The organism is Corynebacterium afermentans subsp. afermentans (assembly GCF_030408355.1).
Lineage (GTDB): Bacteria > Actinomycetota > Actinomycetes > Mycobacteriales > Mycobacteriaceae > Corynebacterium > Corynebacterium afermentans.
On the sequence record NZ_CP046606.1, the window covers coordinates 509245 to 564978 of the forward strand.

The following is a 55734-nucleotide window of genomic DNA, read 5'->3' on the forward strand; positions in this document are numbered from 1 at the left end:
ACGAAACCCTCGGCGAGTATTTTGCCGGTGAGGGTGAGATGGTCGTCGTGGCGCAGCAGCTCTGCTTCGACCGCGGCACCGTCGTGGCCGCCGTTCGCCGCCCACTGACCGGCAACCTCCGGCGAGCACTCCGGGTGGAACTGCACCGAGACGATCGACCCCAGCCGCATGGCCTGGATCGGGCAGCGCTCGCTGGATGCCAGGAGCGTCGCGCGGGGAGGGAGCGTGACTACCGCGTCGTGGTGGGATTGCTCGACCATCAAGGTTGCGCCGAGGGGGCCGAGCAGGGGATCGTCCACACCGGCGTCGATCAACGTCACCTGGGTAGCGCCTTCTTCGTCCTGCGCCGCCCGGCCGACGGAAACTTCGCCGCCGAAACAGTCGGCGATGATCTGATGGCCCAAACAGATGCCGAGGACGGGCGTGCCCGATTCAAAGGCGCTGCGGAGCAGCTCGTGCACCGCCGGCAGCCACGGCGAGGCGTGCGTGTCCAGCGCATCTGCGCGTCCACCGAGGAGGATGAGGGGGTCGCCGGAGGCGTCGATAGGCAATGGCTCCCCGAGATCGACGGTGCGCAGGGTGGCGCCGGCGCGCTCGAGCCACGGGCCGAGGCGTTGCATTGGCGCGAACGAATCGGGCTGCAGAACGGTGATACGCATGGCTAGAGGTCGAAGGATGCTGCGCGGAGAATGTCCGGCGTAATGGCAACCTTGCCTTTTCCTTCCGTATCGCGCTTCACGATGAGCTTGGCCGCGGCGATCTGGCTCCGGGAAAACTCCGGCTTCGGAGACTGAATTTCTCTAGCTTTGGATCGGGCTGTCATCGCTGCTCCTCAAAAGGCGTGTTGGGATTTCGGAACACGGCGGTCAAGATCGCGTCGATTACCTCGTGCTGGTCGGCAGGGATTTCCGACTGCCTGTCGATGGAATCGAGAATAGCAATCCCCGCCTCAACTTCACGCTCGCTCGAGGCGTTGCACATGTCAGTCGCCCAGCGAAGCATCGTGTGCCACTCCTTAACGCGGTCCAGCTTTTGCGAGTTACCGAGTGTTTGCTAAACCCCGAGCCAAGCAATGCAAGCAGCTCCAAGAGGCCCGATGATGCGAGACGCGAAGTCGGGCACCATCCAGGCTTCTTCGCCCGAACGTGTTGCATTACTGACAGCAAATCCGAGAGAAACAGCAACTGCGAGCGCTGTAAGCAACCAAGGTCTATCTGATTTTGTAAGAGCCAACGTGTACTCCTTCTGTGGACGGCATTAAAGAGTTAGACGCGCCCGCACCGCCCCCGGTTCCCTCTCGGCACCGGCCCACTACTATGAACCCCATGCAACGCGTGCTTTCCGGAATCCAGCCCACTGCCGACTCCTACCACCTGGGTAACTACCTCGGTGCCCTGAAGCAGTGGATCGACCTGCAGGACGGCTTCGACGCTTTCTACTTCATCCCGGACTTGCACGCGATTACCGTGGACCAGGACCCCGAGGAGCTGCGCCACCGCACCCTCGCCGGCTGCGCCCAGCTGATTGCGCTCGGCATCGACCCGGAGCGCTCCACCTTGTTCGTGCAGTCGCACGTGCCCGAGCACGCCGAGCTGACGTGGGTGCTGCAGTGCCTGACCGGTTTCGGCGAGGCGAGCCGCATGACGCAGTTCAAGGACAAGTCCGCCAAGCAGGGCCAGGACCGCACCTCCGTGGGGCTGTTCACCTACCCGGTGCTCATGGCGGCCGACATTTTGCTGTACTCCCCGCAGCTCGTGCCGGTGGGGGAGGACCAGCGCCAGCACCTGGAGCTGACCCGCACGCTGGCGGAGCGCTTCAACTCCCGCTACGGCAAGACCTTCACCGTGCCGGAGGGCATGATCGTTGAGGGTGCGGCGAAGATCTACGACCTGCAGGATCCCACCTCGAAGATGTCCAAGTCGGGTGCGAACCCGAAGGGCATTGTGAACCTGCTGGACGCGCCGAAGACGTCCGCAAAGCGCATCCGCTCCGCCGTCACCGACAACGACGGCGTGATCGCCTACGACAAGGAGAACAAGCCGGGCGTGTCCAACCTGCTGGTCATCCAGTCGGCGCTGACCGGCAAACCTATCGACGACATCGTCGCCGGCTACGAGGGTCAGGGCTACGGCGCGCTCAAGGTCGACACCGCAGAAGCACTCGAAGCGTTCACCACGCCGCTTCGCGCCCGCTACGACGAGCTGATGTCCGATCGCGCCGAACTCGAAGCCATCCTGGCCCGCGGTGCCGAACGCGCTCGCGAGATTGCGGCCCCGCTGCTGGCCGACGTGTACGAGAAGGTCGGCTTCCTCGCACCGAAGCGCTAGGGGGTCCGCTTCCGGCGTAGCCTCAGCGCTTCGTTCGTGCGGCCCGCAGGCCGTTCAAGATGACGATGACTTCAGCGACCTCGTGAACCAACACGACGGCAGCCAGGCCCAGCACGCCGGTGATCGCCAGTGGCATCAACACGATGATGATGGCCAGAGACAGCACGATGTTCTGGTTGATGATCCTGCTGCCTCGGCGGGCGTGCTGCAGCGCCTGCGGGATCAGTCGGAGGTCGTGGCCGGTGAAGGCGACGTCAGCGGAATCGATCGCGGCGTCAGAGCCGGTCGCTCCCATCGCTATGCCCACCGTCGCGCCCGCCAGTGCCGGCGCGTCGTTGATGCCGTCGCCGATCATCGCCGTCGGTGTCTTGGAGGAGAATTCGGCGACGATGCTTGCCTTGTCCTCCGGGCGCAGCTCGGCGCGCACGTCGTCGATTCCGGCGATTTCAGCTAGCGCCCGGGCGGTGCGAGTGTTGTCGCCGGTGAGCATGCTCACTTCCACGTCGTTGGCGCGCAGGGTCTGCACGGCTTCGGGAACCTCGGGCCGCAGCTCGTCGCGGACCCCGATCGCTCCGGCGAGGGTGTCATCGATGGTGACCAGGACGCAGGTCTGGCCCTCGGACTCCATGCGCTCAACGTCTGCCTTCAGTGGCCCGGCGTCGATCCACCGGGGGCTGCCCACCAGCACCCGTCGACCTTCGACGGTGCCGCCGATGCCATGCCCGGCTTCCTCGCTGATGTCCAGGGCGGTGGGCGCTTCGGGCCCCGCTGCCGCGATCGCCGCGGCGAGGGGGTGCGTCGATTGCTGCTCAACTGCCGCCGCGAAAGTAAGCACCTGCGCCCGATCGAACCCGTCTGCCAGGACCACGCCGGTAACCTCGGGCTGGTTGCGGGTGAGGGTTCCGGTCTTGTCCACCGCCAGGTGACGGATGCCGCCGAGCCGCTCGAACGCCGCGCCGGACTTGATGACCACGCCGAACTGGCTGGCCGCGCCGATCGCGGCCACGACCGTCAGCGGCACGGAGATTGCCAGCGCGCACGGCGACGCTGCGACCAGAACCACCAACGCACGGGTGATCCACGTCTCGGGGTCGCCCAGCAGCGAGCCGATCACGCCGACTAGCACCGCCAGGATCATCACCCCGGGCACTAGGGGTTGGGCAATCCGGTCGGCGATCCGGGCGCGGTCGCCCTTTTCCGCCTGCGCCTGCTCGACCAGGTCTACGAGTGTGGTTAGCGAGTTGTCCGTTCCAGCTGCGGTCGTCTCGACTTCCAGCACACCGGCGGAGTTGATTGCTCCCGCGGGCACCTCGTCGCCGGGCGCAACCTCCTCCGGAATAGATTCTCCGGTGATCGCTGAGGTGTCAAGGCTGGAGCGCCCAGACCGAATGATGCCGTCCGTGGCGATCCGCTCTCCGGGGCGCACGAGCATCAGTTCGCCAGCCACGAGGTCCTTCGCCGCAACCTCGACTGACGTGCCGTCGCGCAGCACCGTCGCGGTCTGCGGTACCAACTTCAACAGTGCCCGCAGTCCGCCCTGCGCCCGGTCCATAGCCTTGTCTTCCAGCGCCTCGGCGATCGAGTACAGGAACGCTAGCGCCGCGGCCTCTCCGACGTAACCGAGGATTACCGCGCCGACCGCGCTGATCGTCATCAGCAAGCCAATGCCGAGCTTGCGCTTCGTGACAAGGTTCCGGATCGCACCAGGCGCGAACGTGTATGCGCCCAGCAGCAGACCGACCCAAAACAGTACCGTCGCGGGCGTCTCCTGCCCAGACCAGTCCAGCGCTAGGCCTATGCCGAGGGCTACGCCGGAGAAGATCGGTAGCAGCAGCTCGGGGTCCTTCCACCATGGCCGATCGAGTTCTTCGATCTCCGTGGCGGGTTCGTGTTCGCATCCACATGCTGAACTCATGCGTTCGCTCCTTTCCCGTCGCAGCCGGGCACCGAGCACTCAGGGTCGATGCAGGGGGCGTTTTCGTCGACAGCCAACGTCGCATTCACCAGCGCGTCGAGCGCTGCCGCGAGGTGCGGATCGGCGATTTCGTAGCGTGTCTTGCGGCCCTCCGGCTCGGCAACGACGATGCCGCAGTCACGCAGGCAGGTCAGGTGGTTCGAGACGTTTGAGCGGGTCAGGCCCAGGTCGCGCGAGAGTACGGCCGGGTAGCTCGGGCCTTCGAGTAGTGTCATCAGGATTCTGGAACGCGTCGGATCCGCCATGGCCCGGCCGAGCCGGTTCATGACGTCGAGGCGTGAAGCAATAGTCAGCATGCGCTGAAGTGTACAGCATGGACTGAACTATACACAATTGGCTGAACTGATGTGGTGGGCGAAGGGTCTGCCGCCCCGACCCCGGCTCCGCCCCGCCATCGCACCGCCTCCTCTACGATGTGTTTGGTAAATGACACATATTTGAAGGGACGTCGATGGCTACCTCGACCGCGCCGCGCAAGGCGTACACCGACGAACACGGCATTGAGCGCGCCTCGAAGCAGCAGAAAGAAGGCTTCGAGGAAAAGGTGGAGAAGAAGTCTCCCGCCGCTGGTCACCTGCTGCGAATGAATGACCGCTTCGGCACCGAAGGCGGCAACCAGCTAGCCGCTGGCATCACCTATTTCTCCGTGCTGGCGCTGTTTCCGTTGCTGATGCTGGTCTTCGCGGGCCTCGGTTTCTTCCTCAACGCTCGCCCGGAGCTGATGCATGACATTCAAAACCAGATCACCCAGTCCCTAGACGGGGATCTGGGCGCCATGGTCAACGAGCTGATTCAGACGGCGATTGATCAGCGCGGCGCAGTTGCCGGCATCGGCTTGCTTACCACCCTGTGGTCCGGCTTGAACTGGATGAACCACCTGCGCGTCGGCGTGTCCGCCATGTGGAAGGTGGATGCGAACGAGGGCGGCAACTTTGTTACCAAGAAGCTCGCGGACCTGCTGGGCCTGATCGTGCTGATCGTCCTGTTCATCGTCGCCGCAGTAGTGACTGCCCTGGGAGTGTCCAGCTGGACCAGCACCCTGATGGAGCGCCTCGGTATCGGCAACTTCCCAGGCGCGCGCCTTGTGGTGTGGGTCGTCGGCTTCCTCGTCAGCGTGCTGGCTAGCTTCCTGGTCATGCTGTGGGTGAACATGTACATGCCGCGCACGAAGGTCCCGGCCAAGTCTGGCTTGAAGGGTGCGCTGCTCGGTGCGGTTATCTTCGCCATTCTGCAGCAGTTCGCCGGCCTGGTCATTTCCTCGGCCACCGGCAACCCGGCGGGCGCGATCTTCGGCCCGATCATCACCCTGATGGTCATGCTGTACCTGATCTGGCGCGTGGTGCTTTACGTCGCGGCGTGGACCGCCACCACCGAGGAATCCCTCGCGTTGGCGCCTGCGGAGGTGCCGGAGCCGGCCGTGATCAACGTCCGCGCCGGCGCGGTCCGCGGCAGGGAGGAGTCCAAGCCGTCCGGCAAGGCGCTGGGGGTTGGCGCGGCGCTGGGCGCTATCGGCGTCGGCGTGGTTTCTCTCCTGTCCCGAGACTAAACGCGGTGGCCAGCGCAGCGAGCGCGAGTACGGCCACCACAATCAAGTAGGACCACCAGCGGTTCCAGGCCGTCTCCTCCCCAGCACGTTCAGGCGCGGGGGTGGGGGCGGCCGTTGTCGTTTCTGGGGTGACGGTGGTCTTCTCAGCGAGAGGCTCAAGCTTTGCGACGGAGCTTCGCACCCCATACGCCTCGTGCAAGAGCATCTGCGCCTGCTCCCAGGGGCGGTGGTCGTAGGCCGCGGTGTCCAGCACAACCGCCACGAGGCGGCGGCCCTCGTGGTTCACGGCGCCGACGAACGTGTGGTTCGCGTCGTCGGTGTAACCGGTCTTGCCGCCGATGCCGTCCGGGTCGTTGAGGTAGAGATGGTTGTCGTTCCACAGCTCGAACGCCGGCAGATCGTCGAAGCCGGGGAAGGTGGTGTGCTCCGTGTCGACGATGCGGGCGAAGGTGGGGTCCGCGAACGCCGCGGTGTAGGCCAGGCCCATGTCCCAGGCGGAGGTGGACATCCCGGCGCCGTCCAGGCCGGAGTAGGAGGTGGCGCGGGTATCGGCCATGCCGAGATTCTTGGCTAGCGCGTTGACCTTGCCGAGTGCGAGCTCGTCGCCGCCGAGGGCTTGGGCGAGCGCGTGGGCGCAGTCGTTGCCCGAGGACAGCAGCAGGCCGGTGAGCAGGTCTTCGACGGTGTAGTCGCCGCCTTCGCCGATGCCGGCGGCGGAGCCTTCCTGGCCGGCGGATTCGGCGGAGACTTCGACCTTCTGGTCCAGTGGCAGCTCGTTGATGACGGTCAGTGCCAGCAGCACCTTGATTATCGAGGCCGGCCGGTAGCGACCGTGCGGGTCCTTCATCGCCACCACGTCGCCGGAATCTAAGTCGGCGACCAGCCAGGCGGAGGCGACTACGCCGTCGGGGGTGGTGTAGCCGTCGGCGGAGGTCACGCCGCAGGGGCCGTCGAAAAGCACCGGCAGCGGGTCAGGGGAGGTGGCGGCGCGCTCGGAAGTGGACACCGGCTCCGGTGGCCAAGTGGCCTGTGGGCAGTTGTCGGTGTCGGGCGCGCGGTCACGGCTGGGCGGGACCCAGTTGCCGCCCTCGTCGTAATAGCCGACGGTCGGGCCTGCCGGGGAGGTGGTCTCGGTCGGGGTTTCGGCGTCTTGGGCGTGAGCTGTCGTCGACAAGCAAAAGCTCAATGCTGTCGCTGCTGCGAGCGCACGCTTCATCTAGGACTCCTTTTGGTCGTAGCGGGCCGCGAGCCGCTCGATGAGCTCGTCGGTCAAAGCCTCGTCGGAGAGAATAATATCCAGCATGTCCGCGTTCATCGCCTCCGTCTCGGCCGGGTCCGGCTCCTCCGCGGCGTCTTCCTCGTAGGAATCTCCGGCCAGGTCCACGCCGATGCTGTCGAAGAGGCCCTCGTCTTCCGTAACCTCCGGCTCCGCCGTCGCGCCGACCGCCTCGGCGAGCATCTCCGCGTCGATGGCGGGGAACTGGGTGGTGAACTCGGTGAGGAAATCATCCGCGTCGCTGACCGCCTCCGCCGGGCGCTTGCCCTTGCGGATCTCCGCCTCAATGCGGCGCTGCAGCGCCTTTTCCATCTGCCGGTGGCGCCACGAGCGCACCCGCGTCGGCTCCAGCCCGCGGGCCACCGCGCGCGACTTGTCCTCCGCCTTCTTGGCCAGGTGCGCGACCTGCGTGGCCGTCATGTTCACTGTGGTGTTCACCGGCGCGAACTCGGAGTCAGTGGAAACGCGCCAGTTGCCCCAGTAGCCGGCGAGGAACAACGCGAAGCTGGCCACGGGGCCGATGACCATGCCGAGTGCCGGGTAGCCGGTGGCGTTGCCCACCAGCATGATCACCGCGCACGCCACTGCCGGGATGACGGTGGGCTGGTTACCGCCGAACACACTGGGTTCACGGCCGGTGACCACGTCGCGGATCATGCCGCCGCCGGTGGCGGTGAACACGCCCATCATGATGGTGGGCAGCACCGGCAGGCCGTACTGGATGGCCTTGGATGCGCCGGTGGCTGCCCACAGGGAGGACACCAGCGCGTCGCCGTGGGACTGCAACATCTCCCAGGCTTTGCCCTTGAAGTAGGTGAACCGGGCGATCAGCGCGCCGGTGAACGCCAAGATGAGGTACTCCGGCTGGCTCATCGCGGCGACGGTGCCCTGGTTGATCAGCACGTCGCGCAGCATGCCGCCACCTAAGGCGGAGAGCATGGCGATGAAGAAGAAGCCCACGATGTCGTAGCCGAGCTGGCGGGCGAGCGTGCCGCCGATGATGCCCATCAGCAGCACGCCGGAGATGTCCATCCAGTGATAAATGGAGCTGATGAGCGGGTCGACCTGGTCCACTGACATGAGTGAATTGTAAAAGTCGCACGTTTGCCGGGCATGTCGGCATGCCCTGGGGGCGAACGGCGAAACGGCTTAGAACTTGGAGAAGCGCTTGATCAGCTGGTTTTCCATCTCGGTCCAGGCATCCGCCTTATCGGTAAACGGTGCCGACGGCACGTAGCCTGCGGCGCGGGTGGAGCCGAGCATGTACGCCAGGTAGTCCTGCATGCGCGGGTTGGCCAGAAGCAGGGAGTTCAGCGAGTCGTCCTGCGCCCAGTCCGCGGCATCTGCGAGCAGCTCGTAAGCCTTGGACATCTGTGCGGTGTCCACGGCGTCGGGGCCCTTGTTGATGTCGGCGGCGAGGCCGTTGAAGGAGTAGGAGTTGTCCGGGTGGACCTCCACCTTCAGCTCGCCAGCGTTGGCGGTGTCGATGAGGTCCTGCCAGGTGGACACGCCCGCCAGGTCGTGGTCGTCGTGCTCCAGGATCCAGCGGCCCAGGTGCTTGGCGGAGGGGAAGGTGATGATCTCGCCGTACTTGCCCAAAAACACCGGGGCGCCGCGCAGGTAGGTGCGCAGCGTGTACACGCTCTGGCCCTGGATGGAGATCTTCACCGGGTCGATGCCTGCGCGGCCCCACGGGGAGGAGTCGTAGGGATCTTCCGCGGCGGCGCGCGCCTCTTCGTCCGCGCGTGCCTGCTCAGCGGCCGCGGCGCGGGCTTCGGTGGCGGCGGCGATGGCGGTGCCGGCGGCTGCGACGCGCTCGGCGTCGAGCTGATGCGTATCGACGACACGCACAGACTCATCCAACGACTTGACCACATTCTCCCAGTTCGCCAGTACAACACGTCCGACGCCGGACCACTCGGACAGGCCGTTTTCGCCCGCGTAGTGGTCGGAGCCGCGGTTGACGTTGCCCAGGATGGAGTGGGAGGCGAAGAAGATCTGCGCCTGCTCGGCGGAGGCAACGTCCGCCAGCGAGCGGGAGATCTGGAACACCCGCGACAGGCGCGAGACGTTTTCGTGGCTCGGGCGGCCGGCCAAAAACTCGGGCGCACCGATGATGTCGAAATACTGCTTGTCGTTCGGCACCACGCGGTCGTCGCCCTGGGCCTGGAACTGCTGCCACTTCGGGTGGTCCGCCAGGTCGTGGGCGTTGGTCGCTTCCAAGTAGGCCAAGAGTTCCTCGGGGGAGTGGAAGGCCAGCACGGCTTGGTCGTCGCCGAGGAAGGCCTGCCACTCGGCGCCCTTTTCCTTCCAGGTGGGTGCCCACAGGGTGTAGAAGTCGCCCTCGGTCAGGGAGATCTTGACGGGGAGAATCGCGCGCGTAGTCATGCGGGAAACTTTAGCCGGTCGGCCTCCAGAATCCGCGGAAGGTCATGCCCAGATTCTCTGTGCGCACAGGGTTCATCTGCACGGGGCTGCCCGCCTCGATCATCATCCCGTCTCCCGCGTACATGGCGGCGTGGCCGGACCACAACACCAGATCCCCCGGCTGCAGCTCCTGGTACGACACCTGCCTGCCCACGGTCTGGTCCGCGGCGACGCGCGGGATTTCCAGCCCTGCCTGCCCGTACGCCCAGGAGGTCAGCCCGGAGCAGTCGAAGCCGCCCGGTGCGGCCCCGCCCCACACGTAGGGTGTGCCGATCTGGCTTTTCGCGGCTTCGACGGCGGCGGCGCCGACAGCGGATCCCTCCTCGTGCGCCGGAGCAGGCTCCGGCGGCGGGGCAGCCGCTGCGGCAGGCTCCGGCGGTGGTGGCGGGGCGACGGCGGAGGCCGGTCTCACCGTCGGTGGCGCGGGCTCAGGCGTCGATAGTCCGGCTGGTGCCGCAGGTGCAACCAGGGAGGACAGGCGTTGCAGCTCCCCGTGGGCCTTCTCGGCCGCCGGGCCGGCGCCGGGCATGACGCGGTCCAACGCGGCGGAGGTGGCGGAGGTAAGCGTGTCCGCGATGGCCCGCAGATCCTTCTCCAAAGCGTTGAGCACCTGCGTGGCCTCGTTGATTGCGTCGGCGATGATCCCGGCCACGTAGGCGGCGGCACCGAACAGGCCCGCTGGCGAGGTAGCGATCGCCGGCGCCGCCATCGCCTTGTTGATGAGCGCTCCGGCGATGGTGATCAGATCAAATGCCGCGGTGCCGATCAGCACACCGCCGCGCAGCACCCCGTCGCTGATCGTTGCGCGGTAGTCCGCAAGATCCGCCGCGGCGCCCACCCGTGATGCCCCGGACGTGTTGGCCACTGCGGCCAGAGGGTCGAAGTCCTTGAAATCCGGCATCCCGAAGCCCGGCAGGGTAGGCAGGTCGAAGGGGAGAAGTCTCGCCAGCATGCTGGCGGTGCCGTGCACGTCCAGGCTGCCGCTAAGCATGCGGTTACCGCTTTCGCCTTGTCTGTCCGCAATGCGGTTTAACAGGTCGAATGCGTTGTCAAAACCTGTCTTCAGGGAGTTCATAGCGCGGCACCCAGCTTCCGGCAGGTGCAGGTGTCTACGGCTGCGGCGGCATCCACCGCAAGGTCCATCACGTCTGCGATGCGGTGGGCCTCGGCGCGCAGTGCTTCAGCGTCCGTGTTCGCTTTGGCGATGGACTCGGTCACCGCGGCACTGAATTCGCCGAGGGGCCAGGTACCGGGCACGGAGACGTCGTTAAGCAATTGCAATCGTGCTGCGTCGTCGCGCAGCGAATCGGTCATGGAGGATACGGCAGCGGAGTCAATGTGAAATACAGTCATGGCCATTGGACGCTGAAAACACCGCCCCGGTTCCCTCGAGGGGGAAAATATTTTCGCGGCCCGCCGAGTGAACTAGCATGGCCGGCATGGATATCACGGTTGTCAACCACCCCCTCGCCGCGTCCCGCCTGACCATCATGCGCGACAAACGCTCCAACAACGCAGCGTTCCGCGCGGCGCTGGCGGACCTGGGCGCGATGCTCATCTACGAAGCGGCGCGTGACCTTGAGGTGGAGGAGTTTGACACCGAAACCCCCGTCGCCACCGCCCGCGGCGCGCGCCTGGCCACCCCGCCGATTATCGTGCCGATCATCCGCGCGGGCCTGGGCATGGTGGACCCGTCGCTGTTCATGATCCCGGACGCGCAGGTGGGCTTCATCGGGCTTGCCCGCGACGAAAAGACGCACGAGCCGGTGCCCTACCTGGAGGCTCTGCCGCAAGACCTGTCCGGCCAGCCCGTGTTCCTGGTGGATCCGATGTTGGCCACCGGCGGTTCGCTGATTCACGCTATCGACCTGCTGGTGGAGCGCGGAGCGGACAGCATCACCTGCATCTGCATGGTCTCGGCCCAGCCGGGCGTGGACAAGCTCGAGGCTCACGGCGGCCCGGTGCGCCTGGTCACCGCCACCCTCGACCCGGCGCTCAACGAAGACGCCTACATCGTCCCCGGCCTGGGCGATGCCGGAGACCGCCTCTACGGCCCGCGCAACATCGAGCTTTAAGCTTGTCGACGTCCCACCGGTAGCGCGCCCGCACATTGCGCGCTACATTGCGTGGCATAGACAGTGGACCGCTTTAGGGGAGCGCCGACACACGGGGGGAAAGACTATGGGGGAAGTACTGCCACAATCGCACTGGGCGAGCTACGCACTCGGGCTGGGGGAGCGCGTGCGCGCCATCCGACTCATGCGGGGGCTGAGCCAAACGCGCCTCGCGGAGCTGGCGGGCGTGTCGCGCTCGCTGATTTCGAACTTGGAGCGCAACGACTACAACTCCAAGGTGGCCGACCCCACCTTGAGTACCTGCTACCGGCTGGCTTCAGCGCTGCAGGTGCCGCCGGCGGCGCTTCTGCCCGGCGCGGCCGAAAACGTCGAGGGCCGTTTCCCAATGAGGGATTCGCAAGCACCTGCACCTATCAGGTTCCAGTGGCCGCGCAGCGCGCAGGACACCGCAAGGTTCCACGACACGTATCTGCGCCGCGGTGCTCCGCAGGGCACACCCGCGTTCTAGCGGTCCGCGTCAACCTCCACCGCACCGCTTTGTCTACTTTGTGGGCGGTGCGCGTACACTCATGTCAGCAAAAACTGATAGCCGAAGCTGGATAAAAGGGAGCGCACGTGGAAAACGCCGGAATCGCCGCCGCGGTGGACTGCTGGTTCACTGACAATCAGGAGCGCGTGATTGGCTGGCGCCGCCACATCCACTCCCACCCGGAGTTGTCCAACGAGGAAGTCGCCACTACCGACTTCCTCGTGGAAACACTGGAAAGTTATGGCCTGCACCCGGTGCGTTTCCCGGGCACTGGCTTGTACGTGGACTTGGGGCCCGCGGAAGGCAAGCGCCTGGCGTTTCGCGCGGACATCGATGCGCTTCGCGTGGCGGAGCAGACGGGCTTGAGCTTCGCGTCCTCCAATCCGGGCGTGTCCCACTCCTGCGGCCACGACATCCACACCACCGTCGCCCTGGCGCTCGCCTGTGCGCTGTCAACGGTGGAGTTGGAAAACCCGGTGCGGATCATCTTCCAGCCCGCTGAGGAAGTCATGGGCAGCGGCGCGCTGGACGTGATTAGGTGGGGCGCGCTCGAGGGCGTCGGGGCTATTTACGCCGTGCACGCCGAGCCGCACATCAAGGTCGGCGAGATCGGCGTGCGTGCCGGCGCGATCACCTCGGCGTCCGATGTGATCCGCATCGAGGTCCACGGCCCCGGCGGGCACACTTCGCGCCCGCAGCTGACCGCGGACGTGGTCTATGCCATGGGCGCGCTGATCACCCAGCTGCCCGGTCTGTTGTCGCGCCGGGTGGACCCGCGCACCGGAACTGTGCTGGTATTCGGCCACGCGGAGGCGGGGGATGCCGCCAACGCGATTCCGAAGCGCGGGTTGCTCGAAGGCACGCTGCGCACCGCCGACATCACCACCTGGCGCCAGAACGAGGACCTGCTGACAGACCTCATCGACCTCATCGTCGCGCCCACGGGCTGCACCTATCACCTGGACTACATCCGCGGGGTGCCGCCGGTACTTAACGACGACGCCGCGACCGCCCTGGCCGTCGAAGCCGCCCGTGCGGTGGACCCGCAGTCGGTGGTGGCCGCCCCGCAGTCCAGCGGCGGCGAGGATTTCTCCTGGTACCTCGAGCATGTGCCGGGTGCGATGATGCGCCTCGGCGCCTGGGGCGGGGAGGGTGAGTACCAGGACCTGCACCAGGGCAACCTGAACGTGGACGAGCGCGCGATCGGGGTTGGCGTGCGGCTGTTCGGCTCTATCGTGGAGGAGTACTTCCGCCCGGGCGAAGAATAGGAGTTATCTGGGTAGACTGTCTCCCAGTTTGGTTCCCGTCACCCGACCCATGAGGAGTGCTGTTTTGTCCAAGAAGATTGTCATCATCGGTGGAGGCCCGGGCGGCTACGAGGCTGCGCTGATGGCGTCCAAGTACGGTGCGGACATCACCATTGTCGAGGACAGCGGCGCGGGCGGCTCGGCGATCCGGGAGGACGTCGTGCCGTCGAAAAGCTTTATTGCTGGCGCGAACATCAAAAACGACCTGCGCCGCGCGGACGATATGGGCTTGAGCCACGCGCTGGGAGATTCGAAGCTGTCGCTGCTGGCGCTCAACGATCGTGTGAAGGTGCTTGCCGGCAAGCAGTCGGACGACATCCGTGCGCAGTTGGAGCAGGGCGGCGTGCGCTTCATCGAGGGCCGCGCACGGTTTGCGGACGAGCAGAAGGGCCACACCACCCACAACATCGAGGTCGAAACTTCCGACGGCTCGACGGAGACGCTCACCTGCAACATGGTGCTCGTGTCCGTCGGCGCGAGCCCGCGCGTGCTTAAGGGGGCTGAGCCGGACGGCGAGCGCATCCTGAACTGGCGCCAGATGTACGACCTGAAGGACCTGCCGACGCACCTGATCGTGGTCGGCTCCGGCGTTACCGGCGCGGAGTTCGTCTCCGCCTTTGCCGAGCTGGGGGTGAAGGTGACCATGGTGGCCTCGCGCGACCGCATCCTGCCTCACGACGACGCCGACGCCGCCGACGTGCTCGAGGACGTGCTGGCGGACCGCGGCGTGCAGCTGGAAAAGCACGCCCGCGTGGAGCGCGTGGAAAACACCGGCGAAGGCGTGGTCGTGCACACTACCGACGGCCGCGCCATCGAGGGCTCGCACGTGATGATGTCCATCGGCTCCATCCCGAACACCGCCGACCTCAACCTGGAGGCCGCCGGCGTGGAGGTCACCCCGTCCGGCCACATCCACGTGGACCGGGTTTCGCGCACCAACGTGGCGGGCATCTACGCCGCCGGCGACTGCACGGACCTGATGCCGCTGGCGTCCGTGGCCGCCCAGCAGGGCCGCATCGCGGTAGATCACGCACTTGGCGAGGGCGTCACCCCGATCCGTTTGAAGACGGTGGGTAACGCCGTGTTCACCCGCCCCGAGATCGCCGCGGTGGGCGTGACGGAGCAGCAGATCCGCGACGGCGAGGTCGACGCCGACATCTACAAGCTGCCGCTGGCAACCAACCCGCGCGCGAAGATGCGTTCGCTGCAGTACGGCTTTGTCAAGATCTTCGCCCGCAAGGGCTCGGGCCAGGTGCTCGGTGGCGTGATCGTCGCGCCGACCGCGTCCGAGCTGATTCTGTCGGTGACCATCGCGGTGGCCAACAACCTCACCGTGCGCCAGCTCGCCGGCTCCATGGCGGTGTACCCGTCGCTGTCCGGCTCGATCACGGAGGCCGCGCGCCGCCTGGTCACCAACACCGACCTGGACTAGTCCTGGACTAGTACATCGAGCGTTAAGTCGCACTACCCCCGAAACGCGGGCTGTCGCTTGTCGACGGCCCGCGTTTTTCCACCCCCACATTGTCCCCCAAAGTGCCCCGAAATTGATGTGATCTGTATTAAACTTGTCCTAGCCCTATGACCGCAAAAACTTCCTTTGTGAAAGGCAACCGATGAACCCGGATAATCTCCCGCTTCACGACCTGCCCACCTTCAACAAGATCCTGGTGGCCAACCGTGGCGAAATTGCCGTGCGTGCCTTCCGTGCAGCGTTTGAGACCGGCGCGAAGACCGTCGCCGTCTACCCCCGCGAGGACCGCAACTCCTTCCACCGCCCGTTCGCGGACGAGGCCGTCCAGATTGGCGAGCCGGGCCAGCCGGTGAAGGCATACCTGGACATCGATGAAATCATCCGCGCCGCGAAGCAAACCGGCGCGGACGCGATTTACCCGGGCTACGGGTTCCTTTCCGAGCGCGCCGACCTGGCACGCGCCTGCCGCGACAACGGCATTAAGTTCATCGGCCCCAGCCCCGAAACCCTGGACCTGACCGGCGATAAGTCCGCCGCCGTCCAGGCCGCGGAGCGCGCCGGCCTGCCGGTGCTGAAGGACTCCGAGCCGTCCGACGACCCGAAGCAGCTGGCTGAGTACGCCAAGGACTTCGAGTTCCCCGTCTTCGTCAAGGCGGTTGCGGGCGGTGGCGGTCGCGGTATGCGCTTTATTGAGCGACCGGAGGACGTCGAGAAGCTTGCTGCTGAAGCCTCCCGCGAAGCGGAGGCCGCGTTCGGCGACCCGAACGTCTACATCGAGCGCGCAGTGATCCGCCCGCAGCACATCGAGGTGCAGGTCATGGCCGACTCGCACGGCAACGTCGTGCACCTGTTTGAGCGCGACTGCTCCGTGCAGCGCCGCCACCAGAAGGTCGTGGAGATCGCTCCGGCGCAGCACATCACCGAAGAGCAGCGCCAGCGCATCTGCCAGGACGCGGTGAACTTCTGCAAGGAGATCAACTACGAAGGCGCCGGCACCGTCGAGTTCCTCGTGGACGAGGCGGGCAACCACGTGTTCATTGAAATGAACCCGCGTGTGCAGGTCGAGCACACCGTGACCGAAGAGGTCACCGGCATCGACATTGTGAAAAACCAGATGTACATCGCCGCTGGCGCGAAGCTGGAGCAGATCCACCTCACCCAGGACCTCATCGAGGTCAACGGCGCCGCCCTGCAGTGCCGCATCACCACCGAGGACCCGGCCAACGGCTTCCGCCCGGATTCCGGCGTGGTCACCGGCTACGCCTCCCCGGGCGGTGCGGGTGTGCGTCTCGACGGCAACGTGGCCGTCGGCACCACCATCACCCCGAACTTTGACTCGCTGCTGGTGAAGATGACCTGCCGCGGCCGCAACTTCCAGGTGGCGGTGGACCGCGCGCTGCGCGCCCTGAACGAGTTCACCATCAACGGCCTGTCCACCAACATCGGCTTCCTGCGCGCCCTGCTGTCCGAGCCGGAGTTCCGCAACGAGCGCATCAACACCGGCTTCATCGCGGACCACCCGAAACTGCTCGAGGCTCCGGCCGCCGCCGACGATGCCGGCAAGATCCTCAACTACCTGGCGTCAGTGACGGTGAACCAGCCCAACGGCCCGCGCCCGACCAACATCCGCCCGTCGAAGAAGCTGCCGGAGGCGAACTACGGCGACCTGCCGCGCGGCTCCCGCGACGAGCTGCTCGAACTCGGCCCGAAAAAGTGGGCGGAGAAGCTGCGCAACCAGGCCGAGCTGGGTGTCACCGAGACCACCTTCCGCGACGCACACCAGTCGCTTCTGGCCACCCGCATCCGCACCAACACCCTGGTCGCTGCGGCGAAGCACGTCGGCCACCTCACCCCGCAGCTGACCTCCGTGGAGGCATGGGGCGGCGCCACCTACGACGTGGGCATGCGCTTTTTGCACGAGTCGCCCTGGATGCGCCTGGACGAGCTGCGCGAGGCAATGCCGAACGTGAACATCCAGATGCTGCTGCGCGGCCGCAACACCGTGGGCTACACCCCGTACCCGGACTCTGTGACCAAGGCATTCGTGCGTGAGGCAGCCACTTCCGGCATCGACATCTTCCGCATCTTCGACGCGCTCAACGATGTCTCCCAGATGCGCCCGGCCATCGAGGCGGTGCTGGAGACCAACACCACCGTCGCTGAGGTGGCCATGGCCTACTCCGGCAACCTGATGGACCCGGCGGAAGACCTGTACACGCTGGACTACTACCTCAACCTCGCCGAGAAGATCGTCGAGGCGGGCGCCCACGTCCTGGCCATCAAGGACATGGCGGGCCTGATGCGCCCGGCAGCCGCCGCCAAGCTGGTCACCGCGCTGCGCGAGCGCTTCGACCTGCCGGTGCACGTGCACACCCACGACACCGCCGGCGGCCAGCTGGCCACCTACCTGGCGGCCGCAAACGCCGGCGCCGACGTGGTCGACGTGGCATCTGCGCCGCTGGCGGGCACCACCTCCCAGCCGTCCATGTCCGCGCTCGTCGCCGCATTCGCGCAGACTGAGCGCGACACCGGCATTGACCTGCAGGCCGTCTTTGACATGGAGCCTTATTGGGAGGCCGTGCGCCAGGTCTACGCCCCGTTCGAGTCCGGCATCCCGGGCCCGACCGGCCGCGTGTACAAGCACGAGATCCCGGGCGGTCAGCTGTCCAACCTGCGCACGCAGGCTAAGGCGCTGGGTCTGGAGGACCGCTTCGAGCTCATCGAGGACTACTACGCCGGCGTCAACGAGATCCTCGGCCGCCCGACCAAGGTGACCCCGTCCTCCAAGGTCGTCGGCGACCTGGCGCTGCAGCTGGTGGGCCAGGGTGTCAGCCCGCAGGAGTTTGCCGAGAACCCGCGCAAGTACGACATCCCGGAATCCGTCATCGGCTTCCTGCAGGGCGAGCTGGGCACGCCTCCGGGCGGCTGGCCGCTGCTGCGCGACCAGGCGCTTGAGAACCGCTCCGAGGTCGACCACACCGTCAAGGTGCCGGAGGAACTGGCCGTGGACCTTGCCTCCGAGGACCACGACACCCGCCGCGCCGCCCTGGACAAGCTGCTCTTCCCGAAGCAGTACGCGGAGTACCAGGAGCACCTGCGCACCTACGGCATCACTGACCAGCTCGGCGACAAGACGTTCTTCTACGGCCTCGAAGAGGGCGAGGAGACCATGATCTGGTACGGCGAGATCGACGAGAACCGCCCGCCGCTGGTGGTCAGCCTCGACGCCGTGGGCGAGCCGGACGAAAAGGGCATGCGCCAGGTCATCCTCACCGTCAACGGCCAGGTCCGCCCGATCACTGTGCGCGACGAGTCCGCCGAGTCCACCGTGGCCGAGGTGGAGAAGGCAGATTCCTCGAACCCGGGCCACGTGGCAGCCCCGTTCGCCGGTGCCGTCACCGTCACCGTCAAGGAGGGCGACGAGGTCAAGGCCGGCGATCCGGTGGCCTCCATCGAGGCGATGAAGATGGAGGCTGCGATCTCGGCCACCAAGGACGGCACGATCGAGCGCGTCGCGTTCACCCAGCCGACCAAGGTGGAAGGTGGCGACCTGGTGGTGGTTATCGCCTAGGCGGGCGTGCGTTGTCAGCACCGCGCGGACCGTTGAGCGGCCGCGCGGTGTTTGCTTTGCGGTCCGGGGTTTTGCGGATCTGCTAGTTCGCCTAAAAATGTAACTAGCAGATCAAGTGTCCAACTTTGTATTCTCGCAGGTGGTGTTGGAAACGAGTGGCAATACCAGCGTGATCTGCTAGTTCCGCGCCGACAAACCGCGGGGGAACTAGCCGATCAGGCGTCGAGCACGGTGGTGCCGACGCGTTACACCGTGAAGTCGTCCACGTCGACGACCATGACGTCGTCTTCGCCGTCGACGTTTGCGAAGCCGAACTTCTCGTAGCGGTGGCGCGCCCGGTCGTTGTCCGGGTCCACCCACAGCGCCACCTTGGGTGCGCCCTGGCGCTTGGCCAGTTCCACTGCGGCCTGCAAAAGCCGTACCGCGAGCCGATTTCCGGCGTAGCGGTTTTCCACCGCGATGGCGATTTCGGGGATGTTGGGGGCGAGGTTCGCGTGGCCGTCGTCAGGCGATTGCCAGTACCGCAACCACACGCCACCTGCAGGCACGTCGAATTGGTCGAATGCGACGATGCCGCTTTCGCGCTCCGGGTCCCACTGGCCCACATACGCCTCGGCGCCTTCGCGCTCGCTGTAGCCAACGTCGCCTTCCTCGTCGCCAAAGACGTCGGCGAGGTAATTTAGCCGCCGCAGATAGGTGCGGTCGGACTCCGTGGCCTCGCGCAGTTGGAACTCAGGTGTGTAATCCATGCGCACCACGTTAATCTTTTGCCATGCTTCGACGCATTTGCCTATCGACGTCCACCGCCCTGGCCCTCGCCGCAACCCCGGCATACGCCGTGGCAGCGCCCGTGGTCAACGACGCCGCGCCAACCACCGGGGCTGCATCGGACGCCACCCCCATAGTGGCCCAGGGCGACTTGGTTGACGTTGTGGGCAAAGGCCGCTGCACCATCGCGTTCAACGACCGGGGCCAAAACGTCAGCTACACCGCCGGGCACTGCGGTGAAAAAGGCGACCGCGCCATTGTGGCGGGGGAGGGGTTCCGCGCCTCCGGCACGTTCCACCCGTCGTCGGCGATGAACGCGGACGAGGGCACCGCCAACGACTGGGGCGTGATCCGCTGGGCCGACGGCGTGAAGCTGGGCGAAAACGGGATCACCGGCGACGAGGTGGTGGCACCGTCGCTGATGCGCTCGGGCGACCCGGTGTGCGTGTACGGCGGCACCAGTAAAAAGACCACATGCGGCAGCTTCGCAGGCGCCATCGGCAACAACCTTTACTGGGACGGCCCGTCTGGCAAGCCCGGCGATTCCGGCGGCCCGGTGTGGGTGGAAGGCAAAGGTTTTCTGTCCATCTACACCGGCGTGAGCATGGCGGTGGGCAGCAAAGGGGAGCAGGCCCGGCTCAACCGCAGCTCCGTACCCGTCAACGGCCCGCAGGTGAGCCCTGAAGAGGAACTGGAGCTGCTGGCGCAGGCGAAGCGGATCACCACCCCGGTGGTGCACGAAACGGCGGTGCCCGGAGGCAAGTCAGAGCAGGTCAATAACGGCGGCAGCTCGGATATGAGCGCGGTGGGAATCACCGCGATCGTGCTCGTCGCCCTCGCCGGGGTGCTGTTCACGGTGCCGCAAATTGTCGGCGCACTGCCGCCGCAGTACCGCGAGCCCGCGCTGCGGATCATGCAGGCTTGGGGCTCCTAGCGGAAGGGTTACTTCAGCTCCATCAGCACGGCGCCTTTGTTCACCTGGCCGCCAACCTCGGCGGCCAAGCCGGTCACGGCGCCGGCCTTGTGGGCCTTCACCGGGTTTTCCATCTTCATCGCTTCCAGCACCAGTAGCACGTCGCCCTCGGCGACCTCCTGGCCTTCCTCCACGTTGACCTTGATCACGCTGGCCTGCATGGGGGAGGCGACGGCGTCGCCGGAGACGGCTGCCTTGTTCGCGCGGCGCTTCTTCGGCTTGCGCTTGGCCGGGCCCGCCGCGACGAGTTCCTCGGGCAGGGCGACTTCGATGCGGCGGCCGTCGATCTCCACGGCGAAGGTGCGGCGGGCGGGGGCCCCGGTGTCCGCGTCCCCGTCGGTTGCCGGGGTAGACGGCAGCTCGCCGTCCCACTCCTCCTCGATCCAGCGGGTGTAGACGCTGAAGCCGTCCTCGTCGCCGACAAACGCCGGGTTGTTCAGCATGGCCTGGTGGAACGGGATCACGGTGGGGAACCCGGCCACGACGTACTCGCCGAGAGCGCGGCGGGCGCGTTCGATCGCCTCCCGGCGGGTGCGGCCTGTGACGATCAGCTTGGCCAGCATCGAGTCGAACTGGCCGCCCACCACGGAGCCAGCGCGCACGCCGGAATCCACGCGCACGCCAGGGCCCGCCGGTTCAGCGTAGGCGGTGACCGTGCCCGGCGCCGGCATGAAGTTCGCGGCCGCGTCCTCGCCGTTGATGCGGAACTCGATGGCGTGGCCGTGGGCGGCGGGATCGCCGTCGAAAAGTAAAGGCTCCCCGCGGGCGATGCGGAACTGCTCACGCACCAGGTCGATGCCGGTGGTGGCCTCGGTGACGGGGTGCTCCACCTGCAGGCGGGTGTTGACCTCCAAAAAGGAGATCAGGCCGTCGGAGCCGACCAGGTACTCCACAGTGCCGGCGCCGAAGTACCCGGCCTCGCGGCAAATGGCTTTGGCGCTGGCGTGGATGCGCTCGCGCTGCTCGTTGGTGAGGAACGGTGCCGGGGCCTCCTCCACAAGTTTTTGAAAACGGCGCTGCAGGGAGCAATCGCGGGTGCCCACGACCACGACGTTGCCGTGCTGATCCGCCAGCACCTGGGCCTCCACGTGGCGGGCCTTATCCAGGTAGCGCTCCACGAAGCACTCGCCACGGCCGAACGCCGCGGTGGCCTCGCGGGTGGCGGACTCGTACAGCTCCGGGATCTCTTCGAGCGTGTAGGCGACTTTCATGCCGCGACCGCCGCCGCCGAACGCGGCCTTAATCGCCACCGGCAAGCCGTGCTCTTCGGCGAAGGAGACAACCTCGTCCGCGCCGGCGACCGGGTCCTTCGTGCCCGGCGCCATCGGGGCCTGCGCGGCCTCGGCGATGTGGCGGGCGGTGACCTTGTCGCCCAGCGCGGCGATCGCTTCGGGGGAGGGGCCGATCCAGGTCAGGCCAGCGTCGATAACCTGCTGCGCGAACTCCGCGTTTTCGGACAGGAAGCCGTAGCCCGGGTGGATCGCGTCCGCACCGGACTTCTCCGCCGCAGCGAGGACTTTGTCCATGTCCAGGTAGCTCTCAGTCGCGCTCGAACCGCCGAGCGCGAAGGCTTCGTCGGCAAGCTGCACAAACGGCGCGTCCGCGTCCGGCTCGGCGTACACGGCGACAGACGCGATGCCCTCGTCCACACACGCGCGGATGACACGCACGGCGATCTCGCCGCGGTTGGCCACCAGCACCTTGGTCACGCTGTTCGGCAGGTCTTTAGTCGCTGCAGTGGTAGGCACGAAGCAATCCCGTCCTTACAATCGGAAAAACAAACCGTTAGAAACGTCGGACAAACGCCGAACCATGTTACAGCGCCACCGCGCCGACGCGCTTATTCAGCAGCGTTTTCGGGCGCGTCGCCCTTGACAACCGGCATGCGCACCATGTTGCCCCACTCGGCCCAGGAACCGTCGTAGAGCGCGACGTTGGTGAAGCCCAGGATGTGCTTGAGCACGTACCACGTGTGCGAGGAGCTCTCGCCGAGCTGGCAGTACACCACCGTCTCGGCGTCCTTGTCGAAGTCGGCGTAGATCGCCTGGATGTCCTCCAGAGAGCGGAAGCGCGCGTTGGGGAACACTGAGCGGCCCCACGGCACGTTCACCGCGCCCGGGATGTGGCCCTGGCGCAGCGACGGCGCGGAGCAGGACTCAGGATCCGGGTCTTCGCCCAGGTAGAGGGGGGCGGGGCGGGCGTCGATAAGCTGTGTCGGCGTGTGCTCCAGCAACTCGGACGCGAACGCGCGGAAGGGCGCATCCTCGCGCTGAACCACCGGGTAGTCCGAGCGCGGGTACTCCGGCACCACGAAAGACGTGTCGCGCTCTTCACCCATCCAGGCGTCGCGTCCGCCGTCGAGAAGCCGCACGTCCGGGTGGCCGAACAGCTCGAACACCCACGCGGTGTAGGCGGCCCACCAGTTGGAGGAGTCGCCGTAGACCACCACAGTGTCGTCGCGGTTGATGCCGCGCGAGCGCATCAGTTCCGCAAACGCCTCGCCGTCGATGAAGTCGCGCACCAGCGGGTCGTTCAAATCCTGCTTCCAGTCGATGCGGACTGCGCCGGGGATGTGGCCGATGTCGTAGAGGAACGCGTCCTCGTCGCTTTCCACGACCTTCAACCCCGGCACGCCCAGGCGGGCGGACAGCCACGCCGCGGAAACGAACTTTTCGGGGTGCGCGTACTGCTGGAACTGCGGGGTGTCGTCGAGCTCGATGCCCATGGCGGCAACCTTTCTTCTCGCTCGTGTGCGGTGTGCAACATCTGCAACAACGGTGTGCAAAACCACCGTCAACGATACAGAAACGAATGCAGGGAGCTTGATGTGTTTGGCCGAGAAATACGGCGGTGTGAACTTGCACACTATCAAATCGCTCGTCCGGTGGAACTCACTGCCGCCGGTTAAAGTCGGAGGTAGGAACACACAGGTTACGGCCCGTTTGTTCTGGGTATCTGACCAGCCCCGGCGGCACCGGTATGTGTGTGGCGCGGGGCGTGAACCATGAAAGGGACCAACCGTGCACAAGGCGATTGTTGTCTTCGAGGTCGAAGGCGGCTCCGACAAGTCCTTCGACGGACACCGCAAGGACACCATGCCCATCGTTAACGCCATCAAGGAAAAGGGCTGGCACTCCGAGGTTGTCTACTTCCGCCCGGAGTGGGCAGACGACCTGTTCACCTACGTTTCCGAGAACTTCGACGCCTACATCTCCCGCGTGAACCCGGGCAACATCCCGGGCGGCGAGCAGGGCTACTTCGACCTGCTTACCCGCTTGTCCGAGGCCGGCCTGGTGGGCATGTCCACCCCGCAGGAGATGATCTCCTACGGCGCCAAGGACGCCCTGGTCAAGCTGAACAAGACCGACCTTGTGCCGGAAGATACCGCCGCGTACTACGACGTGGAGGAGTTCCACAACACCTTCCCGAAGTCCCTGTCCTACGGCGAGCGCGTGCTCAAGCAGAACCGCGGTTCCACCGGTTCCGGCATCTGGCGCGTGCGTCTTGCCGACGAGTCTTTGGCCGAGTCCGTCGAGCCGGGCACCGCCCTGCCGCTGGACACCAAGCTCAAGTGCACCGAGGCCGTGGACAACCACACCGAGGACCGCGAGCTGGGCGAGTTCATGGACTTCTGCGACCAGTACATCGTCGGCGACAACGGCATGCTCGTGGACATGCGCTTCATGCCGCGCATCGTCGAGGGCGAAATCCGCATCCTGCTCGTCGGCCCGCACCCGGTCTTCGTCGTGCACAAGAAGCCGGCCGAGGGCGGCGACGCGTTCTCCGCAACCCTGTTCTCCGGCGCGAAGTACACCTACCAGAAGCCGGAGGAGTGGCAGGAGCTCGTCGACATGTTCGCCGAGGCCCGCCCGGTCATCGCTGAGAACCTCGGCGGCGACAACATCCCGCTGATCTGGACCGCGGACTTCATGCTCGCCGACGACGACGAGACCGGCGAGGACACCTACGTCCTCGGCGAGATCAACTGCTCCTGCGTCGGCTTCACCTCCGAGCTGGACATGGGCATCCAGGAGATGGTGGCCGACGAGGCCATCAAGCGCGTCGAGGAGAAGCACGCCTAAGCGCGTTTTGCTTATCGACGTCTCAAGCGCCCCACCGCCCCGGCCCGCAGCACGCGGGACCGGGGCGGTCGCGCGTTGCGGGCCATCTGGCGGGTAAACGGCTCGGAGCCTGTGCCTTATTAGTCGTACGTCCCGAGCAAATACCCGACGGGGTAGTGCCAGTTTTCGTAGAATTTCTCGGTGTCTCCCGAGACGGCTTCAATGCCGCCGTTCGCCGGACGGATGTCGGCGGAGTAGTGGTTGACAAAACCGTCGGCGGTGAATTGGCCGCGCTCCGACCACGCAACTGTGGCGCCGCCGTTTTCTAGCGGCGTGATTTGGTCGATCTGTCCGAAGAGTTTCACCTCGCTCGCCGGTTCGCCGTCGACGTACAGCGCCAACCCGTCCGCGATCGATCCCGCGAGGCCCTGCGGCCCGTTCTCATCGCCGAGCGAGCCCTTGAAGGTGATCCAGCTCAGCGGTGCGCACGGGTCGTACTGATTGTCGATGTCTTCGATCCAGTAGTTGTAGTCAGACCCGTCATCCGCCGGCATGCGGCCCGGGGCGGTGCCGGTGGCGTACTGCTTTCGTGGGTCGGAGGGCAGGTTAGCGCAATTGTCGCCCTCGGGTGCTGCTGCGGCAGGAGGCGCGGCCTCGCCGGCTGGTGGCTGCGCGACAGTCTCGGTGACGGTCTTTTCCTGGGGGCGTTCCTGGGTCACCGTCTCTGCCCCGTCACCGCCTATGGATGCGGTGACGGTTGGCGCCATCCCGCCGGTATTGGCAGCTGTGTCCGCTGTCGTGTCTTCCGTGGCGCTGCACGACGCAATCGCGAGCGCCGCCGGAACTGCGAGAAGGAGCTTGGTGGCCTGGTTGATTCGCGTCATACCTCGTTAGGGTAGAAGCTTTGCCACGCTTTCCGGGTCCGCGTCGGAGAGCATCTGGCGGCAGCGGGCGTATTCTGCCTGGTCACCGATCTTCTGTGAGGTTACTGCCAACATCGCAATGGCCTTCAGCACGCCCTGATTCGGTTCGTGCGAGGCCGGGACCGGCCCCCAGCCTTTCCAACCGTTTGCGCGCAGGCGGTCCAGGGAGCGGTGGTAGCCGGTGCGGGCGTATGCGTAGGCGATGAGTGCGTCGCCGCCGTCGAGTTCACGCTCGGCGCGGGCAGCCCAGACTGCGGGGGAGTCGGGGTGGCCGAGCGCGGTGTCGTCTGCGAGCAGATCCTTGCCAGCGGCCGGGTCGGCGGGCAGCTCGATGGGCTTCGGGGCGAGCATGTCGTTGATTTCCATGGCCGCCAGGCTACTAGTTTGCTGGCAGCCCGTGCCCCGGGCTCGGCATTCGCGGATATTGTGGGGCGCAACCCTATGTGATCTACGTCCCACACCGAGGAGTTGCCATGGCAAGTGCAATGTATGCGGCAAAGAAAGGCACCCACACACAAACCATCAGGCACCCTCCGTCGACTAGCCGAATGATGGATTCGCGGTTCGGGAAGATACCCACAACATCGGTGCGCCGGCGGATCTCCCGGTTTAACCGCTCGGTGGGGTTGTTCGACCACACTTTTGTCCACACTGGTTTCGAGGCTGCGGTAAACGCCATCAGCAAGAGTTACACCACACTAAGGGACGCAACCCCCGTGTAATGGCCGAAAAGACTAGACGGTGCAACCTATCCGGAAATTCAGTACTAGCTACGCGGATTACCGGTACTACCTTCCCTAAAACTGCAGGATAACTGCGGGTTCAAAAGGTTGGTGCCTACGAGATCGAGTCGGGATAATATATGTTTTGGAGTGCTCTGACAATGATTTTGGGAAAAAATATACGTTCGTATACGTTTTTCTTTTTTCGCTTTTAAATTTGTCTACTGCATGCGATCTTAGGGGTGTCCGAATTTTCATCCATCTCCTCTCGAAAGGTTTAATAGCATGTATCGTCCCAAGAAATCTACGCTTTTGGCGGTGCTGACTACCGCAGCAACAGTTTTTGTTCCGGCTAATGCTAGTGCCGAGACTGTGACTGACCCCGATGTATCGTCTCAGAATAATGAGTCTCCGTCTTCTGTGTCCTCAGGATTGGCCGAAAAAGCAGATTCCTATGTTTCTCTACGAGGAGATCAATTCTCGGTTGATAGCGAGGCAGAAAGCGTTTTTTCCCAAAAAGATCTGCAGGAAATTGAAAACGAGGTAAAGGCTCAGAACAAAATGATCAACGAGGCCAAGGCTGATAGCAACCTCGAGATGAAGGTAGCGGGAGATTCGGTAACCTTCTGGGAAAAGGGACCGAAGATCTCGAGCTCCGATAATGATGACATTGATCCATACTTTCAAGAAGGCCGGAATGGAATTGAATTCCATGGCACTACTGTAAGGGTGTTGCTGTCCAAAACGACGATCAACCGTGTGGGTGCCGGTGTTGCAATCGGTGGAATTTGGGTTCCCGAACCAGTAATTTCCAAAATCCTAGCTACTGTAGGGGTTATTGCTGGCGTTGCACCTGGTGGCGTATATGCCGACTATGGTATTAGTTCGATTGTGTTTGGTGCTTTTGCGCTTACCGCAGTTCCTAAGCGGGTTGGTTTTCAATAAATTATTCCTGAACTAAGCGCTAAGGGATCGGCGGTAGCGTGATTGGGATGTTGCGATACGGATGTTGCTGTATTGTTTAGATGACACCTAACGAGAATCTTTCGACTAGGAAGATTCAAAATGGTTGGGAGAGGAAATTTTGTGGAAAAAGCTCTTGGCCACTGGGGGCGTTCTTCTGATGGCGTTTTCCGTTTACGCTAAGTGGCCGTATGCCGTGACGATTGCTCTAGCAATTTTGGTCATTCTCCTCCTATTTGTTCCCTATGGGAAGAAGTAAAACCTGAGCAGAGGTAGAGATTTAGATATACCTACCTCTGCTTTATTTTTATTATTTACTAATTAAGGAAAAAGAAATTACTGCAATAATGAGCCGTGTAGCCCTTTTCTCTTTGGCTAGTGTATTGATAGCGGCCCCGGCTTCATCAGCATCTATTGCGCAGCAGCAGAATTCCGATCCTCTTTCATACATAGAAAGTGGTGACGAGATACAGGTGGGCCCTCCTCAAGGGGCGGTGACGTGTTCTGTAACTATCATTTCCCAACGACGGGCCTTGACTGCAGGTCACTGCGGCGAAAAAGCGGATGAGGTGTATTCAAAAGGTAGGCGTATTGGAAGTATTGGAGAAAATTACTTGTTGAGTAGCCAAGGATCGGATGTTTCAGAAATCCTTCTTTATCCCCCTACCGATTACGATCTCCGGGTCGATAAAGTCAGTGATAAAGAAGTCGAAATCCCTTCCACTATTTTTACGAAAACGTTTCTTGGAGGGAGAATTGAGGGGACTATCGACGACAAGAACCTATATTGTGAGAGTTTTTCCCTAGCGGGGAGGAATTTCCAGGCGCGCACTCTTAAAGCTCAAATAGCTTCAAAACCTGGGGATTCGGGTGCTCCTGTCTATAATTCTTCAGGGGAATTGGTAGCCCTTATTGAAGGCGGCAATGGTAAGGGTGATACTACTATTACGCCAATTTCCTTTCTGGAGAGAAAAGGTCTTGAAGACTATCCGGCTAGTGATTGTAAAATGAATAAATAAATGTATCAATTTATTCTCTAGTCGATAACTTCGTTTTTGTTGATTCGTTGCGACTACTACACAAAAGGAGATGCGGACGACATCCCCAGGATTTCGTCCGCATCTCCTTTCACTGGCCATCGAGACCAAAGCGGATGACGATAAGCAGCGGCGTCCGCTGTACGAGGCCTTGTTCACGTCGGGGAAGTTAGATCTAGATCTTTCGTACAACTCCGAAGACCCGAAAATGAGCATCGGGGAGTGGTTGAGGATGAACACCGACCGCCGTCTCGACCAGCACTACGTTCTCGACGAGTTTTTGAAAGGCTATTGAGGAGGCCAACTATGTCAAGCAGCCCGCTGTATGTCGCCCGAAATGGCACCCACGAAGAGTTTTTGGAGGTCTATGACCCGGATGAGCATGGTGCCACCGAGATGCTTCTCGCTGGTCTGATCAATCGTGATCCGGACGCACGGGCCAGGATCAGCAACGACATGCTGGACCGGGGTGCGGACCCGACTGTGGTGGATCACGGGCAGAACACGTTGACGCTGTTGTTGAGTCACGATGATCTCGGTGAGGGCGATGCGGCACTTGTGCAGCGGCTTGTCGACGGCGGCGCCGACGTGGACTTCCGCGAAAGCCACGGCGATGTGCCGATCAAGCTCGCGGTGAAGACCGGCGCCGAAAGCGACGAGCAACGCCGACCCATTTACGAGGCGCTATTCGGCAAGAACGTGGATTTGGATGAGCCGTCGAGTGTGCGCAACCCCAAAAACACAATTGGCCGGTGGCTGCGCATGTGCGTGGACCGCCAGCCGGAAGACCTCAAAGTTTTGGACGAGTTTCTCACCGCCCGCGGCTTCTAGGCCCAGAAGTCGGACGCGTTCAGGCCGAAGCGGTACAGGCAGCGGCGCAGCAGCGGCATGGACAGGCCGATCACGCTGGTGGGGTCGCCGTCGATGGAGTCGATGAACCAGCTGCCCAGCGCCTCCAGGGTGAATGCGCCGGCGCACTCGAGCGGTTGGCCCGATTCGGCATAGGCCTGGATGTCGGCGTCGGAGACGTCGCCGAAGCGGATAGTGGTGGCAACGGTGTCCACCACCCATTCGCCACCGAACCAGACCGCGTGGCCCGTGAGCAGCTGCGCAACCTTGCCGCGCTGCGCTTTCCAGCGCTCGACGGTCGCCTCCACGGTGTGGGGTTTGCCCAGAAGCTCGCCGTCGAGCAGCAGCATGGAGTCGCAGCCGACCACCACGTCGTCGGGGAATTCGGCGATTGCCGTCTCAGCTTTGGCGCGGGCGAGCGTGGAAACGGTGGTGGCCGCATCGACGCCGTGAAGCGATGCGATCACTGCGTCCTCGTCGATGTGCGCCGGACGCAGCACCGGGGTAACCCCGCCTTGCTCGAGCAGCATGCGCCGCGACGGCGACTGCGACGCCAACACCAGCCGCATTAGAAGTACGCCGCAGAGGCGAAGGCGTGCGGGTTGAACGCGGCGGCGGGGTGCGATGCGCCCCAGCCGTTCGCGTCCGGCTGCACCCCGGCCAGCTTGCGCTCGCGCTGCAGCTGCTCAAGCACCTGCGACAGCGCGGCGAGCTCTGCCTCGGTGGGGTTGCCCTTGAGTACCTGAATGTCCACGTCAGCCTCCTTTTCGTGGTTAGAGCGGGATGTTGCCGTGCTTCTTCTGCGCCGGGTAGGCCACCTTGCGCTCCAGCAGGCGCAGGCCCTCCAGCACGCGGGCGCGGGTGGCGGACGGCTCGATCACCGCGTCGACTAGGCCGCGCTCGGTGGCCACGTACGGGTTGAGGTTCTCCTCGGCGTACTGCTCGGCGTCGGTGCCGATGGCTTCGGCGGCGGTGGGGGCGTCTGCAAGCGCGATCTGGGCGGTCGGCCACGCGAACACTAGGTCCGCGCCCAAACCCTTGGAGCCCAGCAGTGCATAGGAGGGGCCGAACGCCTTGCGGGTGACCACGGTGATCGTGCCCACCTGGGCTTCGGCGAACGCGTAGGCGAGAGCAGCCGCGGCGGCAGAGGAGCCTGCGCGCTCCTCCTCGACGGCCGGCAGGAAGCCCGGCGAGTCCACGAACTGCACGATCGGCAGGTTGAACGCGTCGCAGGTGCGGATGAAGCGCGCGGCCTTGCGTGCGGCGTCGCGGGTCAGGCAGCCGGCGAGCACGCTCGGCTGCGTAGCTGCGACACCAACGGCGCGCCCGCCGACATGCGCGAACCCGGTGACCACGGAGCCCGCGAAGCCCGCGGAAAGCTCGAAGAAGTCCCCGTCGGTGACGGCGTTGACCACGTCGGCGACGTCGTAGGGCTGGTTGTCGTCGTCCGGGATGAAGGTGTCCAAATCTTCGCCGGAGCCAAAACCTTCCGCACCCAGCGGGGAGGCGGCTTTGTTGTTCAGCGGCAGGTAGCCCACCACCGCACGCGCGAGCTCCACGGCCTCCACGTCGGTGGCGGCGGTCAGCTGCGCCAGGCCGGTCTCCGCGGCGTGGACGGCGCTGCCGCCGAGCTCCTCGGCAGTGGTTTCGGTCTCGGTCACCTTGCTCACGATGTCGGCGGTGGTCACGTGCATCGCCGCGCCCTCGGCCATGACGGTGATGTCCGCCAGCGGCACGGTCGCCGCGGTCAGTGCCGCCGCGTCGCCGGCCACGACTGCGATCTGTGGGATCAGCCCGGAGGCGCGGGTGGCGGCGCGCAGGATCTGCGCCTGCATGTGCGCGGTGACAATGCCCTCCTTCCAGCGCGGGCCGGTCGAGTCGTAGATGCCGATCAGGGGCACGCCGGTCTTGGTGGCCAGGTCGTAGATCTTGAGCATCTTCTCGGCGTAGACTTCGCCGATCTGCCCGTCGAAGACGGTGGGGTCTTGGGAGAAGACGCAGACGCGGCGGCCGTCGATAAGCCCGTAGCCCGTGACCACGCCGTCGGTGGAGGGCTTGGACTTGTCCATCTTGTACGCCTCGACGCGGTGCTTGGCTAGGGCGTCGGTTTCCACGAACGTGCCTTCGTCCACAAGTTTGAGCACGCGCTCGCGGGCGGTGGCGGCCCCGGCTGCGTGCACTGCGTCGATCGCGTCCTGACCGACCGGGGCCTGCGCCTCATCCAGGCGGTTGCGCAGATTCTGGATGCGGCCCGCGGTGGTGGTCATGTCGGGTTTGGATGAACTCATAACGCCTCAGTCTAGATTCCTTATGTGCCGCAATGCTTATCGACGGCTCCGCCGCCCGCGTTTCAGGCCCCAGCGCACGCCACTAGAGTCCCTCCCGATCGTGGGTGAGCACCTGGGTTGCCAGCCCGCCGTTCTTGCCGTCCACGAAGATCAGCTCCAGACGCGACACCGGGACACCGAGCGCCTCGCTGAGCGTGCGGGCGTACAGCTCCAGCTGCATAAAGTAACTGGTCATGCGCTCCTTGGTGGCGTACGCGTCCGTCTTGTAGTCCGCGATGACCCAGCTATCGCCGTCCTTGTACAGCAGGTCGATGTAGCCGTTGACCGCGATGTCGGGCGCTTTGTCGGTGAGGGGGATCCCGCGAAGGACTGGCAGCTCGAAGTGGGCTTGGTCTGCAGCGACTGCAGCCTTGTACGGCGCCGAGTCCGCGAACGCACGGGCGGTGGCGAGCACGTCCGCGTAGGCCTCGTCTTTGAGGTTGAACTGCTCCACGGCAAGGCGGGCGAGCTCTTCGATCGTGCGCTCGCCGGCGTTGGGCAGGCGCTCCATGACCTCGTGCACCGCCGAGCCGAAGTCGGTGCCGGTGGTGTCGCGGGTGACGTTGGCGTTGACGTCGCGGGCTGCGGCGGGCACGGTCCAGCCCGCTTCCTCGAACTGAGCGCGCACTGCCTCGCCGGTGCGGGACTGCGGGGTCGGCAGTTCATTCTTCGCGGCGTGGGTGCGTGCCGAGGTGTCCTCCGGGCTCTGGTTTTTCTGGGCGCGCTCGGCCTGCTGGTCTGTGGCGTGGGCGATAGTGGTGACACCGACGCGTGGGGCGGTGCCCGCGGCCGTGGAGAGAAGCTTCTGCGCCTGCTCGTGCGCCTTTTCGCGTCCCGCGAGCTCGGCGTATTCGGGGCGTGCCGGTGCCGGTAGCACCACATTGTCAAAGTTCCCAAGAGATTCGCGGCTGACCAAGGTGATGCCCGCAGCCGCCAGGGCATCGGCGGTGCCGTTGCCCTGCGCTTTATCGAGAACCTCCTGCATCGCCTCCATCAACGCGGTGCCCTTGGTCTTGCGCCAACTGCCGTTGGAGGTTTTGCCCACGTGCAGCGGGACGGCAAGCACCGACTCGGCGCGGGTGAGCGCGACGTACATGAGGCGTTTGAGCTCGTCGCTGTCCGCTTGGGCCTCGTAGTCTTTCAGCGGCTTGTAGCCGGGGCTTTGGATGTTGCTGATCTGCAGCTTGGCCACGCCCTTGCCGTCTTTGGAAAAGCCCTGCGCGAGGCTGGGCGTTCTGTAGTCCTGGCTGAGGTTAGCCACGATCACCATGGGAAACTCCAGGCCCTTGGAGCGATGGATCGTCATAATCCTCACCCCGTCCGCGTTATTATCCAGCACTGGGTCGGCTGCGCCGTTGTTGATTTCAGACTGCTCATCGGCCCATCGGACGAACTCGCGCAGGCCTAAACCGGTCACGCGCGCGAACTGGTCGGCGAGTGTGAGCAGTTGCTCCAGGCTGCCCAGCGCATCTTCTTTACCTTGCGCGATGTAGCTGTCGGCCAGGTTGAACTCAGCTGCGATCGAGCGCACGAGTGTGCCCACGTCCGTCGCGCCTTCCGACGCCCGCTTTTTCCTTAACCACTCACGCTTGCTTGCCACCTGGTCCGAGATCGGTTCGCCCTTCGCGTCGGCGGCCAGTTCCGCATCGGAGCACCCAAGCAGCGCGGTGCGCAACGCAGCGATTTGTGTGAACGCATCCGCAGGATCGCTGATGGCGCGCAGGACGGTGAGCAGATCGTTGATTTCCGGCACGAGGAACAGGCGGGTGGAACCTTCTGAGACGTACGGGATGTCTGCCCGCTTCAACGCGCGCTGGATGCGGCGGGAATCCGCGTGGGTGTGCACAAGAATCGCGATGTCGGAGTACGTCAGCGGGCGTGCCACCGCGGTGCCGTCGCCGTCTGTTTCTTCCACCAGCTTGTGGGAGAAGTATTCGCCGCCGGCGTTGCTCACGGCCGCGCGGACAATGGCGACGATGTCCTCTTCTTCCGCGGTCTTGCGGTCCGCGGCCGCGCTTGAGGCGGCGGCCTCCTCAGAGTGGACGAACACGACTTTGCCGGGCAGTGTCGCCGTCGTGCCGTCGGAAAGCTGCGCGGTTTTCGCCTTTTGGGGCAGCATGTCCTCGTAGGAGGCTTGCGTGGGTGCGCCCGGCGTTGGGTCTACTTCGGAGAACACTTTGGCAAACAACGCGTTGATTGCGCCGACGACGCGCTCGGAGGAGCGGAAATTCTGGGTGAGGTTCACCAGCACGCCCTCGCCAGAGCCGTCTTGCTTGTACGTGTCCTTCACTGCGTTGTAGTTGTCGATATCCGCGTTGCGGAACCGGTAGATGGATTGCTTCGGATCGCCGACCATGAACAGGCTGCCGGGCACCGGAGATGCGTGAAGACGTCCCGCTGCGATGACGCGGACAATCTCGTACTGCACGGGGTCCGTGTCCTGGAACTCGTCGACGAAAATGACCCGGTAGGTGTTGTGCAGCTCCTCACGGATCCGGTCGTTTTCGGGGGCGGTGACCAGCTGCTTGGCCAGGAAAATCATGTCGTGGTACTCGAGCGTTCCCCGCTTGAGGCGGGCGTCTTTCGCGTCGAGCACCAGCGCAGCGAGCAGCGGGGTGATGTGCGTGATGGCCTCAATCAAGCCCGGTTTTCCGCGGTTATCGAACTTGGTGTGCACATTTTCTAGCGCGGCAGCTGCGGTGTTTTTGGGATTGTCGTGGTCAACCTCGATACCGCGGTTTTCTAGCTCGTCGGCAAAAGATTGGGAGACGTCCATCTTGGCCCAAGCATTTTTAGCCCCAGACTGCCCGGGGCGGCTCAGCTTCGGCTTCCACAGCACGCGTTCAACCTCGCTCGCCTCGCCGTCGGCGTATGGCTGGATCTCCTCGAGGTATTCATCCAACTTGGCGCGCAGTTTGTCGCTGGCAGGGATGCTTGCGGCCGCGGCATCGAGTGCGCGCAAAAATTCGAATTCTTCGCGCACCAGCTTGGCGTCGTCGCCCGCGGTCCAACGCGGCTCTTGAAGCGTGGGGCCGAGGTCGCCCCAGTGCTCGTCCATCCACCGGGCCACATCGCCCAGCGCGGACATCCTTACACCCTCGCCGATGAGGGTTTCGAGGTCTTTCGTGATCGCCTCTGGGTCAATGTCGAGGCCGAACTTGTCTTTGAGGCGGCGCACCGTATCGACGGCCTCCGGTTCCCCCGTGACCAGCTGCGTCAACGTCTCCAGCACATGATCCACGCGCAGGCTGGCATCCATCTGCTGGCGAAGCTCGTCGACCTTGTCCACCTTCGGCGGAAGGCCTGCCTGCAGCGGGTACTGCTTGAGCAAACGCAGGCAAAACGAGTGCAGCGTGCCAATCGCGGCACCGGGTAGCCCTTCGAGCGCGGCCTGGGCGCGGCGTTTCACCTCCGTGTCATCAGTGACCTTTCGGAAGATGGTCTCCGTGCCGGGAAACGGGGTGTGCTTCGCTTCCCGCGCTACTTGGGTCAGCGCCGCCCGCAGGTCCGAGACGAGCTTGCCGCCCGCTGCCTCGGTAAAGGTGATCGCGGCGAACTGATCGATTGTCAGCCCGTCGTCGATGATGAGGGTGAGGATGCGCTGGATCAGCGTGGTGGTCTTGCCCGAGCCCGCGCCGGCTTGCACAAACACGTTGGTGTCGGTGGTCCACTGAATGAAGTCGCGGCCGTTGATGTCGGTTTGCAAGCTGTCGCCTGCATCGATGTCAGCGGCGGTGAGGTACGTCTGTTGTGTGGTCATTTTGGTGTCCTCGCTTAAGCCTCGGGTGCGAACTCTGCGGTGATGTCCAGCGGGGTCAGCCCCTGCTCATTTAGTGCTTCGGTTACCGCGGTGTACTGCGCGCTGCCGATGCGCAGCTGCTGGTCGTTGCCCCACTGAGTAGGTTGCAGCGGACGCGGCGGGAAGATGCCGGCGGCGATGTATTGGTAAATGTTGGCCAGGTTCGTCGTTAGCGTCGCGATTGCCTCGTCGTCAATGGTGATGTCCAGTTGGCCGTTTTTGTCCTCCGGCGCCTGGAAGTACCAATACCGCGAATGCACTTGCCGCACCGGCGGTGCGGATGCGATGGCCTCGGCGATCTCCGGGAACCAATCCAACGCGTCTGGGTTTTCCACGAAGCGGTGGTGCACCGCCCAGCCGTAGAGCGCAAGCTGAAAGTGGTGCTTTTCCGCTGGGTTGCCGGTGGGCGAGACCTTCAGCCTCTTTGCGACCTTGCTGTGCTGCTGGCCAGTCTTGTAGTCCGTGATGCGGATCTCGGTGTACGGTTCGGCGGATTCGTCTTCCGCGTCGGGCTGCACGATGCGGTAATCCACGCGGTCGATAACGCCCTGAAACGACATCGGGGCAGAGCTGCCTGCACCTGTGGGTACGTGGATGGTTGGCGCGGGTCTCTCCTCACCGTCGCGTTCGCTGCCGCCGAACGCCAGCTCACCGGCGATCGGACGCCATCCGGCCTGGAACTCGGCGCGCTCCTTGGCGTACCAGCGGTTGATGTCGTGCCACAAGCCGGTTTGCACGCCCTGCCACACGGCCTCGTTCACGCGCGCAGATTGGTGTTTCTTCAGCGTTTCTTCGACGATGCTGTCCAAGGCAACTCGGCCTTCGCCCGCCCACCAGGCTGGGGCGTACTCTGAGGGCGCGTCCGGGCCAAGCAGGACATCTTCGGTCCAACGCTCGAAAATCTCGTGGTACATCGTGCCTCGCTCGCGGGCATCCATGTCGAGGGTGCGTACGCGGTCTTCCAACACGTACTTTTCCAGCACACGTTGGATGAAGAAAAACTGCGGCGACTCGGTGAACAGCTCCAGTGCGGAGTTGGAGATCTGGCTGTTGAGAAACTCCAGGCCGATATCGCTGTCGGTGTAGCCGTTGAATTGCGCGCCCGGCTCGTCGCCGTGAGCGCCAGATTCGCGGTAGCCCATGATGTCGCGGTAGAGACTCACGTTTTCCTTCGGCAAACCGTGGGCGGTGCGGATAAGCGACAGGTCCGTGTCGCTCAGCGGAGCAATCTGGCCGGTGAGCAGCATTGTGCTCAGCTGGGGCATCGCCGCGATGCCGTCCTTTTCATTGCTGGTGGTCAGGGTCATGCCGCGCTCAAGTTCCTGTAACGAGACCCACTGTGACGGCTGGGTCCTGCCGGAGCCGTCCTGGTGCGAGCGCGGATGTGTGATCACCGCTGTTGCCGCGGAGCGCAGCGCTGCATCGAGGGCGCGGCGCCGGGAGGCGATGAAGGATTCGGCGGTGAGGCGCGATTGCCCCTCGGTGATGGTGGCGCTTGGGGTGATGGACCCCGGCAGCGCGTCGTCCAATGCGCCGACGATGAACGCGGTGTGAAGGTTGCGCCCCGCCAACGTTTCCGGCGCACCGATGCGCACCAGCCCGCGGGTGACGGCGGGTTGCGCCTTTTCAAATAGGGGCGCAAGCGCATCGACGGCGCGCTCACGGTCAATCGCACCTTGCTGGCGTTCCAGCGCGCGAAAGAATTCGTCTGCGTACACCGTTTCTTCCGCCCTGGGTGCACGCAGTCTGCGATCTACAACCTTGCGCAGCTGGCGTGCCAGCCCCCGCCAGCTATCAGCAGCCCATACTTCGCGCAGCTGCGACGCTAATGCGTTCACCCAGGCCACGACCTCGGTGGCCTGTTCGTGCAGGCCTCCCTCGGCGATCTCCTTGGGTTGCCAATCTTCACCGGCGTAGAACTGTTGCTTGGAGTTGCGGGTAACCGCATCGAAGGTGGAGATGCTGGGGGCAGGATCCTCCGCGTCCCGGTTCATCGCCCTGGTGGCCAATAATGCTGCCAGGTCGCGGCGGTTCATTTCCTCCGGGTCGATCCGCAGCAACAACGTCAGTGCTCTGAAATACGGGTTTTGCGCCCACACAGCAGTGGTGGGTGCGACGTAGGAGATGCCGGCCTCGTCGAAGGCACGCACGAGGTAGGGAAGTGCTGCCTCGTCGCAGTAGGCCACCGCCAGCTCATGCAGCTGGGCGCCGCCCTCGAGTGCTTTGACCACCGCATCGGCCACGTACTTCGCCTCATCTAACTCAGCCACAAACGAGCGGCGTTCCACTGCCCCGGCTGGCTCGCCGGCCTCCACAACCTGCGCGTCCGCGGCGATGCGCTCCAGTGACCACTCCGAAAGTGGATCGAGCGCGATGTCTCCCACGACGATGATCTTTTGCTCTGCAGCAGCCCGCGCGGCAGCGTCGACGGCCTCCGGATACGTGTAGACGCGCTCTTGCAGGGAAGTCAGAATGTCGCGGCCAATCTGCGATGCAATTTGCGGCAACTCGGAGCCGCCATGCTGGTCGCGCCATGTTGTGGGGAGGGTTGACAGCGTGTATACCGCGTCGGTGAGGCCCTCGAGGGTTGCAGCAGAATCGTTGAGCTTCAATTCATGGAACACCGATGGCACGGTTGCGTCGGGGCGCAGCGCGGCGGCGACTTCCGCGGCCACATCTGAGCGTTGCAACCTGGGTTTGTCCAGGCGGGCTGCGGCGTTGTGGATGAAGACATCCAGCGGCTGCACCTCGACGTTGACGAACGGGGTGCTCGACTGGGCGAGAGCGGCCGTGACATCGTCTGTCGCTCCGGGGCCGCACAGCACGGTGACGGGGGCGAGGGGGTCGGTACTTTTTGCGCTGCGGACAGCGGAAACGATGCGGTCGCTGAACTGGCGGCGGCGTTCGGGGAAACTCTGCGCGGAGGTCATGGCAATCAAGCTACTCCACAGCTGAGACACCGGCCCGGCAACAGTCGAACATACGTACTAAATGGAAAACTTGTTCGAATATGACTTTGTGTGGTTTTACACCATGAGGGCATTCAGCATTACACGCCTGTCTAGGCAGGGTTTGGGCGGGTGCTGATGTGGGAGGCTGTCATAGCTCGAGATTAGCGGCACATCCATCCAAAATCGTTTACATCCCCAGCTAGCCCGGCGCGTTCAACATCTGCTATTAAACCACGGACGATAACCCACAAATCGCGGAATCGTTATCCTTGTCAATATGAGTAAGAAGAATCTGAATCCTACTGGCCACACATCCGAAGAGCCGAGCAAAAAAGTGTTAAAGCAAGTGGCTGATGAACTCGGGATGTATGTGTACATGCTTGTTGATCCTCGTAACGGGTTGCCGTTCTACGTGGGCAAAGGACAAGGACTGAGGTTTACATATCACGGTTTCGAGGCTGACGCCGCATCTGAGAACGAAGCTGAAAAGAATGAGAAGATCAAGAAGATCAACGAGATTAGAGCGTCAGGTTCAGATTACGAGTTTTGGATTCTGCGGTACGGAATGACGACGGAAGAGGAGTACACCGCTGTTGAGGCAGCAGCCATTGATCTCCTTCACTCATTCCCCCTCGGGGTTTGGCCCGAGCGGACGCATGTGCCCGAGTGCTTTATGGATCAGTTGACGAATGCTCGTCGTGAGGCTTCACGAGGGCACGGCATCACGCTCTTGAACGATCTCATCGCCGAAAAAGAAGCGCCTGTCCTCACTCTGACCGAAGTTCCGATGTTGCTGTTCACACTTCACGAGTGGGAGGACAAGCCTGAGGATATTCCGGGTGGAAAAAGGCGAGACGGGAACGGATACAAAAGTGAGTGGCGGAGAAGTGCTATTAGAGAGAAGCACTTCGAGGAAATTGGGCGTTCGACCTGCGCCTGGTGGCGAGTCGGAAAAGATAGTGCAAAAAAGATTGAGTACGCCGTCGCTGTTCATAAAGGCGTTACTCGAGCTATCTTCCGGATCGTCCCCAACACATTGGTAGATCATCCCGAGATTAAAGGGCGCCGTGGATTCCAATTTGAACCTATTACCCGTGGAAAAGTCACCTTATCGGATGGACGCGACCTGTACGACGAGGTCGTTGGCCAATACGGCCACCGCATCCCCGACAAGCTAAAAGGTGATATGTCGCAGTTCCGCTACTGGCCTTACCAGAACAAGCAGAAACGAAACTAGCGGGTGTAGTTGTAAAACTGTTATGTCTATGAACATTTTGGACGCGGAGTCTGGCCACTTATTGGACAAGGTGTCTGGTGGCTTTTTGGACTTTGGCTAGTGGTGGTCTTGTTGGTCGGGTTTGCGTTTCTTCAGTCGGGGTTTGGATAGGTCTGGGCGCAGTTTCGGCGGTTGACGGTGTTTCATGCCTTCAACGTGGTTGATGTTGATCTGGCCGCCGGCCGGGCGGTGTGTCAGCCTGATCGGTAACGGAACGCTGAACAGGATCTCACTGTCGTGGGCGGTATAGAACTCCGCGACGTTATTGGAGGTGACGATGCTGAACAGCTTGCGGCTTTTAAACCGTAGGCCGATGTAAAGGCTGTAGCCGCACACCAAGACTGTTCCGTGCCGGTTGACTTCGAGTTCTACTGGCACGTCGAAGCGGTAGTTTTCCGCGGCGTCTTGGGGATCTATGGTGGGGGTATCCGTGTGTGATGTACCTGGTGTGGTGATTGCACGAACGGTTTCGGCCTTGGGTGAAGTGGCAGCTTCCCCAGGGTCGTTTTTCTTCGCTGGTGGTTGTGCCAGCGGGTTGTGTGCCAGGTTGTAGTCGACCACGCGCTGCCAGATCACGTCAGGATCCAGCGGATCGGTTGGGGACTGTGCCTGTGGGAAGCTCTCCCAGGCCTGTTGCGGGGTGATGTGCATTTTTCCGACGAGCAGGCTTTGGTGACCGATTCGCAAAAAGCCGCGCGCAACCTCAACATCGTCCTGAACGGCGCACAGACGCAGCGTCCGGGCAGTGGCCCAGAGAAAATTAAATGTCTGCGCCGCCTGGCGCGTGTGCGCCGGAGGTAGGCCATATGAGCATTGTACTGCACGAAAGTGTCCTACTACCGCATTTTCAGGAGTCCTACTACCCAAATTTCAGAAGTCCTACTACCCGATTTTCAGAAAAAATGCCCCGCGCCGGGTAAGCGGCGTGGGGCACAAGCGGGGTCAGGGTTGTGGAGTGACTACAGCACTACCGCTCCCAGACGCGGTGGGAAGCCAGCAGCTCCTTGACCGGATCGGCCGCGGCGTCGGCGGTGTCGACGGCGACAATGCCCTTCTGGTCCGCCGGCACGCGGGCGCCCTCGAGCGCCTCCTTGCCGGTAGCACCCACGGCGATGATGGCCTTCTTGTGGCGCTCGAGCTCGCCGAGCATCGTGTTCACGTCGGTGTTTGCCGGCGGGTTGACCACCACGGCGGCGTCGAACTCGATGGAGCTGGCGGTCAGGTACGTGCGCGAGATGGACACGTCCTTGCCGCCAATCTTCACGGCCCCGCCCTTTTCGGCGACGAGCAGTGGGGTGGTGCCGGCGGCGAAGAGGTCGTCGACAAGCTTGCCCACGGCATCCGCGGAATCACCCAGGTCGGTGGAGATGAGCACGCCGACCTGGCGGCCGTCGATAGGCCAGGTGCCGCCCATCTGGGACAGCGCCTCGGACGGTGTCACGTCCGCAACGTCATGCTTCTCCGGGTGAGGCAGGCCGAGGTTGTCGGCCACGGCCTCCGCGAGGGCCTGGTCCACGTGCGCGAGCACATCGAGGTAGCGCACCTTGACGGTCTCCTCGTAGCACTTGCCCAGCTCGAAGGACAGGGCCTGGGTGAGGTGGTCCTGCTCGACGTCGGTGAGCGAGATGTAGAACTGGCGCGCCTGGGAGAAGTGGTCATCGAAGGACGCGGGCTGCTCACGGGTGATCTTGCCTTCCACGGCGACGGGAACGTCGATAAATGCGCCCTCGTCCACGGTGGCCTCGGCCGGGTTGTTCTCGTCCAGCGAGTTCGGCTTGTAGGGCGCCACGCCGGTGTGGGAGCCGACCTGGTGCATGCCATCGCGCAAGTTGTCGTTCACCGGCGCCTGCGGGCGGTTGATCGGCAGCTGCGCAAAGTTCGGCCCACCCAGACGGGAAATCTGGGTGTCCAGGTAGGAAAACAGGCGGCCCTGCAGCAGCGGGTCGGCGGTGACGTCGATGCCCGGGGGCAGGTGCGACGGGCAGAACGCGACCTGCTCAACCTCTTCGAAGTAGTTGCGCGGGTTCTTGTTCAGCGTCATCGTGCCGATGATCTCCACCGGCGCCAGCTCCTCGGGCACGAGCTTGGTCGGGTCCAGCAGGTCGATGCCCTCGAACATCTGGTCTTCCGTGTCCGGGAAGACCTGCACGCCCAAGTCCCACTGCGGGTAGGCGCCGGCCTCGATGGCGTCGTAAAGATCGCGGCGGTGGAAATCCGGGTCCATGCCGCCGGTGATCTGCGCTTCTTCCCACACCTGGGAGTGCACGCCGAACTTCGGCTTCCAGTGGAACTTGACCAGGGTAGTCTCGCCCGCGTCGTTAATGAAGCGGAACGTGTGGATGCCGAAGCCTTCCATCATGCGCAGCGAGCGCGGAATACCGCGGTCCGACATGTTCCACAGCGTGTGGTGGGTCGCCTCGGTGTGCAGACCGACGAAGTCCCAGAACGTGTCGTGCGCCGACTGCGCCTGAGGGATCTCGCGGTCCGGGTGCGGCTTACCCGCGTGGATGACGTCAGGGAACTTGATGGCGTCCTGGATGAAAAACACCGGGATGTTGTTGCCCACCAGGTCCCAGTTGCCCTCTTCGGTGTAGAACTTCGTGGCCCAGCCGCGGGTATCGCGCACGGAGTCGGCGGAGCCGCGGGAGCCCAGCACGGTGGAAAAACGCACGAAGACCGGAGTCTCAGCGTCCTTCTTAAACACCTTGGCTTTGGAGATCTTCGACGCGTTGCCGTTGGCCACGAACGTGCCGTGGGCACCCACACCACGCGCGTGGACGGCGCGCTCCGGGATGCGCTCGTGGTCGAAGTGGGTGATCTTCTCACGGAAGTGGTGGTCCTGCATCAGTAGCGGGCCACGTTCACCGGCGCGCAGCGACTTCGAGGTCTCGGACAGGCGCGCACCCTGAGCGGTGGTGAGGTACTCGCCTTGCTGCGTGCGCGGATCCGGGGAATCCGAACCGGCACCGAAGTGGAACGGGCAACCGGTGGCAGAAACCGAGGCCGGCGGCTGTTGCGCGTCGGTGTCCTGCGGCGGGGTGGTCTTGCCGTCGGGCTGCGAAACGCCCGGTGTTGCGGCACCCGGCTTACCGGGGGCGTTATCGCCTGCCGGCGACGCTGCGTTGGTGGATGGGGTCTTGTCGCTCATTCCAGTTCAACCTCTCAAGGTATGGCAGTAGGTGCCCGTTCGAGCGTAGCGATGCGCGCGCCGTGAGGCCGTGAAAAATTACTACGCTCGTCCACATGAGTGTGCGAAACGTGCAGCGAATCCAGGACGAAGTAGCCGAGTACTGGCCGAACGTGCGGTGGGTGGAATCCACCGGCTCCACCAACGCCGACCTACTCAACGACAACGCCGCGCCGGGCACGGTGCTCATCGCCGACGAACAGACGGCGGGCAAGGGGCGGCTGGGGCGGCAGTGGGTCACGCCGAAAGGCTCCCAGTTGGCCATGAGCATGGTGGTGGAAGTGCCGGGGACGCCGCCGCCGTTCGGCCTGCTGTCCATCGCGCCGGGCGTGGCGGTGACTGACGTGGTGCCGCAGGCGCGGCTGAAGTGGCCCAACGACGTGCAGATCGGCGGCAAGAAAATCGCCGGGATCCTCTCCGCGCTGGACATTCCCCGCGTGATCGTGGGTATCGGCATCAACGTGGTCATGCGGCCCGAAGACCTGCCCGTGGAGACCGCAACGGCGCTCAACCTCGAGGGCCTGGACGTGGATTTCGACGATTTCACCGCCGACATCCTGCGCGCGATGGGCAAGCGGCTGAACCAGTGGCGCGAGGGCGACCCGCAGCTGCTCGAGGACTACCGCGCGGTGTGCGCCACCATCGGCCAGCAGGTGCGCCTGGAGATGCGCGAGGGCGAGGAAACCGTCACCGGCACCGTCACCGGGGTCAACGACGAGGGCGAGGTGCTTATCGACGGCTCCGCTTTCTCCGTCGGCGACGTCCACCATCTGCGGCCCACGTCCTAGGCGTGCAGTACCCTGCCTGTTTATGGCTGGCAAAGCACCGTTTCGCGTCGGCGGGGACGAAGTCGTCCTCGCCGACGTGTGCGCGCCGCTTTCCGCGCTGACCATCCCGCTGCTCGAGCTGGTGGCCGTCACCGGTGTGGCCTGGATGGCCGTCGGCTGGATGGACGTGACCCCGCACGTGGACCCGGGCCTGCGCAACATCGTGGTGTTGATCTGGGCGCTGATCGTGCTGTGGCGGTTCATCGTCCCGCTGGTGGCGTCCAGACGCCGGCGCTTCATCGTCACCGACAAGCGCATCCTGGCCCGCGGCAGGCGCGGTGCGGTGGATTCCATCCCGCTGCGCCAGATCCACTCCGTGCGCCGTGAGCGCGGCGGCATCAACTTGGCGGTGTACGGCTACGCGCAGCCGATCGTGTTCGAGCGGGTGGGCAAGACGCGCGCGGTGGAGAAAGTGCTGCAGCGCGCGCTCGACGCGGCGCGCTAAACGCAAGCGCTACTTGTACCCCTTGATCTCTGTGGTGTGCAGCTGCTCGTCCAAGTCCTCGGGGGAGAGCTTGCCGCCCAAGAACTCCGCGGTGACCGGAAGGTGCAGTTCCATGTCGGTGCCAGGGCACAGCTCGATCACGGCCTCGTCCACCGTGTAGTCCAGCACGTGGCCGCCGCGCGAGTGCTCGTTATCGATGAAGTGCACGTGGCAGCCCGGCACGCCGATGCCCTTGGCGTACATGGGGGTGCGGAAACCCCCGATGACGCCTTCGACGTCGGTGAAGACGTGCTCCGCGTCGTCGGAGACGGCCTCGGACATCGGCGGGTACGGCTTTTCCTGCTTGGTAACCGTGCGCACCACCACTTCCTTGAACCGCCCGGTGATTTTCACGGCGGTGAAGAAGTTGTGGCTCGGCTCGGTGTCGTCGATGAATTTGGCCAGCTCGGAGCGGACCATGCCTGCGGGGGCGTCGAAACGCATCCGCGGCACGAAGTTGGTCACCACGGTAAACGGGGTGCGTTGGTCCAAATCGGCCACGCGCGCTTTGCCGTCGGAGGTGAGCTGGTGGCACACCCCGTCCAGGATGAGCATCTCGCCGTCGAGGGCGTCGAAGGTGCCCAGGCCGAAGTTGCCTTTGCTCAAGATGTCGCCGATGGTCAGCTCGCCGTCGTAGATGCCGTCGAGAAGCGCGGTCATCAGCGAGTTCTGGAAGATTGTGTGGCGGGCGATCGTTTCAGACATGGCTGCGATGCTAGTCGGAGGGGCGACTAGAGTGTGCAGGGTGAGTAACGCCTATGGGATGCCCGTCGTCGCCGTTATCGGCGACGGCCAGTTGGCACGGATGATGCAGACGGAAGCGATCGAGCTCGGCGTGGAGACCCGCGTGCTGGCCGCAAGCGAGGACGCCTCGGCCGCGCAGGTGTTCGGCGACGTGCGCCTCGGTGACTACACCAAGCTTGAGGACCTGCGCGCGATCGTGGACGGCGCGGATGCGGTCACCTTCGACCACGAGCATGTGCCCAATAAGTACGCGCAGTTGCTTATCGACGAAGGCGTGGCCGTCGAACCCCGCCCCGATGCGTTGATCTACGCCCAGGACAAACTCGAGCAGCGCCGCCGCCTGTCCGAGGCCGGCCTGCCGGTGCCGGCGTTCGCGGCGATCGAGTCGGCCGCGGACGCCGAGGCGTTCTGGGACGGGACCGGCGGCCAGGTGTGTCTGAAGGCCACGCGTGGCGGCTATGACGGACACGGGGTGTGGTTCCCGTCGTCGCGCGCAGAGTGCGCCGAGCTGGTTGAGGAACTTCTGGGCCGTGACCTGCCGCTGATGGCGGAGAAGAAGATCCCGTTCACCCGCGAGCTGTCCGCGATGGTAGCGCGCAACCGCTCCGGCGACGTGCGCGCCTGGCCGGTGGTGGAGTCGCGCCAGGACGGCGGGATCTGCCGCGTGGCCATCGCTCCCGCGCCGGGCATGTCCGCGGAGCTGGCGGCGCGCTGCGAGGAGCTCGCCGTGCGCGTTGCCGAGGGCTTGGGCGTAACCGGCGTTCTGGCCGTGGAGCTGTTCGAGTACGTCGGCGACAACGGCCCCGAGGTCTCCGTCAACGAGTTGGCCATGCGCCCGCACAACACCGGCCACTGGACCCAGGACGGGTGCGTGACCTCCCAGTTCGAGCAGCATGTTCGGGCGGTACTGGATTGGCCGTTAGGTGCCGTCGATAAGCTTTCGCCCGCAACCGTCATGGTTAACACCCTCGGCGGCGACGAAGACCCCGCCGTACCGATGGCCGAGCGCGTCGTCGAAGTGATGCGCAAATACCCGCAGGCCAAGGTGCACCTCTACGGCAAAGACCACCGCCCCGGGCGCAAGATGGGGCACATCAACGTCTGCGCGGACAGCGTCGACGACGCGCTCGCCGTAGCCGAAGACGCCGCGCACTACATCATCCACGCAACCTGGAAGGACTAGACATATGGCACAGCCAGTCGTTGGCATCATCATGGGCTCCGACTCGGACTGGGACACCGTCGCCCCAGCCGCCGAGGTGCTCGCCGAATTCAATATCCCCTTCGAGGTAGGGGTGGTCTCCGCGCACCGCACGCCCGAGAAGATGCTGGCGTACGCCAAGGAAGCGCACACGCGCGACCTGCAGGTGATCATCGCCTGCGCAGGCGGTGCCGCGCACCTGCCGGGCATGGTCGCCGCGGCGACCCCGCTGCCGGTGATCGGCATCCCGCGCGCCCTAGACACCCTCGACGGGCTGGACTCGCTGCTGTCCATCGTGCAGATGCCCGGCGGCGTGCCGGTGGCCACCGTCTCCATCGGTGGCGCGAAGAACGCAGGTTTGCTCGCCGCGCGCATCCTGGGTGCGGCCGACCCGTCAGTGCAGCGCAAGATGGTGGACTACCAGGCGCGCATGGCCCAAGAGGTGGAGCGTAAGGACGAGGCGCTGCGTCAGCGCCTGATGGGTGAGTAACCCAATCGTCGTGCTGGGCGCCCGCATCGTCGACGGGCGCCCTTCGCGCATGCTCGAGTTCCGCCTGCGCCGTGCGCTCGAGGTGTGGAGTGCCGCTCCCGCGCCGCTCGTGGTCTCCGGATTTGGGGAGGCGGAGGTGATGGCCGACTGGTTGCTGGTCCGCGGGGTGCCGGAGGCGTCGATCGTGCTGGAGCCTCAGGCGCGCTCCACCAACGAAAATCTGGAGCGCTCCCGGGAGCTGTTCCCGGACGCTGCCTATCTCACCGTGGTGACCAGCGGTTTCCACGTTCTGCGCACCCGCGTGTGGGCGTGGCACTTGGGCATCCCGGTGCGCCTGGTGGCGGCGCCGACCCCGGAGACCTCTCGAGCGAAGAACTACGCGCGGGAGGTGGTGGCGCTGCCGCACTCCGTGGCGCGGGTGGCGTGGCGGCGTTTCGTGCGGCGCGTCTTCGGGCGGTAGGGGAGCGGAGTTTCGTATACGATATTTGCATGGAAAGGGATGATGAGGCTGAAGCGGGGTACGACCTTTCGAAGCTGCCCGCTCCGCGCCGAGGTCGTCCACCAGTAGGTAGAGGTGCAGGTACGGTCGTACCGGTGCGTCTCGACGACGAAACGATCGCCGCCCTCATGGCCCGCGCCGAAGCGGTGGGTCTGACCACCCGGTCGGATGCGATCCGTGAGGCTATCCGGCAGTGGACTGGGGCGGACCTACGGAGCTAAACCCCGAGTAAGGGATCCAGAGTAAGGCCGATTTTGGGCCGTGCTCTGGATCCCTTACTCGGGGTTTGTGGAATGGGGGTCGCGCTGAGACGGGGGTCGCGCGGCCGGAAGCGCTACTTCGGCAGGCCCGGCAGGTTCAGCCCCAGGTGCGGGCCAGCGAAGTAGAGGCTGGCGGCGCCGATGGTGGCCACAATGGCGATGATGCCGGCGAGCAGGCCGGCGAAACGCTTGGCGTTGTCGATCTCGTCCTGGGTGTACTCGGAGCTGCCCGGGCCGCTGGACTGCTTGCCCTGGTCGGTGGCTGCTTCGGTGTCCTTCGCCGTGGTGGCCGGGGCAGAAGCGTCGGCGGCGGTGGCCACCGGGGCGGCGCCTGCGACGAGGGCGACGGCGAGCGCGGGGGCGATGGCGCGGCGGGAGATGGAGCTGGTGAGCATGGGCGGTCCCTTCATGGGCGTGAGCACGGGTATATCCGCCACAGAATAACCGACTGAGTCGGTTGGACCCGCGACGACCCCGCGAGGGCTCGCGACTACCCGGGCGTTACTGCCCGTCGATGAAGCGGGTGACCTTCTCCGCCTCGGTGATCTCCTGCAGCCGCTCTGCGGAGACCAGCCCGGTGACCACGACGACGGAGCCGCCGGCGGCGATGGGGCCGAGCACGTTCGCGGCGAACTCGCCGGTGGTGTGCCAGTCCTGCACGAGGTAGCGCTGCGCATCGAGGCCGGGCACCGCGAACGAGCTCAGCGCAGGGGATTGGCCGAAGTAGTCGTCGCCGTAGAAGCGCACGGTGGGTCCGAAGTCCACGGTGCCCACGGGAAGCTCGCCGCCGGCTTCCACCACGCCGCGGCCGAACGGGTCGTCGGAGACCACCACGCAATCGGGCACCTCGTTCCACCGCGCGGCGCCGTCCAGGGTGGTGAAGATGAGGTCGGGGGCGGGGGCACCGGAGGCGTCGATAAGCGGGGTGCGCGAGGAGTTGTACGCGCCGATCGCGATGACCGCCGCTTGCCACGACACCGGCAGATCGATGGCGACCTCGTCGCCGGCGTCGAACTCCTCGTCGAGCATGTTGGCGACCTTGCTGGCCCAGTTGTCCAGCGTCTGCGCCGAAAAATCCATGCGCACGCCGCGCGAGTCGTCATAGACGGTCAGGCGCGGCGACGACGGGTCGGTCTGCATCAGCGGTGCGAACATGCTCATGCCCGCCTATCGTAAGGGGCAATTGCTTTACGACGCCAACATGATCGACGCGCCCGGCCCCAACGGCAAGTCGAATTGGTACCAGATAAACAGCAGTACCACCCAGAACAGCCAGAACACCACGGTGAACACGATCAGGCGCGACATCAGGGTGCCGATGCCGGACTAGGTGTCGGGGTGGTGCTAGTTCACGCAGCGCGGGCTGTCGCCGTCGGCGGTGATCTCGGGGGCGATCTCGGTGGCACCGAAGTCCTCGCCTGGGGTGCCCACCGGCGCCTCCTGCTGTGCTTCCTCCGCGGTCATCACACCCGGTCCGGCGTAATCCTCGGCCACGACGGCCACTATCGTGCCCGGTTCGAGCGAGGCGTTGGCCACCACCGGCACACCGCCGAGGATGCGGGCGAGCTCCTGCGCGGCGGGATCGTCGGCGTCGGGCGCCACTACCTGGCTCTGGTAGTACAGGCCCTCCATGGCGTTTGCCACCTCGGAGACCTGGATGCCCTGGTTGGAAAGCTCCTCGCCGACGCGGCCGGCCTGGCCCGGCACGGCTCCGGCGTTGAGCACGATGACGTCCTGGGCGCCGAGCACCGTGGAATCTGCGGCGGGGGAGTCTGAAGTGTCGGTGTCGTTTTCCAGGCTGTCTTCCTGGTCGTCTTCCTGCGCGGGCTTGACCGAGTCCTCCATGAACTGGTGCACCTGGGACACGTCGACGGTGATGATGGACTCGCCGTAGTCGCCGATGCCGTTGACGGACGTGACCGGGATCGTGGTGAACGAGACATTGTCGCCGGCCAGGCCGGAGAGCTGCTGTGCGAAGCGGACCACGTCCCAGTCCTTGTCCAGCGTGACGGAGCGCTCCGCGGCGTTGGCGAGTTCGCGCAGGCGCGCCGGGTTGGTCAAGGTGCCCGCGGAGAGCATGTTGCGCACCAGCGACGCCATGAAGGTCTGCTGGCGGACAATGCGGTCGAGGTCGCCGCGGGGCAGGTCGTGGCGCTGACGCACAAAGGACAACGCCTGGGTTCCATTGAGCGTTTGAACACCGGCGGGGAAGTGGGCGCCGGACAGTGGCTCGTCCACCGCATTGTTCAGGCACACGGTCACGCCGCCCACGGCATCCGTGAGTAGGACGAAACCGAGCAGACCCACCTGCGCGAAGTGGTCGACCTCTACGCCGGTGAGGTTGGCCACTGCATCAATGAGCCCCTCTTGGCCGGCGCGGGCAACCTGCTGCTCCAGCTCCGGGCCCTCGGACATGCCGTCCTCTTCGACCAGCTCGTCGCGCTTGTCAGCGGCGTAGGCGCCGTAGACACCGTTGATCTTAAGGTTGCCGTAGGTGGCGTCGTGGATGTAGGTGTCGCGGGGAATCGACACGGCCGTCGCCTTGGAGCCGTCCTCCGGGATACGGATCACCATGATGGTGTCGGTGTTGATCTCACCGTCGGCGATGCCGGCGTTGAGGCGGGCGAGCTCGTCCTCGCTTAAGGGGTTGCCCTGGGCGTCCGTGCGTGAGTCGGAGCCGACGAGCAGGATGTCCACTGCGCCGTCGAGCGCTGCGTCGTCCTTATTGCCTTTGCCCTTGGATTTGCTTTGGGAGCTGACATCGAGCTCCGAGGCGGAAAGCTGCCCGCCCAAGCGGCCGACGGCGAAGTAGCCGACGCCGGACAGGGTGATCGCCATGGCAGAGACCACTGCTAGGACCCCTTTGACCACGGGGTGTCCGGATTGGGACACGTCTCGCGCTCGCGATGGTGCCGCCTGAATGTCGCGGGCACGCCGGTTGGGGTCAGTCACGCGGGGAAGTATACGACATCCCCTCTCGAATCCCTGCTGCAGTGCCTGTGCCGTACACCAATTTCGGCCCCACCGGTGGGTATGATTCCAGCCATTGTGAATGCAGACTTTCTCCACACACCTGAGGCAGCGGCGGGCAATCCGCCGCTTGCGGTGATTACGGTGACGTACTCGCCGGGCGAGCATCTGTCGCACCTGATTGCCTCGCTCGACGCGGCGACGCGCGGCAAGGTGCACTTGGTCTGCGCGGATAACGGCTCCACCGACGGCGCGCCGCAGCGCGCGGCCGCCGAGCACAAGCACGTGGAGTTTCTGCCCACCGGGGGAAACATCGGATACGGGGCGGCGATTAATGTCGCGGCCGCGGCGCTTGCGGAGCGTCGAGAAGCGAATGCGATCCGAAGCGACTACTTCCTCATCGTCAACCCTGACGTTGAGTTCGGCCCGGGCAGCATCGACGAGCTGATCCGCTGCATCGACGCCGCGCCCGAAGCAGGTGCGGCGGGCCCACGCATCGAGGAAGCGGACGGTTCCGCGTACCCCAGCGCGCGCGAGGTGCCAGGACTTGCAACGGGTACCGGGCATGCATTGCTTTACGACGTCTGGCCGCACAACCCCTTTTCCCGCGCTTACAAAGCAGACGCGAACATGCACGTCCAGCGCACCGCAGGGTGGCTCTCCGGCGCGTGCCTGCTGGTGCGGTGGGAAGCCTTCGACGCCATCGGCGGCTTCGACGAGCGCTACTTCATGTACCTAGAAGACATCGACTTCGGCGACAGGCTTTCGCGCGCCGGGTGGGATAACTTGTACTGCCCGTCGTCGGTGATCTTGCACGATCAGGGCCATGTGGCGGGCAAGTTCCGTAAGGTCACGGTGCCCGCGCACCACGGCTCGGCCTACCGCTTCCAACGCGACAGGCACCCGCACCCGTGGCAGGCCCCGCTGCGTTGGGCGCTGTGGCTCGGGCTGAAAGTCCGCGGGGCGTTCCAGCTTGGGCTTCGCAAGCCGAGCCGGTGCAACAAAACTTAGAGAGAACTCCAGTAGGCAGGAAGAAAAGGACGAGCAATGGCAACTTCGGAGCACATCGGCGCCGCACAGGCGACCGACGGGGCAGTGGCAGAGATGGATGCGGTGATCCTGGTGGGCGGGCGCGGCACGCGCCTGCGCCCGCTGACGGTGTCGACACCGAAGCCGATGCTGCCCACCGCGGGGTACCCATTCCTGGCGCACCTGCTGGCCCGAATCAAGGCCGCCGGCATGCACCACGTCGTGCTGGGCACGTCCTACAAGGCTGAGGTGTTCGAGGAGTACTTCGGCGACGGCTCCGAATTCGGCCTGCAAATCGAGTACGTGGTGGAGGAGGAAGCCCTCGGCACCGGCGGCGGCATCCGCAACGTTTTGGACAAGCTGCGCTACGACAACGCCATGGTGTTCAACGGCGATGTCCTCTCCGGCGCGGACCTGTCCGCCATCGCCTCCACCCACGTTGACAAGGACGCGGATGTCACGCTGCACCTGGTGCGCGTGCCGGATCCGCGCGCGTTCGGCTCGGTGCCGACGGACGAGGACGGCAACGTGCTTGCGTTTTTGGAGAAGACGGAGGACCCGCCGACCGACCAGATCAACGCCGGCTGCTACGTGTTCAAGCGCTCCGTGATCGAGCAGATCCCGGCCGACCGCGTGGTCTCGGTGGAGCGCGAGACCTTCCCGGGCCTGCTGTCTTCCGGCGCGAAGGTGGTCGGGCACGTGGATTCTTCCTACTGGCGCGACATGGGCCGCCCTGACGATTTCGTCCAGGGGTCCTCGGATGTGGTGCGAGGCATCGCATACTCGCCGTTGCTGGAGGGGCGTACGGGCGAGTCGCTTGTGGACGACTCCGCTGGCATCGCGCACGGCGTCATCCTTATGGGCGGCACCGCTGTGGGCCGCGGCTGCGAGATCGGCGCTGGCTCGCGCGTGGACGATTCCGTGATCTTCGACGGCGTGACCATCGAGCCTGGTGCGATGGTGCGCAACTCCATTATCGCGGCAGGTGCGACGATCGGCGCGAACGCGCGTGTCACGGACTGCGTGATTGGCGACGGCGCTCGGATCGGGGCGCGTTGCGAGCTGCAGGCGGGCATGCGCGTGTGGCCGGGCGTGGAAATTCCGGATTCGGGAGTGCGTTTCTCTCCGGACGCGTAAGCGACACGCCAAAACCGGCAAATAGTTGCTCAAATCCCCGGAGCTACTAGATGTAGTACCCCCTATGTCCACCCCCATCTTCCCTCGTATGTGACTGATGTGACTCTTGTGACGGGCGACGTGGGAATTGGGGAGCGCAGGCCGGAAACTGCGGAATTCTGGTTGCGGCTATTTAGTGTCGCGGTGTGTAATCACAACAGTGTTATCCGCAGAACCCATCAGCCGGGAACTGCGGTCACCACTCTTATACGACCGACAAGCAACTAAGGAAGGTAATGGCGTGGAAAACCAGGCAGACGCCACCCTCCGCGGCGCAGCCGCAGGAGGGATGACCCTCGACGAGTTGTTCGGCGCCGTCGAGCAGGAGTGGCAGGATCAGGCACTGTGTGCCCAGACCGACCCGGAGGCGTTCTTCCCTGAGAAGGGCGGCTCGACCCGCGAGGCAAAGCGAATCTGCAAGGCGTGCGCCGTGCGCGACGAGTGCTTGGAATACGCGCTCGAGCACGACGAACGTTTCGGGATTTGGGGCGGACTCTCCGACCGTGAGCGCCGTCGCCTGAAAAAGCAGATCAGCTAGGGCCCTACCAGGGGAAGTCTGGGGAGATAGTCCTCGGATCCAAGTTGAGGTAATTGGCCACAAGAGCGGTCAGAACCCAAGTAAGGAGTTCTGACCGCTCTTGTGTTGTCGAGGTGCGGTGCTCGATAGGCATGCGAAACACCACGAAGCGCGCGCGTGTGGGGTTGCCCTGCCTGTCCACGCCCGCCTGCAAGACGCGACCGAGCGGCACCGGGCCGTCGGCGATGATCTCGTCCGGCAGCACCGTCATGTCAGGGCTCAACCGCATCCGCGGAATGGTGTCGACGGCGAGGTCGACGCCGGCCAGCTCGCTGAAGTACTGGTTATGAAGCGGCGCGTATGCGTCGATGACCAGTTGGTCGAATGCATTGGCGCGGGTGCGATACCGCGGCACACCAACCGGCAGGATGGGCCCGCGCACGCCCCGGCCGTGGCGGTTGCGGGCCGGTTGCACGTGGGAGGGGCGAGTGGAGCTCATAGCTGGCAATGCTATTTCGCGGCGCAGCAAAGGTGGCGTGGGCGCGCCGCGTTGCACTATCGAAATCTCAATGTGGGGTTTAGACTTGGCGCCGTGAATATCTACCGCCGTTGTTGCCGCCCAGGGTGCGGTCGGCCCGCCGTGGCCACGCTGATCTACGCGTACGCGGATTCGACGGCAGTGGTCGGACCGCTCGCGCCCGCCCCGGACCCGCACGCCTGGGATCTTTGCGAACACCATTCCGCGCACATCACCGCACCGGTGGGCTGGGAGCTGGTCCGCGTCGAGCACGTCGAGCTCGACGACGATTTGGACGACGAAAGCACCGACATCACCGCGCTCGCGGAGGCAGTGCGCGAAGCGGGGCGTGTGACCACCGGGCTGGTGGAAACAGGCCAGGACCCGATCGAGTATTCGGCGGACAAGGACTTCAACAACCCGGACACCTCCAACCACCCGGTGCACCGCACGAAGCGGGTGGAAGAGCAGATAGCTGCGGCCAAGGCGGCGCGGCGCTCCCACCTGCGCATCGTGCCGGACCCGGAGGCTGAGCAGTAGCAGCGGTGACCAAAGCGGTCTGCGCAGGATCGCGTCGGGGAGCGCGATAAGATACCGCGCATGGCTATTGAGCACACGAACGAGACGCTGAAGAGCGTTATCAAGGCGTACGACGTTCGCGGCGTCGTTGGCGAGACCATCGACGAGGACTTCGTCCGCACCGCGGGCGCGGCGTTCGCGCACATCCTGCGCGGGGAGGGGGAGACCCGCATTGCGGTCGGCCACGACATGCGCCCGTCCTCGCCCGCGCTTGCAAACGCTTTCGCGGAAGGCGCCGCCAGCCAGGGCCTCAACGTGACCCTGCTGGGACTGACGTCTACCGACGAGCTGTATTTCGTCGCTGGCACGAAGCGCTGCGCCGGCGCGATGTTTACCGCTTCGCACAACCCGGCGCAGTACAACGGCATCAAGCTCTGCCGCGCGGGTGCGACCCCGGTGTCCACGGACACGGGCCTGGGCGAGATCGCCCGCATGATCCTCGAGGGTGTGCCGGGGTATGAGGGGGAACCTGGGGACGTCGATAAGCATGACGCCCTGGATGAGTACGCCTCCTACCTGCGCGAGCTTGTGCCGGTTCCTGCGCGCCGCAAGCTTGTTGTGGCGGTGGACGCGGCTAACGGCATGGGCGGCATGACGGTGCCGGCGGTGCTGGGGGATATGGACATCCGCCCGCTGTACTTTGAGCTCGACGGCACCTTCCCCAACCACGAGGCGAACCCGCTGGACCCGAAGAACCTGGTTGACCTGCAGAAGTTCACCGTGGAGCAGGGGGCCGACATCGGTCTCGCCTTCGACGGGGACGCGGACCGCTGCTTCGTGGTAGACGAGCGCGGCGAGGCCGTCTCCCCGTCCGCGATCACCGCGCTGATCGCCACCCGCACGCTCAAGCAGCACCCGGGCGCGACGATCATCCACAACCTGATCACCTCCCGCGCCGTGCCGGAGCTGATTGAAGAGCACGGCGGCAACGCGGTGCGCACGCGCGTCGGCCACTCCTACATCAAGGCGCAGATGGCGGAGCATTCCGCGCTGTTCGGCGGCGAGCACTCCGCGCACTACTACTTCTCGGAGTTCTTCAACGCCGACTCCGGCCTGGTGGCAGCGCTGCACGTGCTGGCCGCGCTGGCGGAGCAGGACGCGCCGCTGAGCGAGATGATGGGCGCCTACGAGCGCTACACCGCCTCCGGCGAGATCAACTCCGAGGTCGCCGACCAGGCCGCAGCCACGCAGCGCGTAGTGGACGCGTTTGCGGACCGCGCGGAATCCGTGGACACCCTTGACGGCGTCACCGTGCAGCTCAAAGACTCCAAGTCCTGGTTCAACGTGCGCGCCTCCAACACCGAGCCGCTGCTGCGCCTGAACGCCGAGGCGCCGACCCGCGACGAAGTGGACGCGCTGACCGAGGAAATCCTCGGCATCATCCGCGCTTGAGGTTCCCCGCGTACGCTCGCGGGGTATGAGCGGATTTTCCAGGGAAGACGCCCTGTTTTTCGACATCGCCCACGAGGGCGCCCAGCTCCGTGCCGTGGGCCAGGCGACGCACCTGCTCGAAGGTTTGCGCGGGCTGCAGCCCCGCAGCGTGGTTGTGCTGGCCACCGACCAGGTCGCGGCGGCCGCGGCGCGTGCGGTGGCAACCTTTGCCGCCCCGCTCGAGGTGCCGGTGGTGGTTGTGGACGTGCTGCCGGCGTACGTCGGGGCGCTCGATGTCGTGGTGGTTGTGGGCGACAACGCCGGACGCGAGACGGACCTGCGCGGTTTGCTCACCGCGGTGGACCGCGGCGCAGAGACCATCCTCGCCGGTCCGAATCAGGGGCCCTTGCTTGAAGACGCACCACAGGCCACCACCGTCATTCCCGCCCTGCCCGACACTGCTGGCACCTCTCCGCTGCGCACGTGCGCCGTCGTGGGTGCGGTGCTGCTTGCGCTGCGCCAGCCGGCCGAGGTGGTGGCGGAGCGCTTCGAGCTGCTGGCGTCTGAAGTGGACGCGGAGCTCGAGTCTGTCTCGCCGCGGCGCGACGTGGCGGTCAACGCCGCGCGCAAACTGCGCGCCCAGTTTGACGGCGCTCGGGTGCTGCACACCGGATTCGGTCCGGCAGGCAGTGCGGTGGCGGAGCTTGTCGCGGCGCTGTGGTCCACACGC

At 64.7% G+C, this 55734-nt stretch carries 54 protein-coding genes and 1 pseudogene (2 of these 55 cut by a window edge); 26 read left to right on the forward strand and 29 right to left on the reverse strand.

The window, feature by feature from the left end; genetic code table 11:
• The 3 genes in view from CAFEA_RS02345 to CAFEA_RS02355 are tightly spaced (at most 2 nt apart) and all read right to left on the reverse strand, a layout consistent with a single transcriptional unit that may run on beyond the window.
• On the reverse strand, nt 1-659 hold the 5' portion of the coding sequence (locus CAFEA_RS02345; protein WP_082855725.1) for a type 1 glutamine amidotransferase. It extends 25 nt beyond the left edge of the window; the window shows 659 of its 684 coding nt (coding positions 1-659); its start codon is at nt 657-659; its stop codon lies beyond the left edge, outside the window.
• 2 nt (nt 660-661) lie between these two features.
• Nucleotides 662-823: an RNA helicase gene (locus CAFEA_RS02350; protein ID WP_143313178.1), complete on the reverse strand. Its 162-nt coding sequence runs from the start codon at nt 821-823 to the stop codon at nt 662-664.
• Nucleotides 820-1002, reverse strand: a complete 183-nt coding sequence (locus tag CAFEA_RS02355) for a hypothetical protein (RefSeq protein WP_063938553.1) — start codon at nt 1000-1002, stop codon at nt 820-822. The genes CAFEA_RS02350 and CAFEA_RS02355 overlap by 4 nt, the downstream gene beginning before the upstream one ends.
• A 314-nt stretch (nt 1003-1316) precedes the next feature.
• On the opposite strand from CAFEA_RS02355, the gene trpS reads away from it, so the two are divergent.
• Nucleotides 1317-2327, forward strand: a complete 1011-nt coding sequence (trpS, locus tag CAFEA_RS02360) for a tryptophan--tRNA ligase (protein WP_063938555.1) — start codon at nt 1317-1319, stop codon at nt 2325-2327.
• Between the two features lie 22 nt (nt 2328-2349).
• Here the strand turns inward: trpS and CAFEA_RS02365 are convergent, their stop codons facing one another.
• Complete coding sequence (locus CAFEA_RS02365; protein ID WP_063938557.1) at nt 2350-4242, reverse strand: heavy metal translocating P-type ATPase; 1893 nt, start codon at nt 4240-4242, stop codon at nt 2350-2352.
• Entirely contained in the window at nt 4239-4598 is a 360-nt protein-coding gene (gene cmtR / locus CAFEA_RS02370; RefSeq protein ID WP_034997411.1) for a Cd(II)/Pb(II)-sensing metalloregulatory transcriptional regulator CmtR, read from the reverse strand. The genes CAFEA_RS02365 and cmtR overlap by 4 nt, the downstream gene beginning before the upstream one ends.
• A 155-nt stretch (nt 4599-4753) precedes the next feature.
• On the opposite strand from cmtR, the gene CAFEA_RS02375 reads away from it, so the two are divergent.
• Nucleotides 4754-5848 carry a YhjD/YihY/BrkB family envelope integrity protein gene (locus CAFEA_RS02375; protein ID WP_063938559.1) on the forward strand — a complete coding sequence of 365 codons (1095 nt, stop codon included), beginning with the start codon at nt 4754-4756 and terminating at the stop codon, nt 5846-5848.
• On the opposite strand, the gene CAFEA_RS02380 is transcribed toward CAFEA_RS02375, so the two are convergent.
• The 5 genes from CAFEA_RS02380 to CAFEA_RS02400 all read right to left on the reverse strand — a co-directional run bounded on the left by CAFEA_RS02380 (nt 5808) and on the right by CAFEA_RS02400 (nt 10904).
• Nucleotides 5808-7064 (reverse strand): D-alanyl-D-alanine carboxypeptidase family protein, encoded by a 1257-nt coding sequence (locus CAFEA_RS02380; RefSeq protein WP_076589888.1) that lies wholly within the window; start codon nt 7062-7064, stop codon nt 5808-5810. The genes CAFEA_RS02375 and CAFEA_RS02380 overlap by 41 nt on opposite strands.
• Nucleotides 7065-8204: a trimeric intracellular cation channel family protein gene (locus CAFEA_RS02385; protein WP_172796733.1), complete on the reverse strand. Its 1140-nt coding sequence runs from the start codon at nt 8202-8204 to the stop codon at nt 7065-7067.
• Between the two features lie 69 nt (nt 8205-8273).
• Nucleotides 8274-9512 carry a SatS C-terminal domain-containing protein gene (locus CAFEA_RS02390; RefSeq protein ID WP_063938560.1) on the reverse strand — a complete coding sequence of 413 codons (1239 nt, stop codon included), beginning with the start codon at nt 9510-9512 and terminating at the stop codon, nt 8274-8276.
• 10 nt (nt 9513-9522) lie between these two features.
• On the reverse strand, nt 9523-10626 hold the full coding sequence (locus CAFEA_RS02395) for a C40 family peptidase (RefSeq protein ID WP_350308265.1): 1104 nt from the start codon (nt 10624-10626) through the stop codon (nt 9523-9525).
• Complete coding sequence (locus CAFEA_RS02400; RefSeq protein WP_126857676.1) at nt 10623-10904, reverse strand: hypothetical protein; 282 nt, start codon at nt 10902-10904, stop codon at nt 10623-10625. Before CAFEA_RS02400 ends, CAFEA_RS02395 begins: the two co-directional genes overlap by 4 nt.
• A gap of 86 nt (nt 10905-10990) precedes the next feature.
• Between CAFEA_RS02400 and upp the strand changes: the two genes are divergently transcribed.
• From upp to CAFEA_RS02425, 5 genes are all read left to right on the forward strand, one after another.
• A complete protein-coding gene (gene upp / locus CAFEA_RS02405; protein WP_063938629.1) occupies nt 10991-11626 on the forward strand; it encodes a uracil phosphoribosyltransferase in 636 nt (211 codons plus the stop codon).
• Nucleotides 11627-11732: 106 nt separating this feature from the next.
• Nucleotides 11733-12134 carry a helix-turn-helix domain-containing protein gene (locus CAFEA_RS02410; RefSeq protein WP_034997417.1) on the forward strand — a complete coding sequence of 134 codons (402 nt, stop codon included), beginning with the start codon at nt 11733-11735 and terminating at the stop codon, nt 12132-12134.
• Between the two features lie 107 nt (nt 12135-12241).
• On the forward strand, nt 12242-13423 hold the full coding sequence (locus CAFEA_RS02415; protein ID WP_063938562.1) for an amidohydrolase: 1182 nt from the start codon (nt 12242-12244) through the stop codon (nt 13421-13423).
• Nucleotides 13424-13487: 64 nt separating this feature from the next.
• Nucleotides 13488-14894 carry an NAD(P)H-quinone dehydrogenase gene (locus CAFEA_RS02420; protein ID WP_063938563.1) on the forward strand — a complete coding sequence of 469 codons (1407 nt, stop codon included), beginning with the start codon at nt 13488-13490 and terminating at the stop codon, nt 14892-14894.
• Nucleotides 14895-15075: 181 nt separating this feature from the next.
• Entirely contained in the window at nt 15076-18504 is a 3429-nt protein-coding gene (locus CAFEA_RS02425; protein ID WP_063938564.1) for a pyruvate carboxylase, read from the forward strand.
• Nucleotides 18505-18749: 245 nt separating this feature from the next.
• Here CAFEA_RS02425 and CAFEA_RS02430 read toward each other — a convergent pair whose 3' ends face one another.
• Nucleotides 18750-19253, reverse strand: coding sequence for a GNAT family N-acetyltransferase (locus CAFEA_RS02430; protein WP_063938565.1), 504 nt, complete (start codon nt 19251-19253; stop codon nt 18750-18752).
• 23 nt (nt 19254-19276) lie between these two features.
• Between CAFEA_RS02430 and CAFEA_RS02435 the strand changes: the two genes are divergently transcribed.
• Nucleotides 19277-20206 (forward strand): chymotrypsin family serine protease, encoded by a 930-nt coding sequence (locus CAFEA_RS02435; RefSeq protein ID WP_063938566.1) that lies wholly within the window; start codon nt 19277-19279, stop codon nt 20204-20206.
• A gap of 8 nt (nt 20207-20214) precedes the next feature.
• Here the strand turns inward: CAFEA_RS02435 and CAFEA_RS02440 are convergent, their stop codons facing one another.
• Together CAFEA_RS02440 and CAFEA_RS02445 are read right to left on the reverse strand one after the other, a co-directional pair.
• On the reverse strand, nt 20215-21993 hold the full coding sequence (locus tag CAFEA_RS02440) for an acetyl-CoA carboxylase biotin carboxylase subunit (protein ID WP_253705009.1): 1779 nt from the start codon (nt 21991-21993) through the stop codon (nt 20215-20217).
• A 92-nt stretch (nt 21994-22085) separates the two neighbouring features.
• Nucleotides 22086-22970: a sulfurtransferase gene (locus CAFEA_RS02445; RefSeq protein ID WP_063938567.1), complete on the reverse strand. Its 885-nt coding sequence runs from the start codon at nt 22968-22970 to the stop codon at nt 22086-22088.
• A gap of 295 nt (nt 22971-23265) precedes the next feature.
• Between CAFEA_RS02445 and CAFEA_RS02450 the strand changes: the two genes are divergently transcribed.
• Nucleotides 23266-24327, forward strand: a complete 1062-nt coding sequence (locus CAFEA_RS02450) for a Cj0069 family protein (RefSeq protein WP_034997428.1) — start codon at nt 23266-23268, stop codon at nt 24325-24327.
• A 119-nt stretch (nt 24328-24446) separates the two neighbouring features.
• Here the strand turns inward: CAFEA_RS02450 and CAFEA_RS02455 are convergent, their stop codons facing one another.
• From CAFEA_RS02455 to CAFEA_RS02465, 3 genes and pseudogenes are all read right to left on the reverse strand, one after another.
• Complete coding sequence (locus CAFEA_RS02455) at nt 24447-25190, reverse strand: hypothetical protein (protein WP_063938568.1); 744 nt, start codon at nt 25188-25190, stop codon at nt 24447-24449.
• A 6-nt stretch (nt 25191-25196) separates the two neighbouring features.
• Nucleotides 25197-25595, reverse strand: coding sequence for a DUF3151 domain-containing protein (locus CAFEA_RS02460; protein ID WP_034997431.1), 399 nt, complete (start codon nt 25593-25595; stop codon nt 25197-25199).
• A gap of 172 nt (nt 25596-25767) precedes the next feature.
• Nucleotides 25768-25911, reverse strand: a pseudogene (locus CAFEA_RS02465) (transposase); the annotation flags it as partial.
• 325 nt (nt 25912-26236) lie between these two features.
• Here CAFEA_RS02465 and CAFEA_RS02470 point away from each other — a divergent pair.
• The 4 genes from CAFEA_RS02470 to CAFEA_RS02485 all read left to right on the forward strand — a co-directional run bounded on the left by CAFEA_RS02470 (nt 26237) and on the right by CAFEA_RS02485 (nt 28782).
• A complete protein-coding gene (locus CAFEA_RS02470; RefSeq protein WP_143313180.1) occupies nt 26237-26896 on the forward strand; it encodes a hypothetical protein in 660 nt (219 codons plus the stop codon).
• Between the two features lie 365 nt (nt 26897-27261).
• Nucleotides 27262-27933, forward strand: a complete 672-nt coding sequence (locus CAFEA_RS02475; protein ID WP_126857686.1) for a chymotrypsin family serine protease — start codon at nt 27262-27264, stop codon at nt 27931-27933.
• Nucleotides 27934-28003: 70 nt separating this feature from the next.
• On the forward strand, nt 28004-28246 hold the full coding sequence (locus tag CAFEA_RS02480; RefSeq protein ID WP_034997434.1) for a hypothetical protein: 243 nt from the start codon (nt 28004-28006) through the stop codon (nt 28244-28246).
• 11 nt (nt 28247-28257) lie between these two features.
• Complete coding sequence (locus CAFEA_RS02485; RefSeq protein WP_034997436.1) at nt 28258-28782, forward strand: ankyrin repeat domain-containing protein; 525 nt, start codon at nt 28258-28260, stop codon at nt 28780-28782.
• Here the strand turns inward: CAFEA_RS02485 and CAFEA_RS02490 are convergent.
• From CAFEA_RS02490 to CAFEA_RS02510, 5 genes are all read right to left on the reverse strand, one after another.
• Nucleotides 28779-29369, reverse strand: coding sequence for a Maf family protein (locus CAFEA_RS02490; protein ID WP_034997438.1), 591 nt, complete (start codon nt 29367-29369; stop codon nt 28779-28781). The genes CAFEA_RS02485 and CAFEA_RS02490 overlap by 4 nt on opposite strands.
• Nucleotides 29369-29554, reverse strand: coding sequence for an acyl-CoA carboxylase subunit epsilon (locus CAFEA_RS02495; protein ID WP_063938569.1), 186 nt, complete (start codon nt 29552-29554; stop codon nt 29369-29371). The genes CAFEA_RS02490 and CAFEA_RS02495 overlap by 1 nt, the downstream gene beginning before the upstream one ends.
• A 19-nt stretch (nt 29555-29573) precedes the next feature.
• On the reverse strand, nt 29574-31088 hold the full coding sequence (locus CAFEA_RS02500; RefSeq protein WP_063938570.1) for an acyl-CoA carboxylase subunit beta: 1515 nt from the start codon (nt 31086-31088) through the stop codon (nt 29574-29576).
• Between the two features lie 82 nt (nt 31089-31170).
• Nucleotides 31171-34887, reverse strand: a complete 3717-nt coding sequence (locus tag CAFEA_RS02505; RefSeq protein ID WP_063938571.1) for a UvrD-helicase domain-containing protein — start codon at nt 34885-34887, stop codon at nt 31171-31173.
• Between the two features lie 14 nt (nt 34888-34901).
• The gene (locus tag CAFEA_RS02510) at nt 34902-37856 is read right to left on the reverse strand and encodes a PD-(D/E)XK nuclease family protein (RefSeq protein WP_063938572.1); all 2955 of its coding nucleotides are present in this window, start codon (nt 37854-37856) and stop codon (nt 34902-34904) included.
• Between the two features lie 298 nt (nt 37857-38154).
• Between CAFEA_RS02510 and CAFEA_RS02515 the strand changes: the two genes are divergently transcribed.
• Nucleotides 38155-39114, forward strand: coding sequence for an LEM-3-like GIY-YIG domain-containing protein (locus CAFEA_RS02515; RefSeq protein ID WP_143313182.1), 960 nt, complete (start codon nt 38155-38157; stop codon nt 39112-39114).
• 96 nt (nt 39115-39210) lie between these two features.
• Here CAFEA_RS02515 and CAFEA_RS02520 read toward each other — a convergent pair whose 3' ends face one another.
• Both CAFEA_RS02520 and CAFEA_RS02525 read right to left on the reverse strand, forming a co-directional pair.
• Nucleotides 39211-39840, reverse strand: coding sequence for a hypothetical protein (locus CAFEA_RS02520; protein WP_143313184.1), 630 nt, complete (start codon nt 39838-39840; stop codon nt 39211-39213).
• A 280-nt stretch (nt 39841-40120) separates the two neighbouring features.
• Nucleotides 40121-42301: a catalase gene (locus CAFEA_RS02525; RefSeq protein WP_063938575.1), complete on the reverse strand. Its 2181-nt coding sequence runs from the start codon at nt 42299-42301 to the stop codon at nt 40121-40123.
• Nucleotides 42302-42396: 95 nt separating this feature from the next.
• Here CAFEA_RS02525 and CAFEA_RS02530 point away from each other — a divergent pair, with 95 nt between their 5' ends.
• The gene (locus CAFEA_RS02530) at nt 42397-43128 is read left to right on the forward strand and encodes a biotin--[acetyl-CoA-carboxylase] ligase (protein ID WP_063938576.1); all 732 of its coding nucleotides are present in this window, start codon (nt 42397-42399) and stop codon (nt 43126-43128) included.
• A gap of 22 nt (nt 43129-43150) precedes the next feature.
• Nucleotides 43151-43612 (forward strand): hypothetical protein, encoded by a 462-nt coding sequence (locus CAFEA_RS02535; protein WP_063938577.1) that lies wholly within the window; start codon nt 43151-43153, stop codon nt 43610-43612.
• A gap of 9 nt (nt 43613-43621) precedes the next feature.
• Here the strand turns inward: CAFEA_RS02535 and budA are convergent, their stop codons facing one another.
• Entirely contained in the window at nt 43622-44356 is a 735-nt protein-coding gene (gene budA / locus CAFEA_RS02540; protein WP_034997456.1) for an acetolactate decarboxylase, read from the reverse strand.
• A gap of 40 nt (nt 44357-44396) precedes the next feature.
• Between budA and CAFEA_RS02545 the strand changes: the two genes are divergently transcribed.
• The 4 genes from CAFEA_RS02545 to CAFEA_RS02560 are packed head-to-tail and all read left to right on the forward strand — an operon-like array spanning nt 44397 to nt 46806.
• Nucleotides 44397-45578, forward strand: coding sequence for a 5-(carboxyamino)imidazole ribonucleotide synthase (locus tag CAFEA_RS02545; protein ID WP_286131509.1), 1182 nt, complete (start codon nt 44397-44399; stop codon nt 45576-45578).
• A 4-nt stretch (nt 45579-45582) separates the two neighbouring features.
• Entirely contained in the window at nt 45583-46086 is a 504-nt protein-coding gene (gene purE / locus CAFEA_RS02550) for a 5-(carboxyamino)imidazole ribonucleotide mutase (protein ID WP_063938578.1), read from the forward strand.
• Nucleotides 46079-46546: a YdcF family protein gene (locus CAFEA_RS02555; protein WP_076589892.1), complete on the forward strand. Its 468-nt coding sequence runs from the start codon at nt 46079-46081 to the stop codon at nt 46544-46546. Before purE ends, CAFEA_RS02555 begins: the two co-directional genes overlap by 8 nt.
• Nucleotides 46547-46575: 29 nt before the next feature.
• On the forward strand, nt 46576-46806 hold the full coding sequence (locus tag CAFEA_RS02560; protein WP_063938632.1) for a ribbon-helix-helix domain-containing protein: 231 nt from the start codon (nt 46576-46578) through the stop codon (nt 46804-46806).
• A gap of 113 nt (nt 46807-46919) precedes the next feature.
• Here the strand turns inward: CAFEA_RS02560 and CAFEA_RS02565 are convergent, their stop codons facing one another.
• The 4 genes from CAFEA_RS02565 to CAFEA_RS02580 all read right to left on the reverse strand — a co-directional run bounded on the left by CAFEA_RS02565 (nt 46920) and on the right by CAFEA_RS02580 (nt 49797).
• A complete protein-coding gene (locus CAFEA_RS02565) occupies nt 46920-47240 on the reverse strand; it encodes a hypothetical protein (protein ID WP_063938579.1) in 321 nt (106 codons plus the stop codon).
• Between the two features lie 106 nt (nt 47241-47346).
• Nucleotides 47347-48006, reverse strand: a complete 660-nt coding sequence (locus CAFEA_RS02570) for a TIGR03089 family protein (RefSeq protein ID WP_063938580.1) — start codon at nt 48004-48006, stop codon at nt 47347-47349.
• 27 nt (nt 48007-48033) lie between these two features.
• Nucleotides 48034-48165, reverse strand: coding sequence for an AbgT family transporter (locus tag CAFEA_RS02575; RefSeq protein ID WP_286361204.1), 132 nt, complete (start codon nt 48163-48165; stop codon nt 48034-48036).
• Nucleotides 48166-48189: 24 nt separating this feature from the next.
• On the reverse strand, nt 48190-49797 hold the full coding sequence (locus tag CAFEA_RS02580) for an LCP family protein (RefSeq protein WP_063938581.1): 1608 nt from the start codon (nt 49795-49797) through the stop codon (nt 48190-48192).
• Between the two features lie 96 nt (nt 49798-49893).
• Here CAFEA_RS02580 and CAFEA_RS02585 point away from each other — a divergent pair, with 96 nt between their 5' ends.
• The 3 genes from CAFEA_RS02585 to CAFEA_RS02595 all read left to right on the forward strand — a co-directional run bounded on the left by CAFEA_RS02585 (nt 49894) and on the right by CAFEA_RS02595 (nt 52558).
• Nucleotides 49894-50826 carry a glycosyltransferase family 2 protein gene (locus CAFEA_RS02585; RefSeq protein WP_063938634.1) on the forward strand — a complete coding sequence of 311 codons (933 nt, stop codon included), beginning with the start codon at nt 49894-49896 and terminating at the stop codon, nt 50824-50826.
• A gap of 36 nt (nt 50827-50862) precedes the next feature.
• Nucleotides 50863-51981: a mannose-1-phosphate guanylyltransferase gene (gene manB, locus CAFEA_RS02590; protein WP_034997472.1), complete on the forward strand. Its 1119-nt coding sequence runs from the start codon at nt 50863-50865 to the stop codon at nt 51979-51981.
• A 328-nt stretch (nt 51982-52309) separates the two neighbouring features.
• Nucleotides 52310-52558 carry a WhiB family transcriptional regulator gene (locus CAFEA_RS02595; protein WP_172796738.1) on the forward strand — a complete coding sequence of 83 codons (249 nt, stop codon included), beginning with the start codon at nt 52310-52312 and terminating at the stop codon, nt 52556-52558.
• 4 nt (nt 52559-52562) lie between these two features.
• Here the strand turns inward: CAFEA_RS02595 and CAFEA_RS02600 are convergent, their stop codons facing one another.
• On the reverse strand, nt 52563-53036 hold the full coding sequence (locus CAFEA_RS02600; RefSeq protein WP_063938582.1) for a metallopeptidase family protein: 474 nt from the start codon (nt 53034-53036) through the stop codon (nt 52563-52565).
• Nucleotides 53037-53129: 93 nt separating this feature from the next.
• On the opposite strand from CAFEA_RS02600, the gene CAFEA_RS02605 reads away from it, so the two are divergent.
• The 3 genes in view from CAFEA_RS02605 to CAFEA_RS02615 are tightly spaced (at most 60 nt apart) and all read left to right on the forward strand, a layout consistent with a single transcriptional unit that may run on beyond the window.
• Nucleotides 53130-53594, forward strand: coding sequence for a DUF3499 domain-containing protein (locus CAFEA_RS02605; RefSeq protein WP_074431968.1), 465 nt, complete (start codon nt 53130-53132; stop codon nt 53592-53594).
• A gap of 60 nt (nt 53595-53654) precedes the next feature.
• Nucleotides 53655-55025: a phosphomannomutase/phosphoglucomutase gene (locus CAFEA_RS02610; RefSeq protein ID WP_063938583.1), complete on the forward strand. Its 1371-nt coding sequence runs from the start codon at nt 53655-53657 to the stop codon at nt 55023-55025.
• A gap of 25 nt (nt 55026-55050) precedes the next feature.
• Nucleotides 55051-55734 carry the 5' portion of a hypothetical protein gene (locus CAFEA_RS02615; RefSeq protein ID WP_063938584.1) on the forward strand. It continues 315 nt past the right edge of the window, so 684 of the gene's 999 nt are visible here — the first part of the coding sequence; the start codon lies at nt 55051-55053; its stop codon lies beyond the right edge, outside the window.

Excerpts from the sequence above, each read along its gene's own strand:
- CAFEA_RS02570 (WP_063938580.1), bottom strand. The coding sequence starts at position 48,006 with ATGAGCATGTTCGCACCGCTGATGCAGACCGACCCGTCGTCGCCGCGC.
- manB (WP_034997472.1), top strand. The coding sequence starts at position 50,863 with ATGGCAACTTCGGAGCACATCGGCGCCGCACAGGCGACCGACGGGGCA.
- CAFEA_RS02600 (WP_063938582.1), bottom strand. The coding sequence starts at position 53,036 with ATGAGCTCCACTCGCCCCTCCCACGTGCAACCGGCCCGCAACCGCCAC.
- CAFEA_RS02475 (WP_126857686.1), top strand. The coding sequence starts at position 27,262 with ATGAGCCGTGTAGCCCTTTTCTCTTTGGCTAGTGTATTGATAGCGGCC.
- CAFEA_RS02380 (WP_076589888.1), bottom strand. The coding sequence starts at position 7,064 with ATGAAGCGTGCGCTCGCAGCAGCGACAGCATTGAGCTTTTGCTTGTCG.
- CAFEA_RS02375 (WP_063938559.1), top strand. The coding sequence starts at position 4,754 with ATGGCTACCTCGACCGCGCCGCGCAAGGCGTACACCGACGAACACGGC.
- CAFEA_RS02530 (WP_063938576.1), top strand. The coding sequence starts at position 42,397 with ATGAGTGTGCGAAACGTGCAGCGAATCCAGGACGAAGTAGCCGAGTAC.
- CAFEA_RS02350 (WP_143313178.1), bottom strand. The coding sequence starts at position 823 with ATGACAGCCCGATCCAAAGCTAGAGAAATTCAGTCTCCGAAGCCGGAG.
- CAFEA_RS02395 (WP_350308265.1), bottom strand. The coding sequence starts at position 10,626 with ATGAACTCCCTGAAGACAGGTTTTGACAACGCATTCGACCTGTTAAAC.
- CAFEA_RS02425 (WP_063938564.1), top strand. The coding sequence starts at position 15,076 with ATGAACCCGGATAATCTCCCGCTTCACGACCTGCCCACCTTCAACAAG.
- CAFEA_RS02610 (WP_063938583.1), top strand. The coding sequence starts at position 53,655 with ATGGCTATTGAGCACACGAACGAGACGCTGAAGAGCGTTATCAAGGCG.
- CAFEA_RS02505 (WP_063938571.1), bottom strand. The coding sequence starts at position 34,887 with ATGACCACACAACAGACGTACCTCACCGCCGCTGACATCGATGCAGGC.
- CAFEA_RS02535 (WP_063938577.1), top strand. The coding sequence starts at position 43,151 with ATGGCTGGCAAAGCACCGTTTCGCGTCGGCGGGGACGAAGTCGTCCTC.
- CAFEA_RS02470 (WP_143313180.1), top strand. The coding sequence starts at position 26,237 with ATGTATCGTCCCAAGAAATCTACGCTTTTGGCGGTGCTGACTACCGCA.
- CAFEA_RS02445 (WP_063938567.1), bottom strand. The coding sequence starts at position 22,970 with ATGGGCATCGAGCTCGACGACACCCCGCAGTTCCAGCAGTACGCGCAC.
- CAFEA_RS02490 (WP_034997438.1), bottom strand. The coding sequence starts at position 29,369 with ATGCGGCTGGTGTTGGCGTCGCAGTCGCCGTCGCGGCGCATGCTGCTC.
- CAFEA_RS02460 (WP_034997431.1), bottom strand. The coding sequence starts at position 25,595 with ATGGAAATCAACGACATGCTCGCCCCGAAGCCCATCGAGCTGCCCGCC.
- CAFEA_RS02515 (WP_143313182.1), top strand. The coding sequence starts at position 38,155 with ATGAGTAAGAAGAATCTGAATCCTACTGGCCACACATCCGAAGAGCCG.
- purE (WP_063938578.1), top strand. The coding sequence starts at position 45,583 with ATGGCACAGCCAGTCGTTGGCATCATCATGGGCTCCGACTCGGACTGG.
- trpS (WP_063938555.1), top strand. The coding sequence starts at position 1,317 with ATGAACCCCATGCAACGCGTGCTTTCCGGAATCCAGCCCACTGCCGAC.
- CAFEA_RS02435 (WP_063938566.1), top strand. The coding sequence starts at position 19,277 with ATGCTTCGACGCATTTGCCTATCGACGTCCACCGCCCTGGCCCTCGCC.
- CAFEA_RS02485 (WP_034997436.1), top strand. The coding sequence starts at position 28,258 with ATGTCAAGCAGCCCGCTGTATGTCGCCCGAAATGGCACCCACGAAGAG.
- CAFEA_RS02430 (WP_063938565.1), bottom strand. The coding sequence starts at position 19,253 with ATGGATTACACACCTGAGTTCCAACTGCGCGAGGCCACGGAGTCCGAC.
- CAFEA_RS02400 (WP_126857676.1), bottom strand. The coding sequence starts at position 10,904 with ATGACTGTATTTCACATTGACTCCGCTGCCGTATCCTCCATGACCGAT.
- CAFEA_RS02410 (WP_034997417.1), top strand. The coding sequence starts at position 11,733 with ATGGGGGAAGTACTGCCACAATCGCACTGGGCGAGCTACGCACTCGGG.
- CAFEA_RS02390 (WP_063938560.1), bottom strand. The coding sequence starts at position 9,512 with ATGACTACGCGCGCGATTCTCCCCGTCAAGATCTCCCTGACCGAGGGC.
- CAFEA_RS02595 (WP_172796738.1), top strand. The coding sequence starts at position 52,310 with ATGACCCTCGACGAGTTGTTCGGCGCCGTCGAGCAGGAGTGGCAGGAT.
- CAFEA_RS02510 (WP_063938572.1), bottom strand. The coding sequence starts at position 37,856 with ATGACCTCCGCGCAGAGTTTCCCCGAACGCCGCCGCCAGTTCAGCGAC.
- CAFEA_RS02480 (WP_034997434.1), top strand. The coding sequence starts at position 28,004 with ATGCGGACGACATCCCCAGGATTTCGTCCGCATCTCCTTTCACTGGCC.
- CAFEA_RS02565 (WP_063938579.1), bottom strand. The coding sequence starts at position 47,240 with ATGCTCACCAGCTCCATCTCCCGCCGCGCCATCGCCCCCGCGCTCGCC.
- CAFEA_RS02525 (WP_063938575.1), bottom strand. The coding sequence starts at position 42,301 with ATGAGCGACAAGACCCCATCCACCAACGCAGCGTCGCCGGCAGGCGAT.
- CAFEA_RS02455 (WP_063938568.1), bottom strand. The coding sequence starts at position 25,190 with ATGACGCGAATCAACCAGGCCACCAAGCTCCTTCTCGCAGTTCCGGCG.
- upp (WP_063938629.1), top strand. The coding sequence starts at position 10,991 with ATGGATATCACGGTTGTCAACCACCCCCTCGCCGCGTCCCGCCTGACC.
- CAFEA_RS02385 (WP_172796733.1), bottom strand. The coding sequence starts at position 8,204 with ATGTCAGTGGACCAGGTCGACCCGCTCATCAGCTCCATTTATCACTGG.
- budA (WP_034997456.1), bottom strand. The coding sequence starts at position 44,356 with ATGTCTGAAACGATCGCCCGCCACACAATCTTCCAGAACTCGCTGATG.
- cmtR (WP_034997411.1), bottom strand. The coding sequence starts at position 4,598 with ATGCTGACTATTGCTTCACGCCTCGACGTCATGAACCGGCTCGGCCGG.
- CAFEA_RS02355 (WP_063938553.1), bottom strand. The coding sequence starts at position 1,002 with ATGCTTCGCTGGGCGACTGACATGTGCAACGCCTCGAGCGAGCGTGAA.
- CAFEA_RS02365 (WP_063938557.1), bottom strand. The coding sequence starts at position 4,242 with ATGAGTTCAGCATGTGGATGCGAACACGAACCCGCCACGGAGATCGAA.
- CAFEA_RS02560 (WP_063938632.1), top strand. The coding sequence starts at position 46,576 with ATGGAAAGGGATGATGAGGCTGAAGCGGGGTACGACCTTTCGAAGCTG.
- CAFEA_RS02500 (WP_063938570.1), bottom strand. The coding sequence starts at position 31,088 with ATGAGTTCATCCAAACCCGACATGACCACCACCGCGGGCCGCATCCAG.